The sequence below is a fragment of the Rhizobium hidalgonense genome, from assembly GCF_002914525.1.
GTDB lineage: Bacteria > Pseudomonadota > Alphaproteobacteria > Rhizobiales > Rhizobiaceae > Rhizobium > Rhizobium hidalgonense.
In genome coordinates, this window is the sequence record NZ_LODW01000042.1 from 1 (window position 1) to 56,565 (window position 56,565).

The window sequence follows — 56,565 nt, forward strand, 5'->3', positions numbered from 1 at the left end:
CAGAGACGCCTTGCGGCAGCAAAATGAAATAATGATCGCACTCGAATAAACTGACTTGGTGAGGGAGGTCGTGGTGAGCGTGCTCTTTAACTCATTGAGCTTGGCGGCCATCGTCCTCTTCACCCGGCGTTCCGACATGCCGTCTTCGCTTTTCGGGGGGCGAGGAATTTGCCCTTTTACGAAATTGATGGATCGATCAGAAATACTCGTTTGCGGTGCAGCGATTGCGGCGCGATAAGCGCTGCATGCTTTCCCGTCCGCCTCGCTCCCCGCCGAACCTCGTTGCCACCGCTGCTGCCGGCGCCGTTGCGATGGCGGCGGCCATGGGTTTCGGGCGTTTCTCCTACACGCCGATCCTGCCCGGTATGATGAGCGGCGTGCCGCTTTCGGCGGCGGACGCTGGCTTTATCGCCTCGGCGAATTTCGTCGGTTATCTCGTCGGCGCCGTGCTTGCCGCCTATGGCTGGGCGGCGGGGCGCGAGCGGCTGGTGGCGCTGCTGGCACTGCTGGCCACCGCAATCCTGCTCGCCGCTATGGCCGCCACGGATTCCGTCGCAGCCTTTGCCGTCATCCGCTTCCTCGCCGGCCTCGCCAGCGCCTTTGCAATGGTCTTCACCTCGTCGATCGTGCTGAGCCACGGGGCTGCCCCCGGCAACGACCATGTGCAGGCGGCGCATTTCGGCGGGCCTGGGGCGGGCATCGCGCTGTCCTCGGTGATGGTGCTGCTGATCGGTCTTAACTTTCACGACGGGCCGGACGGCTGGCGCGCCGACTGGATCGGCGGGGCGCTTTATTGTGCGGCAAGCCTCGTCTTCGTCTGGTGGCTCCTGCCCTTGGCGCCGGCCCAATCGGCGCAAGCCGGAAAGGAGCCGGCCCTCGTCTGGAGCCGGCCGATGGTTCTGATCACGCTGTCCTACGGCGTGTTCGGCTTCGGCTACGTCATCACCGCGACCTTTCTCGTCACCATCGCCCGCCTGTCGGCAACCGGAGCTTTCGTCGAGTTCCTCTGCTGGTTCATCGCCGGCCTGACGGCGGCGGTGGCGCTGTTTGCCTGGAAGCCGCTGGTCAGGCCGATCGGGCTTGGCGGCGTCTATGTCGCAGCACTGCTGATCGAGGCCGCTGGCGTGCTGGCGACTGTTATGCTGCCGCCCTCGGTGGCACCGCTGATCGGCGGCGCGCTGTTCGGAGCGACCTTCCTGGCGATCACCGCTTACGGCCTGCAGATCGGCCGCAAGCTTTCGCCCGAGAGCCCGCGGCGGATCCTGGCGATGATGACGGCCGCCTTCGGTGTCGGCCAGATCGTCGGGCCGATCGTTGCCGGCTGGATCGCCGAACGCTCGGGCAGTTTCACTGTCCCGACCGTGATCGCCGCCGCCGCCCTCATCGTTTGCGCGGCACTGGTGATGCCAGTGATCAAGAAAATCGCTTAACCCGTTACATCTCCGTAACAATCGGCCGAACCCATTGCTGCTTCCTTCGAACTGCCTTAGTTTCCGGCAAAATCAGTGTTCCATGACACTCCCGAGACTCACAGTTCAGGAAAGCATAGCTCCCCGTGTTTCATTCCTTTTTTCCGCAGCCAAAAGCGTTCTTTACTTCGCTCGTCGTTTGGACCCTGATTTCCATCGCCGGCTGGTATCTCTTCGCCGCTCATCTCGGTGTATCACTCGGCTACGGACCTGTTCCGGAAGAGCAGCAACCGATCGATCTTTCGTTCTTCCTGCTGCCGGAAAACGTCTGGTTCTACAGCTATTTCTTCCTTTCAGCCGTGATTTTCTGCGGCGCCTGGCATCTGAAGGCCCTGCATCATCCCTGGAAGCTGTGGTCGATCTGGGGTTCGGCGCTGATTATCTTTGTGACCTATTTCGGCGTCCAGATCACCGTTGTGATCAACAACTGGCGCCGGCCCTTCGGCGACCTTCTGCAGAACGCATTGTCGAAACAGCCAGGCATCACCGTTGATAATTTCTACGACCTGATGTGGATTTTCTGTCAGATCGCGTTCCTCAGCATGTTCGTGTCGATCATGACTGACTTCTTCACCAGCCATTACATCTTCCGTTGGCGCACGGCGATGAACAACTTCTACATGTCGAAGTGGGAAAAGCTGCGCCATATCGAAGGCGCCTCGCAGCGCGTTCAAGAAGATACGATGCGCTTTTCTAGCACGCTCGAAGGTCTTGGCATCAGCCTCATCAACTCGGTGATGACGCTGGTTGTGTTCCTTCCGATCCTGTTGGCGCTGTCGCATTATGTGACGGAATTGCCCTTTATCGGGCCGGTGGCGAATTCGCTCTTTTGGCTGGCGCTCTTCTGGTCGGCATTCGGCACGCTGTTGCTGGCGATCGCCGGCGTCAAGCTGCCGGGGCTGAACTTCCGCAATCAGCGCGTCGAGGCGGCTTATCGCAAGGAACTCGTTTATGGCGAGGACCATGCGGAGAGGGCTCAGCCGCTGACCGTCCGCGAGCTCTTCGGCAACGTTCGCCGCAACTACTACCGCATGTATTTCCATTACATGTATTTCAATGTCGCCCGCTATTTCTACATCCAGGCCGACGCGCTCTTCGTGGTTTTCATGCTGGTGCCGACAATCGTGGCGGGCACGATCACCTACGGGATCTTCCAGCAAATCTCGACCGCGTTCGGCCAGGTCAGCAACTCGTTCCAGTATCTCGTCAATTCCTGGACGACGATCATCGAGCTTCTTTCCATCCACAAACGCCTGAAGGCCTTCGAGGCGGCAATCGACGACGAGCCGCTGCCGGAGATCGATCAGCGTTACCTGGAGCGTGAGGCGGGCGCCGTACACGCGGATGGTTGATGGGTAGGCACGTCTGGATGGGGTGTGCATGCGAGGGATTCGACGCCGGCACCACAACTCATTCCAAAAGCCTATTATAGGCCCGATGTCTGCTGCAGTTTCCTGCGTGCTTCGATCATCGGGATCGCTTCGGAATAGCTCACGCAAGCTACATCTGACCGGTGGCAGACGTCCGTGACCAGCCGGTCAAGGGCGCGCCAGTAGGCGCCGCCGTTCATTTCGACGAAGTGGAAGCCGAGTTGGAGGGGGATGCGACTGCCGGCATATTGCTTGTCGAAAGCCTCTTTGAAGGCGGAATAGGCGCGCTGCTCGAAGGCAGCGCTGTCTGCGCTGTCTTCTTCACCCTTGGAATGGCGGACGAAGAGATTGTAGTCCATGCCGATGATCGGTTTTTCGCTCGGGCCTTCGGGGATCAGCGGCAGGCCGAAGCGGATGATGCCGTCTTCCTCGACGGGCATATCAGGGCCTTTGGTGACGAGGCTCGCATCGTAGCGGAAGCCCGCCTTCTTTTCGGCGGCGATCATGTCGGCGCCCGCGGTTGCGGAGAGGTAGGGGGCGCGAAAGCCCTTGATGCCGTGATCGACCAGATCCTGCCAGCCGGCCGGCTCGTCGAGGCCGACGCTCTTCCAGGCGTTTTTCAATGTTGCGTGGAAGGTCGCGTATTCGGCCGACCAGTCGGCGGCGCTCCAGTCACGGCCGTCGAAATGGCCGCAGGCATGGCTCGATATGTCATGGCCCTCGAGATGGGCGTGCCAGATATTGCCGAGGCGTTCGCGAATTTCGTCGTCGCTCTGGGCGAAGCCGACATTGGATTTTCCGCGTTTCTGGTGCGGCGCCTGATAGGCCTTCTTCGCCGTCTCGTTCATCAGGAAGGTGCAGGAGAGGAAATAGGTGAAGTGGGCGCCGTTCTTCGCTGCCATCTCGCGGCTCTTCAGCCAGAGCGCGTTGTCGTGGGCGCCGTCGAAGGAGATGATGACCAGCTGTTTAGGCCGGTCGGCCGCCTCTGCCATGACGGGAAGAAGGAACGAGGCCGCCAGACAGGTGGAGAGGAGAGAACGAGACATGGACACCGCGACAATTTGTTCGCGGTTTCCCTCCGATAGAATTGCGGCGAAGCTGCGGTCTTGCTGGCATTTTTTCCCGCCAGCCGATAAGTCATTTAAAACGGCACGGAAGGGACGCACCAATGACTTTGCTTATCGTCGGCATCATACTTTTCCTCGGGGTGCATCTGGTGCGGGTGGTGGCCCCCGGTTTTCGCCGTTCGATGATCGCCAGCCTCGGCGAGAAGGGCTGGCGGGCGGCCTATTCGATCGCGAGCATCCTCACGCTGATCCTTTTGATCTACGGCTTCGGGCAGGCCCGGCAGGTGACCGGCATGCTCTACAGTCCTCCGGTCTGGACGGCGCATATCGCGATCACGCTGATGCTGATCGCGATGATCTGTCTCGTCGCCTCGCTGCTGCCGGCGGGGCATATCGCGACCAAGACCAAACATCCGATGGTGCTGTCGGTGAAAATCTGGGCGCTGGCGCATCTGCTCGCCAATGGCGAGACGTCGTCGGTGCTGTTGTTTGCCGCCTTCCTCGCCTGGGGCGTCATCGTGCGCATTTCGCTGAAAAGACGGCAGCGGGCGGGCGAGATCGTGCTCCGGCCGTTCGTCGCGGCCAAATATGATCTCTATGCGATCGTCATCGGCATCGTCGTCTGGGCGCTGATCATCTGGAAGCTGCACGAATGGCTGATCGGCGTTTCGCCGCTCGTCATGTAACGAATCTTTCATATCCCCCTTACAACGGCGGGAAAATGGGGTAGAAGGCCCGACAATGTGCGTCTTGCACAACGTATGGGTATTTCCGCGGCCGGAGACGAGAATGGCATTCAACGACGACAGCTTCATCCGTGAAGTCAATGAGGAACTGCGGTCCGACCAGATGAAGGGCGTCTGGCGCCGCTTCGGCCGCTATATCATCGTCGTCGCCATCCTGATCGTCGTCGGCACGGCCGGCAAGGTTCTCTACGAATATTGGGACGACAACCGCTCGTCCGGCGCCGGCGATCAGTTCCTGGCGGCGATGAAGCTTGCCGACGAGAACAAGAACGACGAGGCGCTGGCCGCCCTCGACAAGCTCGAGAAGGAAGGCCATGGCGCCTATCCGGTGCTGGCGCGGATGCGGGCCGCAACCGTCCAGGCACAGAAGGGCGACGCTGCTGCGGCGGTCGCCGCTTTCAACGAGATCGGTAAGGACAACGGCGTTCCGGCCGCCGTGCGCGATGCCGCCAAAATGCGGGCCGGCTGGCTGCTGATCGAAAACGGCTCCTACGAGCAGGTTTCGGCCGCGATCGAGGAAATGGCAGTGCCCGGCAATGCTTTCCGCCATTCGGCGCGCGAAGCGCTCGGCCTTGCTTCCTATAAGGCCGGCAACATGGCGCAGGCGCGGCAATGGTTCCAGTCGATCGTCGACGATACCGACAGCCCGCGCAACGTTTCCAATCGCGCCCATATGATGCTTGATCTCATTACCGCATCCGGCAAGGCACCCGCCGCGCAGGGCTGAGTTTTAAGGAAAAAGAATGAGTTTCACGGTCGCGATCGTCGGTCGTCCGAATGTCGGCAAGTCGACGCTTTTCAATCGCCTGGTGGGTAAGAAGCTGGCGCTCGTCGACGACACGCCGGGCGTGACCCGCGACCGCCGGCCGGGCGATGCCCGGCTGATGGGTCTGACCTTTACCATCATCGACACCGCCGGCCTCGAAGAGGCCGACGCCGAGAGCTTGCAGGGCCGGATGCGGGCGCAGACGGAAGCGGCGATCGACGAGGCCGACCTGTCGCTTTTTGTCGTCGATGCCAAAAGCGGATTGACGCCCGTCGATACGGCGCTCGCCGAAATGCTGCGCCGGCGCGGCAAGCCCGTGGTGCTCGTCGCCAACAAATCCGAAGCGCGCGGCTCCGACAGCGGCTTCTACGACGCCTATACGCTCGGCCTCGGCGAGCCGACGCCGATTTCGGCTGAACACGGACAGGGTATGATCGACCTGCGCGACGCGATCGTCGCGGCGATCGGTGAGGATCGGGCCTATCCCACCAAGGAGGATGTCGCCGTCACCAACGTCGACGTGTCCGACAGCGAGGGCGGCGATGAGGACGAAGAGCCTGCCTATGACGAGACCAAGCCGCTCAGGGTGGCGATCGTTGGCCGGCCGAATGCCGGCAAGTCGACACTGATCAACCGCTTCCTCGGCGAGGATCGGCTTTTGACCGGGCCGGAGGCGGGTATCACTCGCGATTCCATCTCGGTCGAATGGGACTGGCGTGGCCGCACCATCAAGATGTTCGATACCGCAGGCATGCGCCGCAAGGCGCGGGTCACGGAGAAGCTGGAGAAGCTTTCCGTCGCCGATGCGCTGCGCGCCATCCGTTTTGCCGAAACCGTCGTCATCGTCTTCGACGCGACGATCCCTTTTGAGAAGCAGGATCTGCAGATCGTCGATCTCGTGCTGCGCGAGGGGCGCGCGGCGGTGCTTGCCTTCAACAAGTGGGATATGATCGAAGACCGGCAGGCGGTTCTTGCGGATCTTCGCGAAAAGACCGACCGGCTGCTGCCGCAGGCGCGCGGCATTCGCGCAGTGCCGATCTCGGGCCAGACCGGCTGGGGCCTCGACAAGCTGATGCAGTCGATCATCGACACCGACAGGGTCTGGAACAAGCGCATCTCGACGGCGCGGCTGAACCGCTGGCTGGAGACGCAGCAGATCCAGCATCCGCCACCGGCCGTTTCCGGCCGCCGGATCAAGCTGAAATACATGACACAGGTCAAGGCCCGCCCGCCGGCCTTCATGATCTCCTGCACCCGCTCCGACGCGCTGCCGGAATCCTATACACGCTATCTGATCAACGGGTTGCGTGCGGATTTCGACATGCCGAGCGTGCCGATCCGGATTCATTTCCGTTCAGCCGACAATCCGTTCGAAGGTAAGAAGAGGCGGACGTAGGGTTTGGGGCGCTGGCTGGCGTCGCTACGCTTGGCACCCCCTGTGTCCTGCCGGACAGAGGGGCGTCCCAGGCACGACGGTGCTATCCCGCTCGTCTAGCGCTTAAGCTACGCTTCTATTCAGCGCCTCGCGAGCGCCACGATCTCGGCCTGTAGCCCAGTGAGGTCCATCGCTTCGCGGCCGCTGGCGGCGGCGATGCAGCCGGGGATGCCGGTAGCTTTTTCCTTGAGGCGCTTGCCTGCCTCCGTCAGATGGAGCACGACGACACGTTCGCCCTCGCGGCCGCGTTCGCGCCTGATCTAGCCGGCGCATTCCAGTCGTTTGAGCAGCGGGGTCAATGTGCTCGATTCCAAGAAGAGTCTTTCGCCGAGCCCGCCGACGGTCAGGTCATTCCGCTGCCAGAGTGCGACCATGGCCAGATATTGCGGATAGGTGAGGTCCAGCGCGTCGAGAAGCGGCTTGTAAACGCGGTTCAAGGCATGGCTTGCCGTATAGACGGCGAAGCAGATGAAATCGTCGAGCTTCAGCTGATCCTGCGGGCGCCCAGACGGGCGAGGTCAAGAAACTCGCAGCGCGGGAAGAGGACAGGGTCATCAAGGCGGGTCCGACAGGCAGCATCAAGCTGCGCATCGACCGCCTGGAACATGCCAAGGGCACACTGCCGGTCATTCTCTATTTCCATGGCGGCGGCTGGGTGCTCGGCGATGCCGAAACGCATGACTGGCTGGTGCGCGAGATCGCCAATGGCGCCGATGCAGCCATCGTCTTCGTCGATTACGAGCGCTCGCCGGAAGCACGTTATCCCATTGCCATTGAGCAGGCCTATGCTGCCACCAAATATGTCGCCGAGCATGCCAAGGAGTTCAAGGTCGACGCGTCGAGGCTCGCAGTCGCAGGCGACAGCGTCGGCGGCAATATGGCGGCGGTGGTGACGCTGCTTGCCAAAGAGCGCGACGGTCCTGCGATCGATCAGCAGGTGCTGTTCTACCCTGTTGCCGACGCCAATTTCGACAATGGTTCCTATAACCAGTTCGCCAACGGCCCGTGGCTGACCAAGGAAGCAATGAAATGGTTCTGGAACGCCTACCTGCCTGATGAGGCCAAGCGCAAGGAGCCGACGGCTTCGCCGCTGCAGGCAACGCTCGAGCAGCTGAACGGCTTGCCGCCGGCCCTTATCATCACCGATGAAAACGACGTGCTGCGCGATGAGGGCGAAGCCTATGGCCGCAAACTCAGCCAGGCCGGTGTCAAGGTCACTTCGATCCGCTACAACGGTATGATCCACGACTTCCTGCTACTGAATGCGATTGCCGCAACGCCGGCCGCGCGCAGTGCAATTGCAGTCGCCAGCGACACGCTTCGCAGCACCCTGCACAAATAAGGTCGATCAATCTCCGGATGGGAGAGGCCCGGCGGTTTCGCCGGGCTTTCTGCTTCTTGGAAGCGACTTGGCAAACTGCCAGGCCTTCTTCCATTTCGGCGTGATGACGCCGTTTGCGGCGCGGATGTTGTTGATGAACTGCAGCGTCGCCGCTTCCCAGGAATATTGCATGGCGAGCGCATGCGCCTTCTGCCGCGAAGCGGAGAGGGCGGCGAGGCAGGCGGCGCGCAGGTCCATGTCGAGCGCACCGACCTCGCTGTCTTCGCCGATGATGTCGAGCGGGCCGGTCACCGGATAGGCGGCGACCGGCACGCCCGATGCCAGTGCTTCGAGGATGGTGTTGCCGAAAGTGTCGGTGAGCGAGGGAAAGACGAAGACGTCGGCCTGGGCATAGGCCTGTGCCAGCTCCTCGCCGAACTTCACGCCGGCGAAGAAGACTTGAGGATATTGCTTTTCGAGCTCGGCACGCGCCGGGCCGTCGCCGACGACAACCTTCGAGCCCGGCAGATCGAGATCGAGGAAGGCCGGCAGGTTCTTTTCCAGCGCCACGCGGCCGACGGTCATGAAGATCGGGCGCTGCAGGCCGAAGGGTTTTTCTTCGAGCGCCATCGGGCGGAACTGCGTGGCGTCGATGCCGCGGCTCCAGGGCATGAGATTGCGGATGCCCTTTTCCGACAGCTCACGCGCAAGGCTCGGTGTCGCCACCATGCAGCCGGCGCCGCCATTGTGGAACCAGCGGACGAAAGAATAGAGCCAGCTCTTCGGGATCGGTAGGCGGGCGGCAACATATTCCGGGAACCGCGTGTGGTAGCTCGTCGAAAACGGCATACGGTTCTTCAGGCACCAGCGGCGGGCGGTCAGCCCGAGCGGCCCTTCCGTGGCGATATGCACATAGGAAGGATTATGCTTTTCGATCTCGCGGGCGATACGGCGATAACCGGCGATCGTCAGGCGGATCTCGGGATAGGTGGGGCAGGGGATACTGTTGAAGCGCTCCGGCGTCACCATCGACACCTCGACGCCCATCTTCGCCAGTTGGCGATTGGTGTTTTCGATCGAACGCACCACGCCATTGACTTGTGGGTGCCAGGCGTCGGTGACGATTACCAGCCGTTCCGGCAGTTTACCGGCGGAGGCGGCACTGGCCCAGCTCTCGCCGCTGTAAGTGTTTGCCGGACGTTGTAGCATCTTACGATTCCATCCGCGTTGCATCGATATGCCAACGCTCAACCCCAAAGCGGGGTTCCGGAAGGGCGATTCCCGCTTGCCTATTTTGAGGCATGACCATGATGGAAATATTACAGCCGCTTGCCAGAATTTTCAGGCTTTTAACAGCTCGATCGCCGCGAATATGTCAGCGGCCCGATCGGAATGGCAGAAAGAATGACGGCGCCGGTCGGGGACCGGCGCCGCTTGGGAGGTTAGGCGGCGGCGGAAGCGGAACCAGCGAGCGGAACTTCCGAGATCGTCTTCAGAACCTGCGAAGCGATCTGGTAGGGGCAGCCCTGCGAGTTCGGGCGGCGATCTTCCAGATAGCCCTTGTAGTCGTTCTTGACGAAGGAATGCGGGACGCGGATGGAGGCGCCACGGTCGGCAACGCCGTAGGAGAACTTGTTCCACGGTGCCGTTTCGTGCTTGCCGGTCAGACGCTTGTCGTTGTCAGGACCATAGACGCTGATGTGGTCCATGAGGTTCTTTTCGAACTGCGCCATCAGCGCTTCGAAATAGGCCTTGCCGCCGACTTCGCGCATGTACTTGGTCGAGAAGTTGCAGTGCATGCCCGAACCGTTCCAGTCGGTGTCGCCGAGCGGCTTGCAGTGATACTCGATGTCGATGCCGTATTTTTCGGTCAGGCGCTGCAGCAGGTAGCGTGCCATCCAGATCTGGTCGGCGGCCTTCTTGGAGCCCTTGCCGAAAATCTGGAACTCCCACTGGCCCTTGGCCACTTCGGCGTTGATGCCTTCGTGGTTGATGCCGGCAGCGAGGCAGAGGTCAAGATGCTCTTCAACGATTTCGCGCGCGACGTCGCCGACATTAGAATAGCCGACGCCGGTGTAGTAAGGGCCCTGCGGAGCGGGGTAGCCCTGCTCGGGGAAGCCGAGCGGACGGCCGTTCTGGTAGAAGAAATATTCCTGCTCGAAGCCGAACCAGGCGTCTTCGTCGTCGAGGATGGTGGCGCGGGCATTCGATGCATGCGGCGTGACGCCATCGGGCATCATGACTTCGCACATGACAAGCGCGCCGTTGGTGCGGGCCGGGTCGGGATAGATGGCGACCGGCTTCAGCACGCAATCGGAGCTGCGGCCTTCGGCCTGCATGGTCGACGAACCGTCGAAGCCCCAGAGCGGAAGCTGTTCCAGCGTCGGGAATACGTCGAATTCCTTGATCTGCGTCTTGCCACGCAGGTTCGGTACCGGAGTGTACCCATCGAGCCAAATATACTCGAGCTTATATTTTGTCATCGTGACTCTCTCAATGCGACGAAGGTGAGCAAACCCGGAGACGAGCTGGGCGCGCAAGCGCATCCGACCGCCAGGGGATGCACCTATTAAAGCATGTAGCGTGCCAGTTTGGCCTCCAGCCCAAAAAAATCGCAGACCGGGCCGCCTAGATCCATTTTTTTCTTTTGCCCAAACAGCGTTTTGGGGCGGCTTCAGCCCTTATCGTCCGGAGGTAAGCGGATTTCCGCCGCGGAACCAGATGAAAAATTCGGCGTTAGCGTGAAATGATGAAGTGTTGAACAAATAGGCGGACGCCCAAGGCGGAGTCAGCATATTGATCAATCATAATATTAATGTGCATATATATTGTGCAATTTGCATAAACTATGTGCATCATGCTACGGTCGAGTTCTTGAATGTCGATGCGCCGAACTGAATGGAGGCGATCTCATGCCCACCGGTTTCCATCGTGAATCCGCAACGATCTATCAGTTCCCCGTCAAGCCGACGCGGGCCGCCAATCGGTTCGAACGCGCGCGGCTCATGGAACGCGAGGCCGCTGAGGTGTGCGATGCGCTCGACAGCTGCTGGTATCATGACGAGGCGGTTCGCGATTCTGATCGGCCGACGAAGTCCTGATTTTTGCCTTTAACGGGGTCGGAATGCCGAGTGGCCGCTCGCGTGGCGTTCGTTCGGGATCTCGCGGGGCTCAGCCTCCGTCCAATCCCAGCTTTTCCTTTGCCACCAATGCGCCGTGTTCACTGACGACGCGGGCTGCCACGCCTGCGGCGAAGCGGGCGGCTGCGGTTTCATCCGCTGTATCCAGATAGTGTGCGAGGAAGGCGCCGTTGAAACTGTCGCCGGCGCTGGTGGTATCGACCACTTGCTCGACCTTCTGGGCCGGAACGAAACTCTCCTCGCCGGCGAAATTCAGCCTGACGCCGTCGGCGCCATTCTTGACCACGATATGGACAGCGCCCAGCGCGCGATAGCGGTGGACCGTCGCTTCGATGGAATCGTCACCGAAATGGGCGGCTTCGTCATCGAAGCTCGGCATGACGATCACTGAGGAGCGGGCGCCCTCGCTGATCGTTGCGTGCATGATGTCATAACTCGACCAGAGGCGGGGACGGATGTTCGGGTCGAACACTACGAGCTTGCCGGCGGCTTTGGCGCGGCGGATTTCGGCGAGCAGCGTCGTGGCATCCTCCTGCGGCAGAATGGCAAGGGTGATGCCGGAGAAATAGACGACATCAACGCTCTCCACCGCCTCACGCAGGCCGTCGGGATCGGCGGCGAGGCTGCGGGCGGCCGAATTGTCGCGCCAGTAACTGAAGGAGCGCTCGCCATTCTTCAGATTGATCATGTAAAGGCCGGGCGTCTTGCCCTTGATGCGGCGGATGAGGCTGGTGCCGATGCCTGCCTTGTCGATGAAGGCCACCATTTCATCCGACATGGCGTCGTCGCCGAGCGCTGTGAAATAATCGACCGACCAGTCGGGGCCAAGGCAGGCGCGGGCATACCAGGCGGTGTTGAAAGTATCGCCGGCAAAGCCCTTGCGCAGCAGGCCGTCACCCGCCTGCGACAGCTCCACCATGCATTCACCGATCGATAGAAACCGTCTGCTCACCTTGTCCTCCCGGCATTGCTCTTCATCGCTGATACGCGGAGCCGGGCGGAGTGACAAGCGTTGATCTCGCGGCACACGAAAAGCCCGCCTTTGCGAACTAAAGCGCCCCGCATCGAAATTGATTCATGCCACGCGCTTTAGCTCTTTGCTTCTATGCATGTCGTTATCCCGGAACCGCTGTACACTTCCGGGCGACATGCATTAGGCGAAGGCGGGCGCAGGAGAGGGATGCTCATTCGTGGATGGTATAGCTGCCCATCTGGCAAAGATCCTGCGTATCTTCGGTGGTGGCGAGGTTTGAGCCTTCCTCGAACTCGAAGCGCATATCGTATTTGCAGACGGTGCGGCCATCGGCAATGGTGATGTCGATGCTTTCGCCCGGATTGAGAACGTCGTCGCCGAAGACGTCTTCTTCCCAGTTGTCGACGCCGGTCGGCGCGCTGTAGAAGCGTTCCAGCACCGAATTCGTGCCGTTGGTGAGCTTGAATTTCAGATCTTCGGCATGCGCCGAAACGGCGGAGGCAGCGATGATCGCAGTCGCAACTGCGATCAATCCGGATAATTTCGATTTCATATATGCGTTCCCCAAGCCCATGATCGGGCGGGAACGAGATAACACGCGCCCCTATAAATCTTCCTTATCAGGGGATTTTAATCCCAAAATAAGTCCGCTTTTGCAGCGTTTCACGGCCTGTCCATATGATAGCAGGCGGCCTTCTGCCCGAGGCGGACTTCCTCGGTCGGCGGCATTTCGGTGCGACAGATATCGGTCGCCTTCCAGCAGCGGGGAGAGAAGACGCAGCCTTTCGGCGGGTTGAGCGGCGAGGGCGGATCGCCCTGCAGGCGGATGCGGGTGCGCAGGCGCGCCAGCTTCGGATCCGGGATCGGGGCGGCGGAAAACAGCGCCTGTGTATAGGGGTGTGCCGGATGATCGAAGACGGTGGCGCAGTCGCCTGCTTCCACCACGCGGCCGAGATAGAGCACCAGCACATCGTCCGAGATCAGCCGCACGACCGAAAGGTCGTGGCTGATGAAGATCAGCGTCAGGCCGAATTCCTTGCGCAGCTTGCGCAGAAGTGTGATCACCTGGCCCTGGATCGAAACGTCGAGAGCCGAAACCGGCTCGTCGCAGATGATGAGCTTCGGTTTGGTGACGACGGCGCGGGCGATGCCGATGCGTTGCGCCTGGCCGCCGGAGAATTCGTGCGGATAGCGGTTGATCATCTCCGGTACCAGGCCGACGGCGGTCATGATCTCGCGGACACGTTCGGTGCGCCCGGCCTTCGAAAGCTTCGGCTCGAAAACGGTGAGCGGTTCGGCGATGATGTCGCCGACTGTCATGCGCGGGTCGAGCGAGGCGATCGGATCCTGGAAGATGATCTGCATGTCGCGGCGGGCGGCGCGCATTTCCTCCTCCGAGAGGTCGAGAAGATTGCGGCCCTGCCAGAGGATCCGGCCCTTCTGCGATTTCAGCAGCCGCAGGATGGAGCGGCCGAGCGTCGATTTGCCACAGCCGGATTCGCCGACGACGCCGAGCGTGCGGCCTTCGGCGAGGTCGAAGCTGACATTGTTGACGGCGGTGAGGAAGACTGGCGGCTTGAACAAGCCCTTCGCCGGCAATTCGAACTGGGTCGTCAGGTTCTCGACCCTCAGAAGCGATCGGTCAGCCATGGTTCAGCAACTCCTCACGGCGCGGGAAGGGGTGATAACAGGCGGCGCAGTGGCGCGGGGCCAGGATTTCCAGCGGTGGCGGACGGTCGATGCAATCATCCTGGACCTGCGAACAGCGCGGCGAAAAATTGCAACCCTTCGGCAGATGCTGCAGGTTCGGCGGGCGCCCGGGGATGACGACGAGGTCGTCGACGTCCTGGTCCGGCCGCGGGATCGAGGCGTGCAGCGCCGCCGTATAAGGGTGGGCCGGATTGTCGAAGAGTTCGTCGACCGGCGCTTCCTCGACGATGCGCCCGGCATACATAACGGCGACGCGGTCGGCGAGGCCGGCGACGACACCGAGATCGTGAGTGATCATGATCAGCGCCGTGTTCATCTCCGCCGTCAGGTCGTTGAAGAGATCGAGGATCTGCGCCTGGATGGTAACGTCGAGGGCGGTCGTCGGCTCGTCGGCAATCAGCAGCTTCGGCTTGGTCAGCAGCGCCATGGCGATAACGATGCGCTGGCGCATGCCGCCGGAGAGTTCATGCGGATAGAGGTGGAAGCGCCGCGCCGGGTCGGGGATGCCGACGCGTTTCAGCATGTCGAGGGCAGCGTCGGAGGCGGCGCGCGCCGTCAGGCCGCGGTGAACCTCAAGCTGTTCCGTCAGTTGCCGGGAAATCTTCAGAGACGGATTCAAGGCGGTCATCGGATCCTGGAAGACCATGGCCATGTCCTTGCCGCGGATCTGGTCGAGCTCGCGCGGTTTCAATGCCAGCACGTCCTTGCCTTCGAGCAGCGCCTGTCCCGTCGTCCTGCCGTTCTTGGCGAGCAGGCCCATGATGCCGAGAAAGGTCTGGCTCTTGCCGGAGCCGGACTCGCCGACGATGGCGATGCGCTCGCCGCGCCGTACGGTGAGGTTCATGTTCGAGACCGCCTTCACCTCTCCGTCAGGCGTCTTGAAGGTGATCGAATAGTCCTTGAGTTCGAGAAGGATGTCTTTTTCTTGGGGCATTCTATCGATCCTTCGGGTCGAACGCGTCGCGCAGGCCGTCGCCGATGAAGAGCAGGCTGAGCAGCAGCGCCACGAGGAAGCTTGCCGGGAAGATCAAAAGCCACGGCATGCTTTCCATGGCATCGGTTCCTTCGGCGATCAGCGTGCCGAGCGAGGTCAGCGGTTCCTGCACGCCAAAGCCGAGATAGGAGAGGAAGCTTTCCGTGGCGATGATTTCGGGCACCGTCAGCGCCGCGAAAATGACCACCGGTCCGACGAGGTTCGGAATGATGTGCTTGACGATGATCTTGAACGGCCGTTGCCCGGAGGCGCGGGCCGCCTCGATGAATTCGCGATGTTTGATCGATAGCGTCTGACCGCGCACGATGCGGGCCATGGTCAGCCACTCCAGCGCGCCGATCGCGGCAAAGAGCAGGTAGACGTTGCGGCCGAAGATCACCATCAGCAGGATGACGAAGAGGATGTAGGGCAGCGCGTACATGATATCGACGAAGCGCATCATGATCGCATCCAGCCTGCCGCCGATATAGCCCGACACCGCGCCGTAAAGTACGCCGATGACGACGGAGACGACGGTGGCCGTCAGGGCCACGGCGAGCGAGACGCGGGTGCCGTAGAGCACGCGGGCGAGAAGATCGCGGCCGTTGGGGTCGGTGCCGAAATAGTGGCCGGTCTCGATCGAGGGCGGGATGCGGAAGGCCGCCCAATCCGGGTCCTCATAATTGAAGGGAATGAACCAGGGGCCGAGGAAGGCGGCGAGGATCAAGAGCGTCAGGACGGCAATCGACAGGACGGCCGCCTTGTTGCGACCGAGACGGCGCAGCGCATCCTTGGTCAGAGAGCGGCCTTCAGGTGCCAAGCCCTCCGCCTCCAGCAGCTCCTGGGCCAGCAACTCGCGTTTTGCGGGATTGAGGATCATCGGTTTCTCACTTTCGGGTCCAGCCAGGCATAGGCGATGTCGACCAGAAGGTTCAGGAACACGATCAGCACCATGTAGAAGATGACTGTGCCCAGAACCATGCCGTAATCGCGGTTCAGCGCTGCGTTGACGAAATAGCGACCGATGCCGGGCAATCCGAAGATGCTTTCGACAACAAGCGAGCCGGTGAGAAGGTAACTTGCCGCCGGTCCGAGATAGGAGACGACAGGCATCAGGGCGGGCTTCAGCGCATGGCGCATCACCGTCAGGCGCGGGCCGATGCCCTTGGCCTTGGCGGTGCGGATGAAGTTCTGGTTCATCACCTCGATCATCGAGCCGCGGGTGATGCGCGAGATGCGACCGGCATGCGGCAGGGCCAGAACGACGATCGGCAGGATCAGGTATTTGATCGAACCGTCACCCCAGCCGCCGACCGGAAACCAGGCGAGGTGGATGCCGAAGATAAGCTGCAGAATCGGCGCGATCAGAAAGTTCGGTAACACGACGCCGACCAGGATAAGGGCGCCCAGAATGTAATCCGGGGCCTTGTTCTGGTAGAGCGCCCCAAGACATCCGACGGCGACGCCGACGATGATGGCAATGAGGAAGGCAGCGGTGCCGATGGTGAAAGTGTAAGGCAGACCGATCATAATCTGCTGGGCGACGGTAAAGTCCTCACTGGCGAAGGAGGGGCCGAGATCGCCTCGCAGCAGGTCGCCGACATAGATCAGGTACTGCTGGATCAGCGGCTTATCGAGGTTGTAGTGGACGGCAAGGTTTTTCAGGATCACCGGCGGCAATGGCCTTTCGCCATCGAACGGGCCGCCGGGGGCAAGGCGCAAAACAAAAAAGCAGGCTGTGACGGCGATCCACAGAACGGGGATCGTCGATAGCAGGCGACGGAGAGCGTATTTGATCATGATCGTGGGCCGGTCCTTCCCGTAATGTGCGGGAAGGACCGTTTTCCCTTACTCTTTCATCGACAGCCAGCGGGTGCGGTGGATGTCCTGAATATTATCGACGAAGCCTTCGATCTTCGGTGAAACGACATTCTTCGAGACGTAGTAGTAGAGCGGAATGGCAGCACTATCGTCGAGAGCCAATTGTTCGGCCTTTTTGAAGATTTCAGCGCGCTTGCCGATGTCCGTTTCGGCATTTCCTTCTTTGATCAGCTTGTCGTAGTCCGGATTGCTCCAACGGCCGTAATTCATCGCGACACCTGTTGTAAGCAAGTTTAGAAAGTTATCCGGATCGTTGTAGTCGGCAATCCAGCCGGCTCGACCGATTTCCACCTGACCGCGCTGCATTTCGTCGTAATGCACTTTGGTTTCGGCATTATAGAGTTCAACTTGGACGCCGAGTGGCTTCCACATAGAGGCGATCGCGACGGCAACGCGTTTGTGGTTGTCATTGGTGTTATAACGGAGTTGCGCCTTTAGCGGATGGTCGGGGCCGAAGCCGGCTTCGGCGAGCAGCTTCTTGGCTTCTTCGACCTTGTCCTTATAGGGAAGATCTTTCCAGGAGACATAGGCCGGTTCGCCATAATTGGCGGTGCCCGGTGGAACCCAGGAATAGGCAGGCGGTTCCTGGGTGCCGAGAATTTGCGGACCGATAACTTCACGGTTGACCGCCATAGAAAGAGCCTGGCGCACGCGCTTGTCGTTGAAGGGCGGCTTCTGGGCGTTTAGGACATAGTAATAGGTGGCAAGAAACGGCGCGACATGCGCCTGGCCCGGCAGGTTTTTCTTCATCCACTCGTACTGGTCGGTCGGGAAGTCGGTCATAATGTCGAATTCGCCGGCGCGGTAACGTTTTAGCGCCGCTTCCTGATCCTCGAGCACGAAGAACTTAGCGCCGTCGATCTTCAGGTCCTTGGTGTCGTACCACTGGTCGTTCTTAACAGTCGTGACATGCGAGCCCGGCACCCATTCGACCGGCTTATAGGGGCCGTTGGTGACGATATTGCCGATCTTGACCCAATCCTGTCCCTTCGCCTCGACGACATGTTTGGGCAGCGGATAGGCGGTGTAATGCATCAGTGCATTGAGGAAATAGGGGGTCGGATTTTCGAGGGTGATCTCCAGCGTCTTGTCGTCGATCGCCTTGACGCCGAGCTGGTTGAGATCGGTGATCTCACCCTTGTTGATCTTTTCGGCATTCTTGATGGTGAACTGCAGATAGGCATAGTCGGCGGCGTTCTTCGGGTCGACGAGGCGCTGGAAGGCGAAGACGAAGTCTCCTGCCGTTACCGGCTGGCCATCGGACCACTTGATGCCGTCGCGAAGCTTGAAGGTGTAGACCTTGCCATCCGGCGAAATCGTCCAGCTTTCGGCCTGGCCGGGGACCGGATTGTCCTTGGCGTCCTCGGTGACGAGGCCTTCGAAGATATCGCCGGCGATGCGGTTTTCCCAGTCGCCCGACAGCTTCTGGGGATCGAGCGACTGCGGGTCGCCACCATTGTGAATATTGAGTGTGGCCGCATGCGCTGAAAACGCCAGCAATGTGCCAAACATTGCGGAGGCGAGAAATTTTTTCGTGAACTGGTTCATCGTGGGTTCACCTTTCTAGGCTTTGCGCCCTTATTAGACATCTGTTCCCGACATTTGACCTCTTACGTGCAGGTCAGTGCGCACCTTATCGCAAAGGAATCGCGTTGCAACCCCAAATCCGGAAGCTGGAGACGGGTTGTGGACAAGCCTATATACGTCTCCCCCTTGTCGGATCGCGACGGCATGCCGCGACATCGGCAGCACTCTCATAACGGCTTGATGTGGTTGTCTTTTGTTTCGTCCGCTTTAGTGTGGCGAGCACAAACAAGCAGGAGACGTAGCCGATGGTATTGCAGACGGGCGGGAATGCGAATTGGTGGCGCGGCGCGGTGATCTATCAGGTCTATCCGCGCTCGTTTCAGGACACCAACAGCGACGGTCTCGGCGACCTCAAGGGGATCACCCGCCGGCTGCCGCATATTGCCAGCCTCGGTGTCGACGCGATCTGGCTCTCGCCCTTCTTCAAGTCGCCGATGGCCGACATGGGTTACGACGTTTCCGATTACTGCGACGTCGATCCGATCTTTGGCACGCTTGATGATTTCGACGAGATGATGGCCGAGGCGCACAGGCTCGGCCTCAAGGTCGTCATCGACCAGGTCATCTCGCATACGTCGGACCGGCATTCCTGGTTCGTCGAAAGCCGGACGAGTCGGACCAATCCTAGGGCGGACTGGTATGTCTGGGCCGACCCGAAGCCGGATGGTACGGCGCCAAACAACTGGTTGTCGATCTTCGGCGGGCCCGGCTGGGAGTGGGACGGCGTGCGCCGGCAATATTACCAGCACAATTTCCTCACCTCACAGCCCGACCTCAATTTCCACAGCAAGGCGGTGCAGGATGCAGTGCTGGAGACCGTGAAGTTCTGGCTCGACCGCGGCGTGGACGGCTTCCGGCTGGATACGGTCAACTATTATTTCTGCGATAAGCAGATCAGAAGCAATCCGCCGCACGAGCCCGATGAGAATGATGCCGGCCTCGATGCGCCCGACAGCAACCCCTACGGCATGCAGAATCACCTCTATGACAAGACGCAGCCGGAAAACGTCGATTTCCTCAAACGCTTCCGGGGGCTGCTCGACCAGTACGAGGATCGCACGACAGTTGGCGAGGTCGGCGACGGGGCGCGTTCGCTGAAGACGGTGGCCGCCTATACGAGCGGCGGCGACAAGCTGCATATGTGCTACACGTTCGACCTGCTTGGGCCCGATTTCACCGCCGAGCATATTCGCGGCTGCGTCGAGGCTTTCCAAAAGGCGGTGACCGACGGCTGGGTCTGCTGGGCTTTTTCCAATCACGATGTCATGCGCCACGTCAGCCGCTTCGCGCTGACGGCGGAAGAGCGGCCCGTCATCGCCAAGCTGGCGATCTCGGTGCTTTCGGCGCTGCGCGGCTCGATCTGCCTCTATCAGGGCGAAGAACTCGGGCTGCCGGAGGCCGAGCTTGCCTTCGAAGATCTGCGTGATCCCTACGGCATCCGCTTCTGGCCAGCCTTCAAAGGCCGCGACGGATGCCGCACGCCGATGCCCTGGGAGGCGGGCAAGGCGCATGCGGGCTTCACCTCGGCCGAGAAGAGCTGGCTGCCAGTGCCTTACGAGCAGGCAGCACTTTCCGTGGATACGCAGGAGGGGAGTAACAGCTCGGTGCTCAATCACTACCGCAAGACGCTCGCATTCCGGAAGCAGCACCCGGCGCTGATCGACGGCGAGATGACCTTCATCGGCACCAACCAGGATCTATTGGCCTTCACGCGCGAAAAGGGCGGCGAAAGGCTGCTCTTCGTTTTCAACCTGACACGCAAACCGGCCGAATTCCGCCTGCCTGACGGCATGGCGCTCGGGGAGGCGTTCGCCATGCCCGGGTTTGAGGCGGTGGCGGGCTCAGGGTCGGTGAAGCTAGCGGCGCTGGATGGGTTTTGTGCACGGGTTTCGGCAGGCGGCGCCAGTGGCGACGGTCTAGCGAAGCTGCTCGACAAAGTATCCGATGCGGAGCCGGTCGAAGGCGATGAATTGCCGGAAGGATGGCGATAGGTGTTGAAGCCCTCGACCCGCCGCTCATTCTGCGAGGGCTCATCACCCGATCAGCGCGAACTTGTCCACATCGACCATGCCGCGATCGGATATCTTCAGGTGCGGGATGACCGGCAGCGGCAGGAAGGCGAGCTGGAGGAAGGGTTCTTCCAGCGTGGCGCCGAGTGCGAAGGCGGCCTTGCGCAGATGATGCAGCGTATCGCGGACTGTCTCGTAGGGTTCGAGGCTCATCAGGCCGGCGATGGGCAGGGCGATTTCGCCGGTGACCTTGCCGTCCTCCACCACGACGAAGCCGCCCTTGATCTCGCCGAGGCGGTTTGCGGCGTGCGCCATGTCGTCCTCGTCGACGCCGACGACGCAGATATTGTGGCTGTCATGGCCGACGGTGGAGGCGATGGCACCCTTCTTCAGGCCGAAACCCTGGACGAAGCCGTTGGCGTGGTTGCCATTCTTGCCATGGCGCTCGATGACGGCGACCTTGATGATGTCGTTGGCAAGATCGACTGATGTCTCGTTGCCCCTGACCGGCAGGCGGTAGCGGCGATGCTCGGTGATGATCTTGCCCGGCATGACGCCGATGACCGATGTTTCACCCTCTCTGGCCGGTACGCCGAAATGGGCGGCATTGACCGGCCGGGCCTTGACGCTGTCGAGGCCGATCGGGGCAACCGGCCTGCGCTTGGAAAAGAGCGCGTCGGTGACGCGGCGGCCGGCTGAGAAGACCATTTCGGCGCGGCAGCTTTCCAGGCTGTCGAGAACCACGAGATCGGCGCGCCAGCCGGGCGCCACCAGGCCACGGTCCCGCAGACCGAAGGCGCGGGCGGCCGAGATCGAAGCGGCGCGGTAGATCGCCAGGGGCTCGACACCCGCGGCGATCGCCGTGCGGATCATGTGATCGAGATGGCCCTGTTCGGTGATATCGAGCGGATTGCGGTCGTCGGTGCAGAGCGCGAGATAGGGAGAAAGCCGCTCGGTGATGATGGGGATCAGCGCCGCGAGGTCCTTGGAGACCGAGCCTTCGCGCACCAGGATATGCATGCCCTTGCGGATCTTTTCCAGCGCTTCCCTAGCAGTCGTGCACTCGTGCTCGGTGCGGATGCCGGCTGCGAGGTAGCCGTTCAGGTCGTTGCCGGAAAGCAGCGGCGCATGGCCGTCGATATGGCCGCCCTGGAAGGCGTCGAGCTTGGCCATGCAGACGGGATCCTTATGGATCACACCGGGGAAATTCATGAACTCGGCAAGGCCGATGACTTTCGGATGATGGCGGAAGGGCAGGAGGCTCTCGATCGGCAGGTCGGCGCCTGATGTTTCGAGATGAGTAGCCGGGACACAGGAGGAGAGCTGGACACGGATGTCCATGATCGTCTCGAGCGCAGATTGGAGAAAGAATTCGATACCGGCGGCGCCGAGCACATTGGCGATCTCGTGCGGATCGCAGATCGCGGTGGTGACACCATAGGGCAGGACGCAGCGATCAAATTCATGCGGCGTCACCAGCGAGGATTCGATGTGCAGATGCGTGTCGATGAAGCCCGGAACGACGATCCTGCCGGCGATATCGATCTCGGTCTCGCCCTCATAATCGCCTGAGGTGCCGACGATGCGATCGGCGCCGATGGCGATATCGGAGCGGACGATTTCGCCGGTGACGAGATCGAAGAAGCTGCCGCCCTTCAGCACGATATCGGCCGGCTCGCGGCCGACGCCCTGGTCGATCAGACGTTCGAGACTTGCGGTCATGGCATTGCTCACATTGGACGATTCCAACGTTATAACCGATCTGCGCCGACATGCGATGCCCGCCAACGAAATCGGGCGCCGATGGCGCCCGATCGTGTCTCAGCGTCGCGCTAATTCGGCAGCGACGATCTTGCCGCCTTCCCACTTGTAGAGCGAGAAGCTCTGCGAAGTCAGGTCGCCGGTTTCGCCGTAGGTGACCTTGCCGATGGCGGTCTGGATTTCCTTGCCGTCTTTCAGCGCGGCCGCGACGGCTTCCGCATCCTCGGCGCTGCCGGCCTTCTCAATGCCGGCTTTCAGCACTTCGACGGCGGCATAAGCGTTGAGCGTGAAGGCTTCTGCCGGGATGTTCTTGGCAGCGAGCGCATCGGCGGCGGCCTTGGAATCCGGGTTCTTGGTGGCGTCGGAGGCATTGGTGAACAGCGTGCCTGCCGCCGCATCCGTGCCGATCGCCCAGAATTCGGTGTTGGAGAGGCCGTCGCCGCCGATGATCGTCGCGTTGGCGGCGAGGTCATGCAGCTGGCGGGCGAGCAGACCGCCTTCCGGGTGGTAGCCGCCGAAATAGACCACATCGACCTTCTCTGATTTGACGCGGGTGGTTAGCGCGCTGAAATCCTTGTCGCCGGGGGTGATCGCGTCATTGACGACTTCGGTGACGCCACCGGCGTTCAACGTCGCCTTGAAGGCGTCGGCGAGGCCTTTGCCATAGGCGCCCTTGTCGTTGACGATGGCGATGCGCTTATCCTTGAAATTCTTCAGCACGTATTTGGCGGCGACTTCGGCCTGCTGATCGTCGCGGCCGCAGGTGCGCAGCACGTTGGTGAGACCGCGCTTGGTAAGGTCAGGAGCTGTCGCGGTCGGGGTGACCATCAGCACGCCATTTTCTGCCAGCACGTCCGAAACCGGAATGGCAACACCCGAGGTCACCGGGCCGACGACGAAGCGGATGCCGTCGCCGACAACCTTGTTGGCAGCGGAAACGCCCTGCTTCGGTTCGCCGGCATCGTCGGCCAGTTCGAGAACCACTTTCTCGCCGAGAATGCCGCCCTTCTTGTTGATCTCGTCGACGGCGGTCTGAGCGCCGTTCTTCACCTGGTCGCCATAGGCGGCGACGGGGCCGGTCAGCGGCGCAATCAGGCCGATGGTGATATCGGCATGGGCAAGCGGCGCGAAGGCAAGCGACGCAACGAGCGTCGCCGTCAGTGTCTTGAGGGTCATTATCTGTCTCCTTGGGTGGGGTCCTTCGACCCGCGATGAGGTGTCGCGCCGGTTTTTCCGATCATTCAACGGCCCTTTGAGCCGTGCCAAGGACGATCGACAAGGGCGCGATCCGTGAGCCTGCCGGCCATATTTGACTCGGGAAGGCTCATGGCGAGATTTCTAAGAATTTTGGCGGGTTTGCGCAAGTTCATAACAAAACGGAAGGGAAATCGGATCGATCCGGGCGGAAACGCGTTCGAAGGCGATCATTTTCTTCGTTTTTCGGCGATTTCCCATAAGGAAGTTGCAGAGGGCGGCGCCTCCGCCCAGACGAAACCACCTCTGTAATGGTTCTTTATCTTTCCCATTAACCGTTAGTTTGGCCCGTGGCGGTAGTATCCCCGATACCCAAAATACCGCAGCATTGAAAAAGAGACTCTTACAAATAATTAGATAAGACATCGGGAAACAGAGACTGGATGCTCAAGCGTATCGACGCCAGCCAAGTGTGTATCGGAATGTTTGTGGAGGCCGTTGAGGGCCTGTGGCAGGATCCGCTTTTGTCCAAGCGCAGATTTTCTCTGCGGCGCGAGATCGATGCCGCGAAAATTCGCAAATGCGGCACTGCCAGGGTCGTCATCAACACCAGCAAGGGGCTCGATACCAACGGCTTGCCGGCCCGCGACATCGAGATCGATATCCAGGCCGCGCGCGAAACCGTCCAGAAATCCGTGCAGGTGCTGGAAGAGGCTTTCGCGAGGCTGCGGAATGGCGATGCAATCAGTGTCGCGCATGTGGCGCCGGTGATTTCATCCGTCTCCAAGTCGATGGAGGAACATCCCTCGGTTTTCCTGAACGTCACGCGTTTGAAATCAAAAGACGAAGTGACCTTCCTCCATTCCATTTCGGTGAGCGCGCTGATGATCCTGTTCAGCCGCCATCTCGCACTCGACGAGCATACGGTCCAAATGCTCGGTACCGCGGGGTTGCTGCATGATGTCGGCAAGCTTGAAATTCCGCTTGAGGTGCTCAACAAGGCCGGGCCTCTGGAACAGGACGAGATCAGCTTGATCCGCGGCCATCCGGAGAAGGGGCACGCTTTCCTGTCGCGGCAGGAGGGCATGTCGGAGATCATTCTCGATGTCTGCCTCAATCACCATGAGCGCATCGACGGCAAGGGCTACCCGCGCAGGCTGTCCGGCAAAGAGGTGAGCCTCTACACGCGAATTGCGACAATCTGCGATGTCTATGACGCCATCACCTCGGTGCGGTCATACAAGGCGGCTTGGAGCGCGAGCGACGCACTGAAATGGATGCTCGGGAATGAAGGGCACTTCGATCGCCGGCTCCTGAAAAAATTCGCCCTCTGCCTTTCCGTCGCCTCGGTGACCTGAGGTCAACCCGTCACGGCGGCAAAAAGCCTGCGTGGGCTTGCACCCGCCGCAGGCCATGATGCGAAAAGCGTGAGATCTCTCAGATGTTGTTCTGCAGGATGGTGCGTAGCTTGCCGAAGAGTTCGTCGATATGGTGCTTCTCGATGATCAGCGGCGGGGAGAGCGCGATGATATCGCCGGTGGTGCGGATCAACAGACCGCTTTCATAGGCTTTCAGGAAGGCGGTGAAGGCGCGCTTGGTGGGCTCGCCGGCGATCGGATCGAGCTCGATCGCGCCGATCAGGCCGGTGTTCCTGATGTCGATGACATTGGGGCAGTCTTTCAGCGAATGCAGCGCGTCGGCCCAGTAGTCGGAAAGCTCGGCGGCGCGTGTCAGCAGCCCTTCTTCCTTGTAGGTGTCGAGCGTGGCAAGCGCTGCGGCGGAGGCGATCGGATTGCCGGAATAGGTGTAGCCGTGGAAGAACTCGATCATGTGCTCCGGGCCGTTCATGAAGGCATCATGGATCTCGGAGGTGACGAAGACGGCGCCCATCGGAATGACGCCGTTGGTCAGTCCCTTGGCGGCGGTGATCATGTCGGGCTTGACGTCGTAATATTGCGCGGCGAAGGGAGCGCCGAGGCGGCCGAAACCGGTGATGACCTCGTCGAAGATCAGCAGGATGCCGTGCTTGGTGCAGATCTCGCGCAGTTTCTGCAGGTAGCCTTTTGGCGGGATCAACACGCCGGTGGAGCCGGCCACCGGCTCGACGATGACGGCGGCGACGGTGGAAGCGTCATGCAGGGTGACGATCCGCTCCAGTTCGGAGGCGATGTCGCCGCCGTGTTCCGGCTCGCCGCGGGTAAAATTGTTCTTGCCGGGCTGGTGGGTGTGCGGCATGTGGTCGACGCCAGTCAAAAGCGTGCCGAACATCTTGCGGTTGGTGACGATGCCGCCGACGGAGATGCCGCCGAAATTGACGCCGTGATAGCCGCGCTCGCGGCCGATCAGGCGGAAGCGTGAACCATTGCCCTTCACGCGGTGATAGGCGAGCGCCACCTTGAGCGCCGTCTCGACGGATTCGGATCCGGAATTGGTGTAGAGGACGTGGTTCAGGCCTTCCGGGGCGATGTCGACCAGGCGGTTCGCCAGTTCGAAGGCTTTGGGATGGCCGAGCTGGAAGGCCGGCGCATAGTCGAGCTCGCCGGCCTGCTCGCGGATCGCCTCGGTGATCTTCGGGCGGCAATGGCCCGCATTGACGCACCAGAGGCCTGCCGTGCCGTCCAGCACCTGACGGCCGTCATGGGTCGTGTAGTACATGTCCTTGGCGCCGACGAACAAGCGTGGCTCCTTCTTGAACTGGCGATTTGCCGTGAACGGCATCCAGAAGGCGCGAAGATCGTTCGGTGCGTTGAGGCGGTTGGACATGCTGTTCTCCTGGCCTCTGATGGCCGGTTCCCGGGGCTTCACGCCCATATTTTGACTGCCTGGTCAAATTATCAGGGCTGCTCGAAGCGTCAACGGTAAAACGCCCGGGGTGCCGCTCGCGACAGGAAGCCTGGGGGAAATTCCGGGACCGGCAGGTCCAGCAAAAAGGGCACGACCGGCAATCACAAGGTTTGCCGGTCGTGCCATAAGGTTCAGGTGCTGAAATTTCGTTGCCGCGCCTCCGGGAACATCCCCTTGCGGCGTGGCATCGGCCGACATTCATGTCAGCGCTATCATCAAGCGGCGGATCTGTTCCTGTTCGCCACCAAGTAAATGTCTTCGAGCGTTGCCAGGATCTTCATCACCGGCTCGGAGGTGCTGGAATAGTAAATGGTCTGTGCGTCACGCCGGGTCTTCACCAGCTTCTGCGCCCGCAGTTTCGACAGGTGCTGAGAGAGTGCGGACTGGCTGAGGCCGACCTGCGTTGCAAGTACGCCGACGGCCACTTCACCCTTCACCAGGCTGCACAGGATCAGCAATCTCTTGGGGTTTGCCATTGCCGACAATAACGCTGCCGCCACATTGGTGTGATCGGCCAAATTAGTGGTTTCCATATTATCATCTTCCTAATGCGAAACGTACATCATGCGTGCTGGCACAGGCCGTCAATCGCGATTTTTCCCCACGCTCAGAAACTAGCAACTAGGGTCGAAGATTGTATATACCTAAATTTAAGGTATCGAGTATGCTATTTTAGATATGTTTGAACAAATGTGATCGGCATCCCCGGCGAGGGTTTCGAATTCGTATCGCAGCAGAAAATCGCCGGAAACGAGGTCAAAACCTGAGGAATCGATACCACAAATGCGCCAGGAAGCCGATTCCGGCGCGTTTAATCGGGTAGCGAGGGCCTCGGCCACATCAGGGTGGCGTTCTACTAAATCTCGCACTGTTTCTGCCGCGCGGGCGGCGATCTCCTCATTGGCTGCCGACTGAATGATGAGATCGCTCCCATCGAGCTGGTAGGCGCGGCCGAAGCCGCCATTGAGGCTGGCCTGCTCCGGTTTGAGACGGAAGAAGAGGAAATCGGGAAAGTCGATATAAAGCTTTGCCTTGGTGTGGCGAGCGAGAAAACGCGTGCGGATACGCTCGTGGACGGCGCTGCCACGCTCGACGGGTTCTGCCAGGCATTGGGTCGTCAGGCGAGGGTGGGCGAGCGGATCGCCCTTGCCGGGCTCGCCGGTCAGGAGCGAGACGCGCGCGTCTCCGGCGAGCGCTTTGGTATGGGCAGAGAGCTTCGAAACGAGAATGACGGGGGTGCCGTCAATATCGGTGGCGACGAGCACGCGGCTGGCGAAGGGAAAGCCGGTCTCGGGGTCGAGAACAGCAATCGCCGCGTGCCGCGCGGAGCGCAGAAGCACGCGGGCGAGTTTGCGGGCATCGTCGTCGGTTTCACGTATGGGCGAGGGCTGATCCTTCATATCCGCTTTGTGACAAAGCGGATTGAAAACATCAAGCGTCCTGCCTGCGGCGATGGCGGGTGAGGCCGGCGACGATATCCTGGGCCGTGATGGTGCCGATCACCGCGCCGTTTTCCACGATGCCGATGCTGCCCGGCTGGCGGGCAAGCACGTCGAGGATATCGACGAGCGGGGTCGCGGCGCGGGCCGTGGCGCTGACGCTCATGCCGGCGGCCGTCTGACCGAGGCCGGGCTGCATCACGTCGGCCGCCGTCAGCATGCTGATCGGGTTGAGATGCTGCACGAAATCGGCGACATACTGGTCGGCAGGATTCTTGACGATGTCATGCGGCGTTCCGCACTGGATGATGCGGCCGCCCTCCATGATGGCAATGCGGTTGCCGATACGGAAGGCTTCGTCGAGATCGTGGCTGACGAAGAGGATGGTCTTCTTCAGCCGCCGCTGGAATTCCAGGAGCTCGTCCTGCAGGCGGGTGCGGATCAACGGATCGAGTGCCGAGAACGGCTCGTCCATCAACAGGATCGGGGCGCCGGTGGCAAAGGCGCGGGCAAGCCCGACGCGCTGCTGCATGCCGCCTGAGAGTTCGTTGACCTTGCGGTCGGCCCATTTCGTCAGGTTGACGAGTTCGAGCTGCTCGCCGATGCGCACCTTGCGTTCGGCCTCCGGCATGCCGGCGAGCTCGAGGCCGAAGCCGACATTCTCGGCGACGGTGCGCCACGGCAGCAGGGCGAACTGCTGGAACACCATGGAGACGGTGTGGGTGCGCAGGTCGCGCAGCGCCCTGGCATTGCATTTATAAGGGTTGACGGGCCCGGTGGAGGTCGAGACCGCGACATCGCCGCGCACGACAGGAGCGAGCGCGTTGACGGCGCGCAGCAGCGTCGACTTGCCGGAGCCGGAAAGCCCCATCAGCACGAGGATCTCGCCCTCCTCGATCGTCAGCGAGGCATTGGCGACGCCGAGCACCAGGCCGGTCGCAGCACCGATCTCGTCGCGCGTTTTGCCCTGGTCGGCCATGGCAAGCGCGGTTTCGGGCTTGTTGCCGAAGATAATGCTGACGTCCTTGAAGCTTACCGCGGTCATGCACCGTCTCCTTCACCCGCCGTGCGGAACATGCGGTCGAGGATGATCGCCAGAATGACGATACAAAGACCGGCTTCGAAGCCTTTCGCGACATTGACGGTGTTCAGTGCGCGCACGACAGGCACGCCGAGACCGTCGGCGCCGACGAGGGCGGCGATGACCACCATCGACAGCGACAGCATGATGGTCTGGGTGAGGCCCGCCATAATCTGTGGCATGGCAAAGGGAAGCTCGACCTTGCGCAGCACCTGCATCGGCCTAGCGCCGAAGGCCACGGCGGCCTCGACGAGGGATGGCGGCGTCGAGATGATGCCGAGGCGCGTCAGCCGGATGGGGGCAGGGATCGCGAAGATGACGGTTGCGATCAGGCCCGGCACCATGCCGAGGCCGAACAGGATCAGCGCCGGGATCAAATAGACGAATGTCGGGATGGTCTGCATGAGATCGAGCGCCGGGCGCATGGCGGCATAGACCCAGGCGCGGCGGGCCGCTGCAATCCCGAGCGGAATGCCGATCACCATGCTGACGAAAGTGGAGGCGAGCACGAGAGCGAGCGTCTCCGTCGTTTCCTTCCAGTAGCCCTGGTTGACGATGAGCAGCAGCCCCAGACAGGTGAAGAGGGTGATCGCGATCGATCGGCGCAGCCAGAAGGCGATGGCGGCGATGGCGGCGATGACGATCAGCGGGTGAGGCTTCTGCAGCACGAAGAGCAGCCCGTCAATCACGTGCGACAGCAGCGAGGCGAGCTGGTCGAAGAACCACGCGCCGTTCGAGGTGAGCCAGTCCACGAAGGCTTTGGCCCAGGAGCCGATGGGAATTTTAAATTCGGTGATCCAATTCAAGGGAGCGCCTATCCAGAAAAAATCAACAATCGGACAAAAATGAAACGGGGCGGCGAGCCGCCCCGTTCAGACCATCAAAGGCCGAAGCCGGTCTTGGAGGCCGCCAGCGCGTCGCCCTTGCCGTCGCGGGTCTTGACGCCGGCGAGCCAGGGCTCGAGCGCAGAAGGGTTCGCCTTCAGCCATTCGGTCGCGGCAGCTTCCGGCTCCTTGCCGTCGTCGAGGATCTTGCCCATGATCTGGTTTTCCATCTCGAGGGAGAACTTCAGGTTCTTCAGCATCATGCCGACATTCGGGCATTCGTCGAGATAACCAGCGCGAACGTTGGTATAGACTTTGGCGCCGCCGAAGTCAGGACCGAAGACATCGTCACCACCTGTGAGGTAGGTCAGCTTGAAATTGGTGTTCATCGGGTGCGGTTCCCAGCCGAGGAAGACAACCGGCTTGCCGGCTTTCTCAGCGCGGGCGACCTGAGCGAGCATGCCCTGTTCTGAGGATTCGACGACTTCCATTTCCTTCAGGCCGAAGGTGTTCTTTTCGATCAGGTCCATGACGAGACGGTTGCCGTCATTGCCCGGCTCGATGCCGTAGATCTTGCCGTCGAGATCGTCCTTGTGGGCGGCGATGTCCTTGAAGTCCTTGATCCCGAGTTCGGCGCCCTTGGCGTTGGTGGCGAGCGTATACTTGGCGCCGACCAGGTTGGGGCCGAAGGATTCGACCGACTTGTCCTCAATATATGGGCGGACGTCCTTTTCCTGCGTCGGCATCCAGTTGCCGAGGAAGATGTCGATGTCCTTGTTCTTCAGCGAGGTGTAGGTGACCGGCACCGAGAGAACCTTGACGTCGGTCTGATAGCCGATGCTCTTCAGGACGACGGATGCGGTGGCGGTGGTGGCGGTAATGTCAGTCCAGCCGACATCGGAAAAATGGACGGTGGAGCAGCTGTCGGGGTCGGCGGCGAAGGCGGCGGTCGCAACGGAGAGGGCGGCGACGGCAGTTGCAGTGACGAGTTTGAACGTGCTTGTTGTTTTCATTTTAGACTCCCAGTCTTTAAGTTCCCAAGCCAACCACCAATAGCCGAGTTTGACAAGCGACCTCAGTGCGTTTGCGTCGTATCGACCCATGCGATTGCGACGTCGGCGGATTTTTTGCGGCACCCTGTTTTCAGGCCGCCCGCGATTGTCGGGCTGGGATTCCTGTGATTATCGCCTTCAGGGGCTTTCCTTTGCCGTTGTGAGCTTTCAATAAACCGATCAAGGAGAGATCGGATGGCAAAACTCTATTTCAACTACTCGACGATGAACGCCGGCAAGTCGACGATGCTGCTGCAGGCCTCCTACAATTACCAGGAGCGCGGCATGCGCACGGTGCAATTGATCGCCGCTTTCGACGAGCGCACCGGCCGCGGCATCATCGGCTCGCGGATCGGGCTGGAGGCGAGCGCCATTCCCTTCGAGCCACATGAGGACCTGTTCCGGCTGATTTCGACGCTGAGCGGGGAAGGGGCGCCGATTGCCTGTGTCTTCGTCGACGAGGCGCATTTCATGACGCCTGTCCATGTCTGGCAGCTTGCCCGCGTCGTCGACAGGCTCGGCATTCCCGTGATGGTCTATGGGCTGAGAACCGATTTCCAGGGCAAATTATTTCCGGCTTCGCAGGAACTGTTGGCGATCGCCGACGAAATGCGCGAGGTGCGCACGATCTGCCATTGCGGGCGCAAAGCGACCATGGTGGTGCGACTCGACGCGGAAGGGAAAGTGCTGCACGAAGGCGCGCAGATCGAGGTTGGCGGCAATGAGAAATATGTCTCGCTCTGCCGCAGGCATTGGGACGAAGCGATGAACGGAGCCTGGATCGCCGAGCCGGTCTGAGGAGGCCGCTACCGCCTGTTTCTTTGGTGCCGCAGGCGACCTGATCCATTTTACGCAATCGCGGACGGAAAACCGCTTCGCACTTTTGCTGAAATTGATTTAACGTGAGAAGCACGAGATTCCCTGGAGAGGCCGGGTGCGCAAACCGCCGCCATTCGACAGCCAGTACGAAACTGCAGACAGCCTTGCCGAGAGGGTTGCGGCCGACGGAGCCTATTGCGTGGCGGCGATCAGTGCCTTCAGCGGCGATGAAGCACTGTCGGCCGACGAAGTTTTCCTCGAGCAGAATGCTCGCTTCCAGGCGTATATCGCCGAGGCTGCCGCACTCGACGCCCTGCAGGCCGAGTTGGTCTTTTCCCTCGACCGGCTGACGGCCGAGGTTTCCGCCGATCTCGACAGCTTCCGGGGGCTGACGCTGCGCGAGAAGATGGCCGGCTGGACGTCGCGCCAGCGGATGTGGCGCATGCATACCGAACGCGTGCGCGAGGCCCCGGTCATCGAACGGTTGCTCGAGCTTCTGTCCAAATCGGATGCGCTTGCCAGGCTGATCGCCGGCCAGCGCGCTTCGATCATCGAACGCCACAGGGCTGCCGAACGCGGTCTCGTCGACATCGTCGAGCAACGGCGCCGGCTGGTCGATTCCATCGATCTCGCCCGCCTCAAGATGAAGGAGCTCAACGCCAAGGCGCTGACGACGCAGGGGCGTATCGGTGTCTACGGCAATAAGGCACATTGGGAGCAGATGGAGACTGAGCGGCGGGCGCTGAAGGCGGAGGCCGAGCGGATTTCCGCCGGGGAGCACGAGATGCGCGACGACAGCCAGCGGCGCGAGCGCTTCATCGGCCTGTTCCAGGCCTTTGTCGATTCGCTGAACGCCCGGATCGCCGCCTGCAACGTGCTGCTGCGCAAGCTAATGATCGACGTCGAGGAGCGGCTGATCATCTACCAGGCGCAGGTCGATACCGACCGGCCGGGCATGAAGATGCGGATCAAGCCGGAATTCTTTCCCGATATCGCCGCGCCGATCAGGCTGTTCGAGAAGGGCATGCTGGTCGCCCAGGATCTGGAGCGGCGCAAGAACCGCGCCGATCTGGAATTCACCGGCAGGTTTCCGGCCTATGCCGAACCGCTGCCGGAGGCATCGGGAGCGCCGCTGATCGACACGGCGCGCAGGGCCTTCCGCTTCAGCCTGCCGTTCCTGCGGTCCTGATCCGCCAGGCGCCGGTTCGCGCTGCTTTCAGTCGTAAAAATCGCGAGGCTCATGTTGTGCTCGGCCTACCGAGCGCATATGTGGATGCAACGGGGCGGCGACGTCCCGATGTTCGCCTCGCCTGACAGGAGACGACGATGCTTGACCGGATTGCCGGTTTTTTCAGGCTGATCGGCCAGACGATCGGCCGCTCGGCCCGACTGTTTTTCGCCTGGGCCTTCTGGCCCTTCCTTGCCGCGCACGGCTGGTATCAGCGTCGGAGCTGGATGATCCGGTTGCCGGTTATCGCGTTCGTGGCGCTCTTCGTCGTGCTCTACGGCTATTTCTTCTGGCAGACGCAGGTCTGGTCGAATTTCAACACCGCCTTCGTCGATCAATACAGGCTCTCCGAACGCAAGGTTGCCGCCGGCCAGGAAGTGCCGGTCGCCGCGGGCAGCAGCGCTACGGCTGCCAAGACTTGCCAGCGCTCGGCCATCGTCGACGTCACGGCCGATCTGACCGATTTCAATGTCAATCAGAACGCATGGATTTCCTCCATGCTGCTCTACAAGATGGGCTTCTTCGGCGTCGACTGGGATCACACGCCCTTCCTCGACAACAAGGCGTCGTTCCAGCGCGGCATCAATCAGGCGGTCCGGCGGACGTCGGCGGAGCTTGTCGATACGCTCGGGCGCGTGCGCGGCACCTCGGGTATCAACAATGATCTGCAAAGCGCGCGCGGCAACTTGCAGTTCGATGAATACAGCTGGTATTTCGGCCTTAATCCCTTCGGGCCGAAAACGCCAACGCCCTCCTATTACCGCTCGGCGATCGGCAGTCTGCGCAAGTTCAACACCGATCTTGCCGCCTGTAACGTGATTTTCGACGGCCGCGCCGATAACCTGATGCAGTTCATCGACCGCATCGCCAACGATCTCGGCGGCACGTCCGACATGCTCGCCGAGCGTTCGGAAAACCACAATCGCGGCTGGTTCGATACGCGCGCCGACGACCGGTTCTGGTTCGCCTACGGCCAGCTCTACGCCTATTACGCCATCCTTGCCGCGGCGCAGGCGGATTTCTCGCAGGTGGTGCAGGAGCGCAATCTCGGAGCGGTCTGGGGCAGCACAATGCGGCAGTTCCAAGCGGCGCTGCGAATCCAACCGGCGATCATCTCTAACGGGCGTGAGGACGGCTGGATCATGCCGAGCCATCTCGCCACCATGGGCTTCTATATTCTCAGGGTGCGCTCGAACCTCGTCGAGATCCGCTCTGTGCTCGACCGCTAAAATTTCCGGGAGTCAGCGCGGTCTCGTATCGTCCTCGAAGCCGACGACGCGCAGCTTCTCGAACTCATAGGTGACGCCGACGATGCCGCCGCCGCTTTCATCGTCACGAAAGCGGCCAACGCTGCGCACCAGCTTGTAGCCGCCAAGCCGGTTGTCGACGCGGTGAAACGATTCCCTCAGATCACGGCACGACGTGCCATCTCTCTTCCGATTCCTCAGTTGATCAGCTTCAATCGAATTGCCTTGGCTACCAACTGGGTGCGGTTGACGCAATCGAGCTTTTTGATCGCGTTGGTCATGTAGGCGTTCACCGTATGATCCGAGAGCGCCAGGATCTGGCCGATTTCGATCGAAGTCTTGCCCTGGGCAGTCCAGCGCACAACTTCTAGTTCTCTGGTCGACAGCGCGTTGTGCGCGCATTCCTCATTCCGTTTGACTGCATTATATGCATCGAGTGCATGCAGGATGATCATGGCCAGTTCGTTGACCTCGCTCTGGCTCAGTGCGGCGCGCTCGCCGCAGAACCAGAAGACCAGGCGCTGGCCATTGGCCGCAATGGTCGGCATGGCAACGCCTGCCGGAATGGCATGGCGCAGCATCAGGGCGCGCAGTTCGGCGGGAAAGGCCTGACCATTGGCGGCGTCGTTGAGGTGCCAGGCCGGCGGGACGGCGGACTCCCTTAGCCGTAAGCCGAACGGACAGCCGCGCATCATGTGGGCGCGGTCGAACTCCTTGATGTAGGCGGCCGGAAGCGAGCTTTCGATCAGCAGGGGCTTCAACAGCAGGTCTTCCGGGGACGGAGCGTGCATCAGGGTCGCATGCGACAATCCGAAAGCGGCGGAGACCCGGCCGAGCGCTTGCGCAAACAGGCTGCGCGTTCGAGCAGTGGCAAGCTCTGCCGAGAGCAATGACTGTCTTTCAGAGGTGGTCATATAAGACATCTGTACGCCTCCGGCTGCCCCAATGTTAACGCTATCAAACACAGAAAGCCGGCCGGATGCTAGCCCCAATTGACTTAGCGTCAGCTGATTTACTCGAATTGTGTAAAATAATTGACAGGTGATCGCGCTTTAGTTGAGTTTTGACTTGCGGATATAGCGTTACGGTATCTTTGACTTCCCCCATGCCGCATAGCGATGGCCCTTGCACAGTCGAGCAAGAGAATCACTTTGGGTAGAGTTCGAGGAGAACTCGCGCCCAGCTTTATGCTGGAGTCGACGCGCAAGCACTGCGGCAGCCGGTCGCATGTAGTGATGGACGAACAAGACAAGAGCGCGGCAACAGTTGGAAATCCGGCTTGCTGCCGTTCAATTCAATTGCTAAGCGTAATATCATATAAAGTTGGGGCAATTTAATCGTGCGCTTTGGAATTTCCTTTTTAATCAAGTGTTTATGTTCCAGCTTATTACTTGTTTTTCTGCTTTTGACCTTTCCATTGGGAACGGCAATCGCGCAGGCTGCCGAACAGAAACAAGCAGCGCAGCCCCCCATGAAGTTCATCCTCGTGCGCAGTTTCCTCTGTGAGGAAAACTGTGCGGAATGGATATCGGCGGAGGGGCGCATAACATCCGATACGCCCGCTCAGTTGAAAAAAGTCCTCAAGAAGATCGGCGGCCGTAAATTGCCTGTCGTTTTCCGTTCGGAGGGTGGTGACGTCGACGCTGCCTATGCGATGGGCAGGATGATCCGCAAGGCCGGGCTGGAGACGGCAGTGGGCGGTACGCTGCTGAAGGGGTGCCCAGTTGAGGATACGCGCTGCGAAGCCGCTATTGCAAAGGACGGCCCTTCGGTCGGCGACACTTATTCGGCCGGTGGATATTGTTTTTCCGCCTGTCCATTGGCGTTGGCGGGCGGCACGTCGCGTGTTTCGTCACAATGGGCCGCGATCGGCGTCCACCAGATCACGACGATCTATAACAAGGTGCGTGTCTCCTACCGCATCGAATACAAGATCGTGAACGGCAAGAAGAAGGAAATCTCCCGCAAGGAGGTTGGACGCAAGTCAGCGGGGCAGAGCAGTTCCACCAAACTTGGAAAGAGGGCCAGCACTGCCTTGACGGCCTATCTGAAGGAAATGGGCGTCAGCCAGGATGTCATCGGCCTGATGATGAGCGCCACGCCTGACAACATCAACATCGTATCGTCCGCAGAGGCGCTTCGGACAGGTCTCATCACCGACATGCTTTCCTACAATGAATGGCCCGGCATGCCGCTCTGCGCGCCGGATGCAGCGGCCGAGGCTGTCTGTCACGGCCATCCGGTGGCCGAAGCGCCCGTGGCGGCGGCGACGCCTTTATCCACGGCGCCGCCGCAGAAATCGGCCATGGTTACAAGCGAGACTCTGCCGAAAACCGGTCCGATGGACTTTCTCCTGATGTACCACGGCAATTGCCAGGAGGAATGCACGCAGTGGATTTCTGCCGATGGAGACATCACGCCGGAGACACCGGCTCGGCTCGAGGCGCTCTTGAAGACGCTCGGCGAACGAAAGCTGCCGGTCGTCCTTCAGTCTAACGGCGGAGACATGGATGCGGCATTCGCTATGGGGCGTATGATCCGTGCTGCAGGTCTGGAGACCTCAATCGGCAGAACCCAATTGCCGAATTGTCCAAAGCTGGATCCGCGTTGCAAGGCGAGCATCGCCAAAAGCGGACCGACCGAGGGCGAGGTTTTTGCGGGGGGTGGATACTGCCTTTCGACCTGTACTCTTGTCTTGATGAGCGGAACGCCCCGGATGATCGGATATTCCACTATCGGCCTGGTCAGGCCCACCACGGCTGAATATACGAAGTTCTTCGCCTATTTCGACGAGATGGGCGCCAGTGCCGAGACATTCGAGACGATGATGCTCGCGACATCGATCGAGCGAAAGACCATACTTCGTTCCCAGGCGCTCGATCTTGGCATCATCAATGGCATCATCCCTTATGGCGATGAACCCGGTGATCGCCTATGTGGACCCGATGCCAAGGAAAGTCTTCGATGCCCGAGAAAGATTGAGGGAGCGATCGTTCCTGCTGCTGCGGCCTCGAATTGATGCGGAAAGAACGCCTTAAAAGCCGGTCTGCCCACTCACCGACGTGACAACCAATTGGTCGTCCCTCTATGCCTTATCCTTCAAATCATTCTTCGACGTCGCGCTCATTAGCTTCTCCAGGAAGCCGAGCATGACGGCGGAGGCGACGAAGGCGAGGTGCATCAGTGTCAGCCACATGATCTTGCCGTCCGCGTATTTGTCGGCGTTGAGGAAGACCTGCAGCAGGTGGATGGAGGAGATGGCAACGATCGAGGAGGCGACCTTGATCTTCAGGCTGCCTGAATCGAGCTTGCCGAGAAAGGAGACTTCGTTGTCGGCTTGACTGGCCTCATCGAAGCGGCTGACGAAATTCTCGTAACCCGAGATCATCACCATGACGATCAGGCTTGCGACGAGGGCCGCATCGATCAGGCTAAGCATGGCAAGGATCATCTCCGCCTCGTCGAGGGCGAAGACGTCGGAAGCGATCTTCAGGAGCTTGTAGCCGAAGGAAACGGCATAGACGGCGAGTGCCGCGACCAGGCCGATATAGAAGGCGACGAGGATCCAGCGGCTCGACAGGATGATGCGCTCGATGATCAGTTCCAGTGCTTTCATGTCTTCATCCTGTAAAACCGCGATCGTTGATCGCCACATAAACATCCGGCGTGGCGACCGCAAGGCGCAGCGCTATTCACACCCCGCCGATATTTCGCTATCCCGATGAAGACAGAGCAACGCCTCCGCGCCCTGCGGAAGGCCGGGACGGGGAACATCCATGCCATCGATCAAATCCGATATCGAAATCGCGCGCGCTGCGGCCAAAATGCCGATCTTCGAAATCGGGGCGAAGCTCGGCATTCCGGTCGAGCAGCTCGTCCCCTACGGTCACGACAAGGCAAAGGTCAGCGCCGAATTCATCGCCGGGCAAGCGGGCAAGAAGGACGGCAAGCTGATCCTCGTCACCGCGATCAATCCAACGCCGGCCGGCGAGGGCAAGACGACGACGACCGTAGGCCTCGGTGACGGGCTGAATCGGATCGGCAAGAAAGCCATCGTCTGCATCCGCGAGGCTTCGCTCGGCCCCTGCTTCGGCGTCAAGGGCGGAGCGGCCGGCGGTGGTTATGCACAGGTCGTGCCGATGGAAGACATCAACCTGCATTTCACCGGCGATTTCCATGCGATCACCTCAGCGCACAATCTGCTGGCGGCGATAATCGACAATCACATTTACTGGGGCAACGAAGAGAATATCGATATCCGCCGCATCACCTGGCGGCGGGTGATGGACATGAATGACCGGGCGCTCAGAAGCATGGTCTCCTCGCTCGGCGGCGTCGCCAACGGCTTTCCGCGCCAAGGCGGGTTCGACATCACAGTTGCCTCCGAAGTGATGGCGATCCTTTGCCTCGCCACCGACCTCAAGGACCTGGAGCGGCGGCTCGGCGACATCATCATCGGCTATCGCTTCGACAGGACGCCGGTGCATGCGCGCGACCTGAAAGCCGACGGCGCCATGGCGGTGCTGCTCAAAGATGCGATGCAGCCGAACCTGGTGCAGACGCTGGAGAACAATCCCGCCTTCGTGCATGGCGGGCCCTTCGCCAATATCGCCCATGGCTGCAATTCGGTGACGGCGACGAAGACGGCGCTGAAGCTCGGCGACTATGTGGTGACGGAAGCGGGCTTCGGGGCCGATCTCGGCGCCGAGAAATTTTTTGACATCAAATGCCGCAAGGCCGGACTGAAGCCGGACGCGGCGGTCATCGTCGCGACCGTCAGGGCGCTGAAGATGAACGGCGGGGTGAAAAAGGAGGATCTCGGCACGGAGGATGTCGTCGCACTGAAGAAGGGCTGCGCCAATCTCGGCCGGCATGTGGCGAATGTCCGTCGTTTCGGCGTGCCGGTCGTCGTGGCGATCAATCATTTCGTCTCGGATACCGAGGCCGAGGTCGCGGCCGTCAAGGAATTCGTCTCGCGGCTCGGCGCCGAGGCGATCCTTTGCCGCCATTGGGCGCTGGGTTCGGCCGGTATCGAGGAACTGGCGCACAAGGTGGTGGAACTGGCCGAGTCAGGACAGGCGAAATTCCAGCCGCTCTATGGCGACGACATTTCGTTGTTCGAGAAGATCGAGATCGTCGCCTCGAAGATCTACCATGCCGGCGAGGTGACGGCCGACAAGGCTGTGCGCGACCAGCTGCAGACATGGGAGGAGCAAGGTTACGGCAAGCTGCCGGTCTGCATGGCGAAGACGCAATATTCTTTCTCCACCGACCCGAACCTGCGCGGCGCCCCGGAAGGGCATATCGTCTCTGTGCGGGAGGTGCGGCTTTCAGCCGGCGCCGGCTTCGTCGTCGCCATCACCGGCGAGATCATGACAATGCCCGGCCTGCCGAAATCGCCCTCGGCGGAACGGATTTTCCTGAATGACCAAGGTTATATCGAAGGGTTGTTCTGATCGGGGGACAGCTTGCCGGAGTGCCGGGTCACACGATCGCGGCGCTTTCCATAGTCCGGGTCGACGAACAGCCAGATGAAGAGCCGCTCCAGGCCGAAGAGAAACACAGCCAGACAGGCGAACCAATACGGTTCGCCGGTGACGAGATAGCCGATACCGAGGAAAAACAGATAGACGATCAGGTAGCCTGCGATCGTTTTCATCCGTTAGCGGCCTTCCCCTCGCGTTTCACAGCTTCGATTTGGGTATTTTACGGCTTGATTCAAGCTAGAATCGCAAGCGCGTTAAATGATTAGTGACAATAGCGATAGCCGCCTTTCCTCTCGATCACGTCGAGATGGAAATGGGTCTCGTGGGCGGCGTCGCTTTCGGGGTCGAGGACGGTGGTGAAATAGAGGCAGCCGGCGGCGCTGACGGTGCGTTGGAAGGCGCCGGTCAGCGTCGCGTCCTCGCGGCGGGAGCGGACGGTGACATCTTCGCCTTTCTCGAAATGGAAGCTTGCAATGTCGATAGCATTGCCGCGGGCATGTTCGGAGATCTTGCCCGTTCCGGCGCCGTTGCGCAGGCGGCACATATAGGACGTTGCCTGGTTGACTGTCATGAGGCGGCCCTGTTCCGGCAGGGCGGCAGAGGCTGCCGGAATAACGCTCTCCTTCACCCAGCGGGCAAGGGCAAGGGCTGCCGGGCAGCGGACCGTCGCCTCCGGCTTTAGCCTGATGCCGGGCAGCGCTTCGGAAACGATGATCGGCTTGTCGATACCGCAGCCATTGCCGTCGTCGATGCGCGGAGCGTCCTTGAAGACGACGCCCAAGGCCTTGAGCGCAGCGGTGCATTCGGCGTGCTCGGGATCGCTTTCCGGTTCGATCGTCAGATGCTGCTCTTCGAGCGTCTGCTCGGCGGGTGGCATATTGTCTTCCTCCGGCGTCTGCGGGCCTTTGCCCGGCGGGAGCGGCGGGCCCTGCATCGGTTCCGCCGGCGAGGGCTTTACCGTTTCGGGCTTTGCCGGTTCGGTCGGTTGCGCCGACGGCTGGTCCGGCGCCGGCGCTTCCGGCTCCTCCTTCACGCCAGGCTTTGGCACATTAGGCTTTGGCTGAGGCGCGGGCACATCATCCGGTGCAGGCAGTTCAGTCTTATCGGGGAGCGGGGCGGGAGCTGTCATCTCCCCAGCATCTGGTCGAGGTTGGGGTAACGGGCCGTGCGGGGGGAGGCGGGCGCCGGCAAGAAAGGCGGTAGCGGTGAGGATCGCCAGTATCGAAAATTTTCCCAACGCATCCGGTTCCGTCATATCGATAACGGAAGATATAACGCATCGTGGCGGTTTTCGTTGCAATTGCGCAACGTCCGGAAAGATCGTTAAAACTTAAATTTAATATTCAACATAAACTACCGCTTTATCTTGACATAAATCCTCATGTTTTTTATGCGGCGGAAAGAAGGCGGAATTCTGCGCCTTCATCCGCAAAGCCCAGCCAGCCCCTCGAGCGTTCGACGCGCCACGACCAGCCAGCCCGGTAATCATCATGAGAGGGTAGGTTATGATCGTCCGGCATTGGCGCTCGGTTCTCCTGGTCTGCACGGCAGCCACAGTTGTTCTTCCTGTTTCGCAATCTCTAGCGCAAAGCGCTCCGGCAACGGCGCCGCAGGCCAGCGCGGACGGCACCGTCCTGCAAAAGATCGTCGTCAAGGGCAAACGCGTGGCGCCGGGCAGCGTCGCCGACACGCCGCTTGCGACCGAGATCACCAGCAAACAGCTGGAAGAAAAACAGGTCACCAGCTATGACGATATCGGCCGCAGCGTCGATGCAGGCGTGAACTATTCGCGCGCCGATTCTGGCTTCAACCTGCGCGGCCTTTCCGGCGCTCGCATCCTGACCACGATCGACGGCATTCCGATCCCCTATATTTCGAACAGCGCGCGCCAGGGTGCCTTTGCGCCGGCCAACGCCAATGGCGGCGGCGATACCTTCGATTTCGATTCACTGTCCTCGCTCGATATCGTGCGCGGCGCGGATTCGAGCAAGGGCGGTTCCGGCATGCTCGGCGGCGCCATCGTTCTCAACACGCTGGAGCCGGAAGATCTCATTCCAGAAGGCCGCGACTGGGGTGCGATCGTCAAGTCGACCTATGATAGCGAAGACCGCAGCCTTTCCGGCTCGGCCGCCGCTGCCAAGAAGATCGGCAACACGTCGATCCTGTTTCAGGGCGGCTACCGCAAGGGCCATGAACGCGACAATTTGGGCGACAATGGCAGCTATGGCGCCCTTCGCACCGAGGCGGATCCGGCTGATTTCGATCAGAATAACCTGCTCTTCAAACTGCGCCAGGATCTGGAAGGCGGCCATCGCATCGGCATGACGGCGGAACGCTTCCGCCGCGATCTTACGACCGACCTGCGCGAACTCCAGGGGGGTACTGCGGCCCGCAACTTCATGATCGACAATTATGACGGCCGCGAACGGCGCGACCGCGACCGCGTTTCTCTCGATTACGATTATGAGGCACAATCTTCCGACGCGTTCTTCAGCAGCGCGCGCGCCACGCTTTATTGGCTGGACTTGAAGAAGGAAGCCGGCAGCAGAGGCCGTACGACCGCCAATGTGGCCTATGGCCGCAACAACGAGATCGAAAGCCAAACCTGGGGCTTCACCGGCACCGCGACGAAGGACTTCGAATATTCCGGTCTCAGCCATTCCGTTCGCGTTGGCCTCGACATCGGTGTTACGAGCTGGAGCCAGTATAGCTGGGCACTTTGCCCAACGGCGACAACATGCCCGGCGCTGAACAACCAGGCGGAAGTACCCAATGTGGACAGCCAGAGCCTTGGGCTTATTGTCGAAGACAAGATTGAAATCGGCAATACCGGCTTTACGCTGACGCCAGGCGTCCGCTTCGACTGGTTCAACTACGACCCGTCGACCGACGGCGGTTTCGCCAACAACACCGGGCTTACCCGTTTCGGCGATCTGCGCGAGCGAACGGAAGCCGGCATGTCGCCGAAGATTCTTGCGACATACGACCTGACGCCCGATGTTCAGCTCTACGCGCAGCTGGCCGTCGGCTTCCGTGCCCCCACGGTGGACGAACTCTACAGCCGCTTCTACAACCCCACGGGCCGCTACGCTCAGCTCGGCAATCCTAACCTGGAACCGGAAATCGGCCGCGGTGTCGAAATCGGCGCCAATTTCGACACGGGCGATTTCACCGGCCGGGTCGCAGCGTTCCACACCCGCTATCAGAACTTTATCGAGACTGTGACAACCAGAGACGCCACCGGCTTCACGCAGTTCAATTACACGAACGTGTCGTCAGCCGTGATCTCGGGTATCGAAGCCAGCGCCGCCAAGACCTTCGACAACGGCATCAATCTGCATGCTTCGCTTGCCTATGCCTATGGCCGGAATGAAGAAACCACCCAGCGTCTGCGCTCGGTCGCACCCTTCAAGGCGATTGTCGGCGGCGGCTGGAGCAATGAGACCTTCGGCTTCGATCTTTCCTCGACGCTTTCGGCCGGGATGCTCACCGACCATCTCAACACCGTCGGCTCGACCGCCGATACGACCTTCGATGCGCCCGGCTATGCGATCGTCGACCTCACCGGCTGGTGGACGCCGGAACAGTTGCCGGGCCTGCGCGTGCAGGCTGGCGTCTACAACATCTTCGACCAGGAATATTTCAACGCGCTTGCCGTGCGCGAGGTCAATCTCAGCTCGGCGACGGCGTCGCAGCCGCGCGATTGGTATTCCGAACCTGGCCGCACCTTCAAGGTCTCGCTCTCCAAGACGTTCTGATTACCGATCATGCCTTCAAGGCTGGGGAGGGGCGGCTTTCGGGCCGCCCTTTTTCATTCCCGCGATCGCCTCTTGCGCAATGCCTGATCTCAGGCTAACTATTTTTCCCATGATCAAGTCCTTGAACATTGCTGTTTGGTGGTGGGCTCGCTAAGGCGGCCTCGACCAATCGTGTCCAAAGACGACGACGAGTGAGCCGCCCGAAACTTCGAGGCGGCTTTTTTATTTTATCGCCGCCTGTCGTCCGGGCCCCGATAACGGAGTGGAACAATGGTAACGATCCTGCGGGATGATGGTGCGGAAATCTACGAGACCAAAGGCGGTATATCCGTCACGCGGCAGCGGCGGGCAATCCCCTACGGCGATGCGGTCTCTTCCTATATCGACAAGCTCGACGAACGCCGCGGCGCGGTGTTCTCGTCGAACTACGAATATCCGGGCCGTTATACGCGCTGGGATACCGCCGTCGTCGATCCGCCGCTCGGCATCTCCTCCTTCGGGCGCGACGTCTGGATCGAAGCCTATAACGAACGCGGCGAGGTGCTCCTCGGCTTCGTGGCCGAGCGGCTGAAGACTGTGTCCGAACTCGTGCTCGGCGCTTCCTCCGCCCGCCGCCTCGACCTTTTGGTCAAGAAGCCGGACCGGGTATTCACCGAGGAAGAGCGCTCGAAGATGCCGACGGTTTTTACCGTACTGCGCGCCGTGGCCGACCTCTTCTATTCGCAGGCGGATGCGAGCCTCGGGCTTTACGGCGCTTTCGGCTACGACATCGCCTTCCAGTTCGACGCGATCGATCTGAAGCTGACGCGGCCGTCCGACCAGCGCGACATGGTGCTCTACCTGCCGGACGAGATCCTGGTCGTCGACAATTATGCCGCCAAGGCCTGGATCGACCGTTACGATTTCGAAAAGGGCGGCGTGACGACCGAGGGCAAGGCGCAAGACATCGCGCCCGAGCCTTTCAAGCACACGGATGCCATTCCACCGAAGAGCGATCACCGGCCGGGCGAATATGCCGATTTGGTCGTCAAGGCGAAGGAAAGCTTCCGCAAGGGCGACCTCTTCGAAGTCGTGCCCGGGCAGAAATTCATGGAGCGCTGCGAAAGCAAGCCTTCCGACATCTCCAAGCGGCTGAAGGCGATCAATCCGTCACCCTATTCCTTCTTCATCAATCTCGGCCACCAGGAATATCTGGTCGGCGCCTCGCCCGAAATGTTCGTGCGCGTTTCCGGTCGGCGGATCGAGACATGCCCGATCTCCGGCACGATCAAGCGTGGTGACGACCCGATCGCCGACAGCGAGCAGATCCTCAAGCTTTTGAATTCGAAGAAGGACGAATCCGAGCTGACCATGTGCTCGGATGTCGACCGCAACGACAAGAGCCGCGTCTGCGAACCTGGCTCCGTCAAGGTGATCGGCCGCCGGCAGATCGAGATGTATTCGCGCCTGATCCACACGGTCGACCATATCGAGGGCAGGCTGCGCGACGACATGGACGCCTTCGACGGGTTCCTGAGCCACGCCTGGGCCGTTACCGTCACCGGCGCCCCGAAGCTCTGGGCGATGCGCTTCATCGAGAGCCGTGAAAAAAGCCCGCGTGCATGGTATGGTGGGGCAATCGGCATGGTCGGCTTCAACGGCGACATGAACACTGGCCTGACGCTGCGCACAGTGCGCATCAAGGACGGTATCGCCGAGGTGCGCGCCGGTGCGACGCTGCTGAATGATTCCATTCCAGAAGAAGAAGAAGCCGAAACAGAATTGAAGGCCTCTGCCATGCTTTCCGCTATCCGCGATGCCAAAACGGGCAATTCCGGCAAAATGCAGCGCGACGTTGCTTCCGTCGGCAAGGGCGTCAGCATCCTGCTTGTCGACCATGAGGATAGTTTCGTTCACACGCTCGCCAATTATTTCCGCCAGACGGGGGCGACGGTTTCGACCGTGCGCACGCCTGTGCCGGAGGAAATCTTCGACCGGCTGAACCCGGATCTGGTCGTGCTGTCGCCCGGGCCGGGAACGCCGAAGGATTTCGACTGCAAGGCGACGATCAAGAAGGCGCGGGCGCGCAACCTGCCGATCTTCGGTGTCTGCCTCGGCCTGCAGGCGCTCGCCGAAGCCTATGGCGGGGAACTGCGCCATCTGGCGCTGCCGATGCACGGCAAGCCCTCGCGCATCCGGGTGCTGGAGCCGGGTATCGTCTTCTCCGGCCTGTCGAAGGAAGTGACCGTCGGCCGTTATCACTCGATCTTCGCCGATCCTTCGACGCTGCCGCGCGAGTTCATCATCACGGCGGAAAGCGAAGACGGCACGATCATGGGCATCGAGCACGCCAAGGAGCCGATCGCCGCGGTGCAGTTCCATCCGGAATCGATCATGACGCTCGGCGGCGATGCCGGCATGCGGATGATTGAAAATGTCGTGGCACATCTGGCGCGCAAGGCTAAGACGAAGGCTGCGTGACGGTAATTCCGCTGCGCCCTTCCTGATTGCGGGAAGGGCGCAGCGGGCATTCCGAGGTTGACTTTGTTCGCCAAATCAGAACATTTCAGGAACGATCAATCGGAACCCATCGCCGTGGCCAATGCTGAAAAGTTCATCGTGCTTCCTTTACCGCAAAAACCGCGGCAATCTTGTGCCCGGCGAAATGCGCCAGGCGTCGAATTCCGTCAGTGCTGAAAAGATCGCCTCGGCGATGGCTGAGCGGTTTGTCGGCGTGGCGGCCTATGCCGTGATCGTCGACGAGGAAACCGGCGACATGTCCTCGCCGCGACTGCTCGCCCGATATGGCGAGATTGCCGATCTTAACGCTGCCTGAGGCGCCGTTTTCACTGTGGAAACGTCGCTTTACCTGCCGGTCAAAACCTTCCTGGAAGCGGCCGGCTATGTCGTGAAGGGCGAGGTCGGCGCATGCGATCTCGTCGGCTTGAGCGAGGGCGAGCCGCCGGTCGTGGTGGTCTGCGAACTGAAACTTTCCTTCAACCTCGAACTGCTTCTGCAGGCGGTCGACCGCGCCGCTATGAGCGATGAAGTCTGGATCGCGGCGCGCGTTTCGGCCAAGGGGCGCGGGCGGGAGGCCGACAGGCGCTTTCGCGACCTCTGCCGGCGGCTCGGTATCGGCATGCTCGGCGTCTCCGATGGCGGCGAGGTCAGCGTCATCGTCAGTTCCGTCTCGCCGATGCCGCGCACCAACCCGAAGCGGCGCACGCGTCTTGTCAATGAGCATCAGCGCCGTCGTGGCGACCCGGCTGTCGGCGGCGGCTCGCGGGCGCCGATCATGACCGCCTATCGTCAGCAGGCGCTGCTTTGCGCTTCGGCACTCGATCGGGGAATCGTAAGGCCTCGAGATATGAAGGCGCTTACATTAAAGGCCGGTCCGATCCTGCGCGACAACGTCTACGGATGGTTCGAGCGCATAGAAAAGGGCATCTACGCCTTGACGCCGGCGGGGCAGGCCGCGCTTTTGCGCTGGCCGCAGCCTGTCCTCTCAGACCCGGCTCACTGAGCGCCGCAGCGGGATCGCGAACATTCACCGTCGCTGCTTTCCAGTTGTGGGTGACAACAGTCGTGAAGACACCTGTGAAGGAAGTGTCATTCTCTTTGACAAATCCTGCATCATCGCTCATATCACCCTCAAACTGGACCGCCTGCGCGACATTCGCGTGGGCGGTTTTGCATTTCAATGGCTTGGACCCTGCAATTCATTCGCAACCGCAGGAGGACGATATGAGCGACAACGGCGATCTTACGGTTCGCAAGCTGGCGATGTGGGGCATTCCGCTGTCGCTCGGTGTCATGGGACTGAAGATGGTGGCCTGGTGGGTTACCGGGTCGGTGGCGCTGTTGTCGGATGGGCTCGAATCGACCGTTAACGTCGTGGCCGCCTTCATCGCCTTTTTCGTCATCCGCTACGCGCAGAAACCGGCCGATCACGACCATCCTTTCGGCCATCACAAGGCAGAATATCTGTCCGCGGTCACCGAGGGCGTGCTGATCGTGGTCGCCGCGCTGCTGATCGTCAACGAGGCGGTGGGGTATCTCGCAGCACCGCGCATGCTCGATGCGCCGGTGCTCGGCCTCGCGATCAATTTGGCGGCCGGTGTCATCAATGCGGTCTGGGCGCGGCTGTTGATCCGGACCGGGCGTAAATACCGCTCGGCGGCGCTCGCAGCCGACGGGCAGCATATCTTGTCCGACGTGGTGACCTCCGCCGGCGTGCTCGTCGGCCTGTTGCTGGCGCTGGCGACGGGTTATGCGATCTTCGACCCGGTGCTCGCCATTCTCGTCGCCGTCAACATCCTCTATCAGGGCTGGAAAGTGATCTCGCAATCGATCGGCGGGCTGATGGATCAGGCGGTGGATCCGCTCGACGAAGAGGCGATCAAGCAAGCGATCGCCACCCATGCGGCGGGCTCGATCGGCGTGCATGACCTGAAAACAAGGCGGGCGGGCACCGTCACCTTCATCGATTTTCACATGGTCGTGCCCGGCACTATGTCGGTGCGGCAGGCGCATGATATATGCGACCGCCTTGAGGATGCCATCAGTGCGGCGCACGAGGGCGCTAAAATAGCCATTCACGTGGAGCCGGAGGGCGAAAAGGCCCATGGCATCCGCGTCAAAGTCGTCAAGGAGGCATGATGCCGAATACCGATGTTTCCAGCCTGTCGATGCTGGGTCAGCAAACCGAAACCGCGCAATCGCCGGAGGCGGCGGTGCTTGAAAAAGTGCCGTCCAATCATGCCGGCACCGATTACGTCGTACGCTTCACCGCGCCGGAATTCACCTCGCTCTGCCCGATGACCGGGCAGCCGGATTTCGCCCATATCGTCATTGATTACATTCCGGGCGAATGGCTGGTGGAATCGAAGTCGCTGAAGCTCTTCCTGCATTCCTTCCGCAACCACGGCGCTTTCCACGAGGACTGCTCGATCTATATCGCCAAGCGCATCGTCGAGCTGCTCAATCCCAAATGGTTGAGGATCGGCGCTTACTGGTATCCGCGCGGTGGTATTCCGATCGACGTGTTCTGGCAGACTGGCAAACCGCCGGAAGGTGTATGGCTGCCGGATCAGGGCGTCGCCACCTATCGCGGACGTGGGTAAGCTGCGGCGCCGCCAAAGGCGCCAGTGAATCGATTGCAGCAGCGAACGCCCTGAGCTAGAGCGAAGGGCCGGGATACGGTGCGGCGGTGTAAAATCAACCGCCAATTTCTGCCCGTCAAACATCCGTAACGTCGCCGGACGAGTCATCGCTATAATCGTCGCCGTCGTCATAATCGGCCTGCTGCACATTGTCGTCATTGTCATTGCCGGCAATATCCGAGGCCTGGCGGGCGTCGTCATTGCCGTAATAATTGTTGATGATGGTTTCCTCGGTGGGCGCGCTGGCATTGCCGAAGGGGTTGGCGCCGAAAGGCGAGCCCCAGCCGAGCGAGGACATGTGATTGCCGAAAATGCCGCTCAGTGAATTGGCAAGCAGCATGCCGCCGGCAACGCCGGCGGCCGTGCCGAGCGCGCCGCGCAGGAAACTGCCGCCGGCTGATGGCGCACCGGCCTGCTGGTTCCAGGGACCGGTCGGCTGCTGCTGCTGTTGCCGGCCATCGCGGTCGTAGCCGCGGGAATCCTCATAGGAGCGCGATTGCTGACCCCAGGGACCGGGATTGGAGGGAACCGGTGCCGGCTGCTGCGTCTGGGTGTTGCCGAAGATCGAGCTCAGGAAGCCGCCGCCTTGTTCGGCCTGGCGGTGATCGCTCGCCCCGGCTTCCAGCTGGCGGACATGCTCTTCGAGTTCCTTGATATGGTTGGCGGCCGCTTCCAGCCCCTTTTCCTGCACGATGACGGCCTGGGCGAGATAATAGGTGGCGGAGGGCTGTTCGCGCGTCGCCTGGTCGATCAGGGCCTCGGCGTCGCGGTCGCGCGGCTGCGCCGCTGCTGTGCGCACGCGGTCGAAGAGGGCGGTCAGCAATTGGCGTTCTTCGGGTGACATGTTCTGCCTCCTGTTGGTCCGGAGCGCTCTCGTATCCGACCGGACGCGTAAAGCGCTCCATGGTTTTTCGCTGCAGCTATCGCTGCGTAAGGTTGAGGTAGGAACCGATTCAGGCTTTTCAAAGCCTTTCACCGTTACATTTCAGTAAGGCTTGCAGAACGGCGCGCGGCTTCTTAAGGATATCTCCATCGCTTCGGTGCCTTGTGTTTTTCCCGCATTGTTTTAGGCATTGAGTCGCACTATGTGCGGGGAAGCCGAATTCATCTCCAAGAGGTTCGAATGAACGACGAAGACCAGGACGACAAGACGAAGGAACTGCCGCTCGGCAAGGAAACGGAGGCGAATCTTTTCAAGTCGCGTTCGATCTTCATCTACGGACCGATCAATCAGGAATTGGCGCAGAAGGTCTGCTCGCAGCTTGTGGCGCTTGCCGCGGCCGGCGACGAAGATATCCGCATCTATGTGAATTCGCCCGGCGGCCACGTCGAATCCGGCGATTCCATCCATGACATGATCAAGTTCATCAAGCCGAAGGTCTGGATGATCGGCACGGGCTGGGTCGCCTCCGCCGGCGCGCTGATCTATGTCGCCGCCCCGAAGGAGCGGCGCCTGTGCCTGCCGAACACCCGCTTCCTGCTGCACCAACCCTCGGGCGGCACCCGCGGCATGGCATCCGATATCGAGATCCAGGCACGCGAGATCATCAAGATGAACGAGCGCCTGAACAAGATCATGGCGGAGGCCACCGGCCAGCCGCTCGACAAGATCGCCAGGGATACGGATCGCGACTACTGGCTGTCGGCCGAAGAGGCGAAGGACTACGGTCTCGTCTCGCGGATCGTGACGTCACAGGCCGATATCTGAGTTTTTCATTTGAAGCTTTTGAACGCCCTCGCCTGCAACATCAGGCGAGGGCGTTTTGTTTCTGCCGGTCTTGGCCGGCATGGAGAGCCTGACGGATAGGAAGACGCGGGTGCTGAACGGAAAGAGCTGAGTTCGGGCTTGCGCCAGCGGCAACCATCATGCTCCATGCGCCATTCCCGCAGATCGCCGAGTCCCGCCATGCTCAAAGATTTTTCCGTCCAAGCCCTGTTCATGGGGCTGCTGACCGCCTTCGTCGGTTCCGCCAGCTCGTTTGCCGTCGTGCTGCACGGGCTCGAGGCGGTCGGTGCGACAGATGCGCAGGCGGCGTCCGGGCTGATGGCATTGTCGATCTCCATGGGCGTCTGCGCGATCGTGCTGAGCGCCGTGACGCGGCTGCCAATCAGCATTGCCTGGTCGACGCCCGGGGCGGCATTGCTGGCAAGCACCGGCGCGATCGACGGCGGTTTCAATGCTGCGGTCGGGGCATTCCTGATCTGTGCAGCGCTGATCATCGTCGCGGGGCTGTTCAAGCCGCTCGGCCGGGCGGTTGCTGCCATTCCCGCGCCGCTTGCCAATGCGATGCTTTCCGGCGTGCTGATCGGCCTCTGCTTCGCGCCGGTGAAGGCAATCGGTTTCAATCCCGTCGTCGGCCTGCCGATCATCGGCGCCTGGATCGTCGTCGGCGCCTTCAAGCGCCTCTGGGCGGTGCCGGCGGCACTTGCGGCCTTCGTGCTGGTGCTCACCTTCGGTGTCGATATCCCGGACGGCGCGCTTAGGTCGCTCGAACAATCGCTGGTGCCGACGGCGGAAATCGTCCGGCCGGTGTTCAACCTTGCCGGTCTCGTGTCGATCGCGCTGCCGCTCTTCATCGTTACCATGGCATCGCAGAACATTCCCGGTATCGCGGTGCTGAAGGTCAATCACTATGATCCGAAGCCCGGCCCGCTTTTTGCGGTCACCGGCTTCTTCTCGCTGCTGTCGGCGCCGTTCGGCGGCCATGCCGTCAATCTGGCGGCAATCACAGCGGCAATGTGCGCGGGCCAAGATGCCCATGCCGATCCCAAGCGGCGCTACTGGGCGTCACTGATCGCCGGCGTCGGTTATATCATCCTCGGCTTGCTCGCCGGCGTGGTGACGGCTTTCGTCGCCTTGGCGCCTCCTATCCTGATCGAGGCGGTGGCGGGACTGGCGCTCGTCGGTGCCTTCTCGTCGTCGGCGATGTCGGCCTTCCAGGCGCCGGAATCACGTGAGGCGGCGGCGATCACCTTCCTCGTCACCGCCTCCGGCATCTCCTTCGGCGGCATATCAGGCGCCTTCTGGGGATTGATCGCCGGTGGGCTGATGCTGGCGCTGTCACGGCTGGTGAAGATGTCGAAGGATCGGGCTCAGCCACGGTGATGGAGGTTGCCGTGCCGCAAGGGCTTGCCAGTTCCGCCGCCCAAGGTTATAAGCGCGGCCATGAAGACCACTGGCGCCAGGATTTCCAACACGATTGCACGCGGCCGCATCGCCTTGCGTGACAATACGCGCGCCCTGACCTCGCTTCTTCTCCTCGGCCTTACGCGCGGTTGCCGGGTCCTTTGAGGAGCGCCCGGCGGCCGAAAGCCCGCCCGGCCATCGCTCCTCGCGACTCATTTTCAAAATTGACCTAACGACCGACAAAGGTCCGCATTTGTTTATCGCCAAGCCTGATGTGATCGGCTAAGAGCGGGGCAAATGCCGGGACGAGGAGACGATACCATGGACGCGAAAACGCAATCCTCCAAAAGCGCGACGAGCCCTGCAAAGGGCATGCCCGACGCCGCGGTGAAATACCGGCCCTATCCGCAGGTAAACATTCCAGACCGCACTTGGCCAACAAAGATCATCACCAAGGCGCCGGTCTGGTGCTCGGTCGACCTGCGCGACGGCAACCAGGCCCTGGTCGACCCGATGGGCCACGACCGCAAGGCGCGCATGTTCCAGCTGCTGCTGGAGATGGGCTTCAAGGAAATCGAGATCGGCTTTCCCTCGGCTTCACAGACGGATTTCGATTTCGCCCGCTGGTGCGTGGAGGAGGGCAATGTGCCCGCCGACGTCTCCCTGCAGGTGCTGGTGCAGTGCCGGCCTGAGCTGATCACACGCACCTTCGAAGCGCTGGAAGGCGCAAACAGGCCGATCGTGCACTTCTACAACTCGACCAGTGAGCTGCAGCGCCGCGTCGTCTTCGCCAAGGATGTGCAGGGCATCAAGCAGATCGCCGTCGATGCCGCCAAGATGATTACCGACATGGCCGTCAAAGCCGGCGGCGGCTACCGCTTCGAATATTCGCCCGAGAGCTTTACCGGCACGGAGCTCGAAGTGGCGCTGGAAATCTGCAACGGCGTCATCGAGGTCGTCAAGCCGACGCCCGACAACAAGCTGATCATCAACCTGCCGTCCACCGTCGAGATGGCGACGCCGAACGTCTATGCCGACCAGATCGAGTGGATGTGCCGCAATCTCGACAATCGCGAGAACCTGATCATTTCGCTGCATCCGCATAACGATCGCGGCACCGGCATCGCCGCTGCCGAACTGGCCTTGCTGGCAGGTGCCGACCGCGTTGAAGGCACGCTGTTCGGCAATGGCGAGCGCACCGGCAATGTCGACATGGTGACGATGGCGCTGAACATGTTCACGCAAGGGGTCGATCCCGAGATCGACTGCTCGAACATCGAGCGGATCAAGGAAGTGTTCGAATATTCCAACCAGATGGCGATTTCCGAGCGTCACCCTTACGTCGGGGAACTGGTCTATACGGCTTTCTCGGGTTCACATCAGGATGCGATCAACAAGGGCATGAAGGCGGCGCAGGTCGCCAACCATCCCGTCTGGGAAGTGCCGTACCTGCCGATCGACCCGCGCGACGTCGGCCGTTCCTACGAGGCGATCATCCGCATCAACTCGCAGTCCGGCAAGGGCGGCATCGCCTATATCCTGCAGCAGGATTACGGGCTGAACCTGCCGCGCAACCTGCAGGTCGAGTTCCGCGAGGATATCCAGCGCATCACCGACGTCGAGGGCAAGGAGCTTCCTTCGAGGCGGATCTACGATCGTTTCATCGAGCGCTATGTGACGCAGCCCGATGCACGCCTGAGGTTTGTCGATCACCACACCTATCCCGACACCGAGCGCAAGGGTCAGCGGATCGTTGCGGCCGAGATATCAGACAATGGTGAGATCAAGCGCATCGAAGGCCGCGGCAACGGTCCGATCGACGGCTTCATCAACGCACTGTCGCACTATCTCGGCATCGAGATGTCGGTCGAGGATTATTCCGAGCATTCGCTGCAGCACGGCTCGAACGCAGCGGCGATCTCCTATGTCGAGACCTCCTATCCCGGCGGCAAGCTCTTTGGCGCCGGCGTCAACACCAATATTGTTGCGGCATCGCTGGAAGCGATCGTCTCGGCCGCCAACCGCGTGCTCGACGTTAAGGCTGGTAGAGTCTGATCAGATAGGGTTCAGGCCGCGATCGCGTCGGTGCGGCGCGGCCTGACGATGCAGTCGGCGATCTCGCCGGCTTCGTTCCTCGCCTCGGCGTGGCGCTGACCCCATTGGCAAAGCGCCAGCAACACCGGTTCGAGATCAAGGCCAAGTTCAGTCGTGCTGTATTCGACGCGGGCTGGTACTTCGGCGAATACTCGGCGGGCGACCAGCCCGTGTTCCTCCATCTGGGCTCAAGGTCATCGATGGCGGCCGCTTTCCGATGCATCAAGCGGCGGGGTTACATCGCGCCATCGAGGAACGCAGAGTGGTGGGCAAGGTCGTGCTTGTGCCTTAAATCAATAAAGCAGAGCAGGGAACCATGCTCTGCCGTCAGATCGCCGCAGCGATCTTCATGGCGAGCTGGCCTAGCGTCGCTTCGGCGGAGGGGCCGGCAAGCACGTAGGACGTGCCGGCATTATGCCATGTCACGAGACCGATCTCGTCCTTGATGGTTTCCTTGAAGTCGTCGGTCTCCGGTGGCTGCGCATCCTTGCGGAAGCAGATGGAGATGACGTCGCCGTCGGCGTTGGAATAGACGAGCTGGCCGACAGGGCGGCTGTCGCCAAGGATGACGCGTGCGCCCTGGAAGGTCCAGGACTCGCCACTGAGATCGGGCACGCGGAAAGGCACGCCGATCGCGGTCGTCAGCCAGCTGGAGATTTCCTCGGCCTGCGAGGCGGGCACTTCGACGAGATGCCGCGGCTGGCGGATCAGCAAGCGCTGATAGGCGGTGACGTCGCCCAGCCAGTCGTTGGTATTGGCAGGCGCCGTGGCGGAGGTCGTGGTGGCGATTTCATCGGCATCCGGGCTGATGCCGACGAAATAGCCGATGCCGCAACCGACGGCGAAGAGAATAAGCGCGGCGGCCAGCGCCTGCGGGCCGCTCGGCGCCAGCTTCACCGGCGGACGCGTGGCGCGCTGGGCGATCGGCGTCTTCGGCGGCTGCGTGCTCTTGATCGAGCGGACGAGGGCAAGCGGCACCGGCTCCTTCAGGATGTCGTCGAGGCGGCGGCGGCCGAAATCGGCGCCGTGTCGAAGTTTCTCGTGCAGCCGCCGCGCATTCTCGTCCTCTGCCAGGCGCTGCTCCAGCTCGTGGCGCTGTTCGGGCGAGACCTCGCCATCGAGCAGAGCGGTGAGTTGGGCTTCGAGCGGCAATTTCCTGAGATCGGGCAATTCAGTACCTGTGGATCGGGTGGGAGCCGGCAAGCCCGGCAAAATGCAGCCTGGCGGTTGCGATCTGCGAAACGACATTTGCCACCGGAACGCCCATGATGTCGGCCGCCTGCTGGTAGCTGTGGCCTTCGACATCGACAAGCAGGAACATGCTGCAGATGCCGTCCGGCATCTCCGCGATCATGCGATGGATTGCGTCGGGATCGACCGCAGCCGAGCGTTCGCGGGCGGCCTCTCTGATATCGGTGACGTTGCCGCGGACGGAGGCCTTCGGCTTGCGCTTGCGGCTATCCTCGGTCCATTGCTGGCGGGCAAGCGTGTAGATCCAGCTTTCCAGCCGGCCTTCTCCGCTCCATTGATGGCCCTTGGCGATGGCGCGCTGACAGACGGCCTGGACGAGTTCGTCGGCCATGGCAGCCTCACCCGCGAGCGTGATCGCGAAGCGGCGAAGGCGGGGCAGAAGGCCGACGAGATCACGCCGGAGATCGATGGTCGTTGCGGGTTGACGCATTGTCTATCCAAGAAGCATTCACGATGGTTTCGCGGACGAAGGGTTTGCCCTCGGGCGCGAAGCCGGCCTTATCGACGCCGACGCTGCATGTGCTTTATGAAGCAAGTCTCCTGCACTTCGCAAGCATCCGGCTGTCTTCATCCCCTTTTCTCAAGGGATTTTCGTATTATGGGCCACAAAACTTGCGTCAATATGTCTTGTAGCCATTCAAGCTTTGCAGCAGAGCGCGATAGGCCCATGTGCCTTCGCCGCCGCGATCGCGGATTTCGACGAGCTGGACGCGGGCTCCCTGGATATCTCCCTGTTCTACCAGCGCCATGCCCATGTAGGAGCGGGCGAGGATATAGTTCTCATCCGCCTGCAGCGCCTTGCGGTAGTAGGACATGCCGAGCTCCATGCGGCCGGCCTTGCGGTTGGCGTAGCCGAGATAATTCAGGATGCGCGGGTCGTTCTGATTGCGGGCGAGATTGAGCACGGTGATGGCGTTCTCATATTGGTCCGCATAGGCAAATTCCCGTGCGAATTTAAAGAGATCGTCGTCGTTGAAGCTGCTCTTCTTCGGATTGACGCATTCCTTCTTGGCCTTGTCCCAGACCTTGCCTCCGGTGCAGGTCTTCGTCGTCTCGGTCTTCGGCGGCGGATTGGTGTCATCATTACCGCCGCCGACCGCAAAAGCGGCCGTGGCGATGCCGAAGGCAAAGCCGGCGGCGAGCGAAAGTCTGGACAGGTGACGGAAAGAAGAAGTCATCGGCGGGCTCCGTTCTGAGGCGATGCGGTTGGGCCGGATTGTACGCTTACCGCCAAAAATACCAAGTAGGGTAAGCAGCCTCTACAGCAATTGTTGCGACGATCGCCTGACCTCCTCTCAGATCGGTTCAAGTGCTGGAGGAAAGGAGTCCGGAACCGATGCTAACGTACGAAAATATCAGCGCTTTCCCGCATTACTGCGTCGCCTGATCTGTTGAGGCTGAAACGCTCGCCGCTGAGTTCCCAGGCGCCGGGAGAACCGTCGATGGAGAAGAGGTTGTAGGCAGCGGGCGGCTTGATGCTGCCCGGTCCCTGCGAAGCCGAAGCGATGCCGACGACGGGCACCGGCTGCACCTGGCCACGCAGCCAATGCAGCGTGTTCAGGTGGGTGTGGCCGTGCAGCACGAGTTCGGCGCCGCCGGTCGAAATCACCGCGGCGAAGCGGCGAATGCCGATCATGCGCTTATAGAAGGTGGTGGCGCCGCGGATCGGCGGATGATGGATCATGACGACCCGGAAGAGACCGGCTTCGCCGGCTGCGCGCAGCATATTGACGGTGTCGCGGGCCTGGCGCGCGCCGAAGAAGCCGGAGGCT

The 56,565-nt window shown here is 61.1% G+C and carries 50 protein-coding genes and 5 pseudogenes (1 of these 55 only partly in view); 24 read left to right on the forward strand and 31 right to left on the reverse strand.

All coding sequences use genetic code 11. The features are described from left to right. The first annotated feature begins 245 nt into the window (after positions 1 to 245). Together ATY29_RS04655 and sbmA are read left to right on the forward strand one after the other, a co-directional pair. Complete coding sequence (locus ATY29_RS04655) at positions 246 to 1,430, forward strand: YbfB/YjiJ family MFS transporter (RefSeq protein WP_097535355.1); 1,185 nt, start codon at positions 246 to 248, stop codon at positions 1,428 to 1,430. Positions 1,431 to 1,555: 125 nt separating this feature from the next. Next, on the forward strand, positions 1,556 to 2,821 hold the full coding sequence (sbmA, locus tag ATY29_RS04660) for a peptide antibiotic transporter SbmA (protein ID WP_003565629.1): 1,266 nt from the start codon (positions 1,556 to 1,558) through the stop codon (positions 2,819 to 2,821). Between the two features lie 74 nt (positions 2,822 to 2,895). Here sbmA and ATY29_RS04665 read toward each other — a convergent pair whose 3' ends face one another. Continuing rightward, on the reverse strand, positions 2,896 to 3,885 hold the full coding sequence (locus ATY29_RS04665) for a polysaccharide deacetylase family protein (RefSeq protein WP_097535358.1): 990 nt from the start codon (positions 3,883 to 3,885) through the stop codon (positions 2,896 to 2,898). Between the two features lie 122 nt (positions 3,886 to 4,007). On the opposite strand from ATY29_RS04665, the gene ATY29_RS04670 reads away from it, so the two are divergent. The 3 genes from ATY29_RS04670 to der all read left to right on the forward strand — a co-directional run bounded on the left by ATY29_RS04670 (position 4,008) and on the right by der (position 6,814). Next, entirely contained in the window at positions 4,008 to 4,592 is a 585-nt protein-coding gene (locus ATY29_RS04670) for an NnrU family protein (protein ID WP_003565625.1), read from the forward strand. A gap of 103 nt (positions 4,593 to 4,695) precedes the next feature. Next, complete coding sequence (locus tag ATY29_RS04675) at positions 4,696 to 5,379, forward strand: tetratricopeptide repeat protein (protein WP_003565623.1); 684 nt, start codon at positions 4,696 to 4,698, stop codon at positions 5,377 to 5,379. A gap of 16 nt (positions 5,380 to 5,395) precedes the next feature. Beyond that, positions 5,396 to 6,814 (forward strand): ribosome biogenesis GTPase Der, encoded by a 1,419-nt coding sequence (gene der / locus ATY29_RS04680; protein ID WP_097535360.1) that lies wholly within the window; start codon positions 5,396 to 5,398, stop codon positions 6,812 to 6,814. A gap of 102 nt (positions 6,815 to 6,916) precedes the next feature. Here der and ATY29_RS04685 read toward each other — a convergent pair. Continuing rightward, a pseudogene (locus ATY29_RS04685) lies at positions 6,917 to 7,341 on the reverse strand (MarR family winged helix-turn-helix transcriptional regulator). An 8-nt stretch (positions 7,342 to 7,349) separates the two neighbouring features. Here ATY29_RS04685 and ATY29_RS04690 point away from each other — a divergent pair. After that, positions 7,350 to 8,195 (forward strand): annotated as a pseudogene (locus tag ATY29_RS04690) (alpha/beta hydrolase); the annotation flags it as partial. A 6-nt stretch (positions 8,196 to 8,201) separates the two neighbouring features. On the opposite strand, the gene ATY29_RS04695 reads toward ATY29_RS04690, so the two are convergent. Together ATY29_RS04695 and ATY29_RS04700 are read right to left on the reverse strand one after the other, a co-directional pair. Further along, a complete protein-coding gene (locus tag ATY29_RS04695; protein WP_003565620.1) occupies positions 8,202 to 9,383 on the reverse strand; it encodes a glycosyltransferase family 4 protein in 1,182 nt (393 codons plus the stop codon). A gap of 233 nt (positions 9,384 to 9,616) precedes the next feature. After that, positions 9,617 to 10,657, reverse strand: coding sequence for a glutamine synthetase beta-grasp domain-containing protein (locus ATY29_RS04700; protein ID WP_003565618.1), 1,041 nt, complete (start codon positions 10,655 to 10,657; stop codon positions 9,617 to 9,619). A gap of 429 nt (positions 10,658 to 11,086) precedes the next feature. Between ATY29_RS04700 and gstI the strand changes: the two genes are divergently transcribed. Further along, positions 11,087 to 11,275 (forward strand): glutamine synthetase translation inhibitor GstI, encoded by a 189-nt coding sequence (gstI, locus tag ATY29_RS04705; RefSeq protein WP_003565616.1) that lies wholly within the window; start codon positions 11,087 to 11,089, stop codon positions 11,273 to 11,275. 70 nt (positions 11,276 to 11,345) lie between these two features. On the opposite strand, the gene ATY29_RS04710 is transcribed toward gstI, so the two are convergent. The 7 genes from ATY29_RS04710 to ATY29_RS04740 all read right to left on the reverse strand — a co-directional run bounded on the left by ATY29_RS04710 (position 11,346) and on the right by ATY29_RS04740 (position 18,399). Then, positions 11,346 to 12,266 carry a sugar kinase gene (locus tag ATY29_RS04710; protein WP_003565614.1) on the reverse strand — a complete coding sequence of 307 codons (921 nt, stop codon included), beginning with the start codon at positions 12,264 to 12,266 and terminating at the stop codon, positions 11,346 to 11,348. Between the two features lie 232 nt (positions 12,267 to 12,498). After that, a complete protein-coding gene (locus ATY29_RS04715; protein WP_003565612.1) occupies positions 12,499 to 12,840 on the reverse strand; it encodes a hypothetical protein in 342 nt (113 codons plus the stop codon). A gap of 110 nt (positions 12,841 to 12,950) precedes the next feature. Further along, the gene (locus ATY29_RS04720; protein WP_003565610.1) at positions 12,951 to 13,937 is read right to left on the reverse strand and encodes an ABC transporter ATP-binding protein; all 987 of its coding nucleotides are present in this window, start codon (positions 13,935 to 13,937) and stop codon (positions 12,951 to 12,953) included. Next, complete coding sequence (locus ATY29_RS04725) at positions 13,930 to 14,931, reverse strand: ABC transporter ATP-binding protein (RefSeq protein WP_097535362.1); 1,002 nt, start codon at positions 14,929 to 14,931, stop codon at positions 13,930 to 13,932. Before ATY29_RS04725 ends, ATY29_RS04720 begins: the two co-directional genes overlap by 8 nt. A gap of 1 nt (position 14,932) precedes the next feature. Further along, positions 14,933 to 15,850, reverse strand: a complete 918-nt coding sequence (locus tag ATY29_RS04730; RefSeq protein WP_097535364.1) for an ABC transporter permease — start codon at positions 15,848 to 15,850, stop codon at positions 14,933 to 14,935. Next, positions 15,847 to 16,770: an ABC transporter permease subunit gene (locus ATY29_RS04735; protein ID WP_003565604.1), complete on the reverse strand. Its 924-nt coding sequence runs from the start codon at positions 16,768 to 16,770 to the stop codon at positions 15,847 to 15,849. The genes ATY29_RS04730 and ATY29_RS04735 overlap by 4 nt, the downstream gene beginning before the upstream one ends. Before the next feature lie 48 nt (positions 16,771 to 16,818). Further along, positions 16,819 to 18,399 carry a peptide ABC transporter substrate-binding protein gene (locus tag ATY29_RS04740; RefSeq protein WP_097535366.1) on the reverse strand — a complete coding sequence of 527 codons (1,581 nt, stop codon included), beginning with the start codon at positions 18,397 to 18,399 and terminating at the stop codon, positions 16,819 to 16,821. 284 nt (positions 18,400 to 18,683) lie between these two features. Here ATY29_RS04740 and bglA point away from each other — a divergent pair, with 284 nt between their 5' ends. After that, complete coding sequence (bglA, locus tag ATY29_RS04745; protein ID WP_097535368.1) at positions 18,684 to 20,429, forward strand: beta-galactosidase BglA; 1,746 nt, start codon at positions 18,684 to 18,686, stop codon at positions 20,427 to 20,429. A 42-nt stretch (positions 20,430 to 20,471) separates the two neighbouring features. Here bglA and ade read toward each other — a convergent pair whose 3' ends face one another. Beyond that, entirely contained in the window at positions 20,472 to 22,169 is a 1,698-nt protein-coding gene (gene ade, locus ATY29_RS04750; RefSeq protein WP_097535370.1) for an adenine deaminase, read from the reverse strand. Between the two features lie 99 nt (positions 22,170 to 22,268). Beyond that, positions 22,269 to 23,384: a branched-chain amino acid ABC transporter substrate-binding protein gene (locus ATY29_RS04755; protein WP_097535372.1), complete on the reverse strand. Its 1,116-nt coding sequence runs from the start codon at positions 23,382 to 23,384 to the stop codon at positions 22,269 to 22,271. Positions 23,385 to 23,845: 461 nt separating this feature from the next. Between ATY29_RS04755 and ATY29_RS04760 the strand changes: the two genes are divergently transcribed. Beyond that, positions 23,846 to 24,760, forward strand: a complete 915-nt coding sequence (locus tag ATY29_RS04760) for an HD-GYP domain-containing protein (RefSeq protein WP_003565594.1) — start codon at positions 23,846 to 23,848, stop codon at positions 24,758 to 24,760. A 79-nt stretch (positions 24,761 to 24,839) separates the two neighbouring features. Here the strand turns inward: ATY29_RS04760 and aptA are convergent, their stop codons facing one another. From aptA to ATY29_RS04790, 6 genes are all read right to left on the reverse strand, one after another. Then, positions 24,840 to 26,165, reverse strand: coding sequence for an omega-aminotransferase AptA (gene aptA, locus ATY29_RS04765; protein WP_003565592.1), 1,326 nt, complete (start codon positions 26,163 to 26,165; stop codon positions 24,840 to 24,842). A gap of 296 nt (positions 26,166 to 26,461) precedes the next feature. Next, positions 26,462 to 26,779, reverse strand: a complete 318-nt coding sequence (locus tag ATY29_RS04770; protein WP_003565590.1) for an ArsR/SmtB family transcription factor — start codon at positions 26,777 to 26,779, stop codon at positions 26,462 to 26,464. Between the two features lie 117 nt (positions 26,780 to 26,896). Then, positions 26,897 to 27,646 carry a HugZ family pyridoxamine 5'-phosphate oxidase gene (locus tag ATY29_RS04775; RefSeq protein ID WP_097535374.1) on the reverse strand — a complete coding sequence of 250 codons (750 nt, stop codon included), beginning with the start codon at positions 27,644 to 27,646 and terminating at the stop codon, positions 26,897 to 26,899. Positions 27,647 to 27,677: 31 nt separating this feature from the next. After that, complete coding sequence (choV, locus tag ATY29_RS04780; protein ID WP_003565588.1) at positions 27,678 to 28,730, reverse strand: choline ABC transporter ATP-binding protein; 1,053 nt, start codon at positions 28,728 to 28,730, stop codon at positions 27,678 to 27,680. Then, entirely contained in the window at positions 28,727 to 29,572 is an 846-nt protein-coding gene (gene choW, locus ATY29_RS04785) for a choline ABC transporter permease subunit (protein WP_025416767.1), read from the reverse strand. Before choW ends, choV begins: the two co-directional genes overlap by 4 nt. Before the next feature lie 74 nt (positions 29,573 to 29,646). Next, entirely contained in the window at positions 29,647 to 30,603 is a 957-nt protein-coding gene (locus ATY29_RS04790; RefSeq protein ID WP_003565586.1) for a choline ABC transporter substrate-binding protein, read from the reverse strand. A gap of 234 nt (positions 30,604 to 30,837) precedes the next feature. Between ATY29_RS04790 and ATY29_RS04795 the strand changes: the two genes are divergently transcribed. From ATY29_RS04795 to ATY29_RS04805, 3 genes are all read left to right on the forward strand, one after another. Next, a complete protein-coding gene (locus tag ATY29_RS04795; RefSeq protein ID WP_003565585.1) occupies positions 30,838 to 31,440 on the forward strand; it encodes a thymidine kinase in 603 nt (200 codons plus the stop codon). A 136-nt stretch (positions 31,441 to 31,576) separates the two neighbouring features. Next, positions 31,577 to 32,650 carry a hypothetical protein gene (locus tag ATY29_RS04800; RefSeq protein ID WP_025416766.1) on the forward strand — a complete coding sequence of 358 codons (1,074 nt, stop codon included), beginning with the start codon at positions 31,577 to 31,579 and terminating at the stop codon, positions 32,648 to 32,650. A gap of 137 nt (positions 32,651 to 32,787) precedes the next feature. Continuing rightward, on the forward strand, positions 32,788 to 33,918 hold the full coding sequence (locus ATY29_RS04805) for a DUF2333 family protein (RefSeq protein WP_003565583.1): 1,131 nt from the start codon (positions 32,788 to 32,790) through the stop codon (positions 33,916 to 33,918). 12 nt (positions 33,919 to 33,930) lie between these two features. Here the strand turns inward: ATY29_RS04805 and ATY29_RS04810 are convergent. The 3 genes and pseudogenes from ATY29_RS04810 to ATY29_RS37435 all read right to left on the reverse strand — a co-directional run. Continuing rightward, a pseudogene (locus ATY29_RS04810) lies at positions 33,931 to 34,083 on the reverse strand (PAS domain-containing protein); the annotation flags it as partial. A 50-nt stretch (positions 34,084 to 34,133) separates the two neighbouring features. Beyond that, entirely contained in the window at positions 34,134 to 34,859 is a 726-nt protein-coding gene (locus ATY29_RS04815; RefSeq protein WP_003565582.1) for a helix-turn-helix transcriptional regulator, read from the reverse strand. Between the two features lie 262 nt (positions 34,860 to 35,121). Then, positions 35,122 to 35,418, reverse strand: a complete 297-nt coding sequence (locus ATY29_RS37435; protein WP_244597344.1) for a hypothetical protein — start codon at positions 35,416 to 35,418, stop codon at positions 35,122 to 35,124. Here ATY29_RS37435 and ATY29_RS04820 point away from each other — a divergent pair. Further along, positions 35,408 to 36,955, forward strand: a complete 1,548-nt coding sequence (locus tag ATY29_RS04820) for a COG3904 family protein (RefSeq protein ID WP_244597345.1) — start codon at positions 35,408 to 35,410, stop codon at positions 36,953 to 36,955. The genes ATY29_RS37435 and ATY29_RS04820 overlap by 11 nt on opposite strands. Positions 36,956 to 37,021: 66 nt before the next feature. On the opposite strand, the gene ATY29_RS04825 is transcribed toward ATY29_RS04820, so the two are convergent. Beyond that, on the reverse strand, positions 37,022 to 37,552 hold the full coding sequence (locus ATY29_RS04825) for a TIGR00645 family protein (RefSeq protein ID WP_003565580.1): 531 nt from the start codon (positions 37,550 to 37,552) through the stop codon (positions 37,022 to 37,024). A gap of 160 nt (positions 37,553 to 37,712) precedes the next feature. Between ATY29_RS04825 and ATY29_RS04830 the strand changes: the two genes are divergently transcribed. After that, entirely contained in the window at positions 37,713 to 39,392 is a 1,680-nt protein-coding gene (locus tag ATY29_RS04830) for a formate--tetrahydrofolate ligase (protein ID WP_003565579.1), read from the forward strand. Here the strand turns inward: ATY29_RS04830 and ATY29_RS04835 are convergent. Together ATY29_RS04835 and ATY29_RS04840 are read right to left on the reverse strand one after the other, a co-directional pair. Further along, positions 39,371 to 39,595, reverse strand: coding sequence for a hypothetical protein (locus ATY29_RS04835; protein ID WP_003565578.1), 225 nt, complete (start codon positions 39,593 to 39,595; stop codon positions 39,371 to 39,373). The genes ATY29_RS04830 and ATY29_RS04835 overlap by 22 nt on opposite strands. A gap of 89 nt (positions 39,596 to 39,684) precedes the next feature. Beyond that, positions 39,685 to 40,677, reverse strand: a complete 993-nt coding sequence (locus ATY29_RS04840) for an extensin-like domain-containing protein (RefSeq protein ID WP_097535376.1) — start codon at positions 40,675 to 40,677, stop codon at positions 39,685 to 39,687. 250 nt (positions 40,678 to 40,927) lie between these two features. On the opposite strand from ATY29_RS04840, the gene ATY29_RS04845 reads away from it, so the two are divergent. The 6 genes and pseudogenes from ATY29_RS04845 to queF all read left to right on the forward strand — a co-directional run bounded on the left by ATY29_RS04845 (position 40,928) and on the right by queF (position 48,282). Continuing rightward, positions 40,928 to 43,180 (forward strand): TonB-dependent hemoglobin/transferrin/lactoferrin family receptor, encoded by a 2,253-nt coding sequence (locus ATY29_RS04845; RefSeq protein WP_097535378.1) that lies wholly within the window; start codon positions 40,928 to 40,930, stop codon positions 43,178 to 43,180. A 270-nt stretch (positions 43,181 to 43,450) separates the two neighbouring features. Beyond that, positions 43,451 to 45,640 carry an anthranilate synthase gene (locus ATY29_RS04850; protein WP_097535380.1) on the forward strand — a complete coding sequence of 730 codons (2,190 nt, stop codon included), beginning with the start codon at positions 43,451 to 43,453 and terminating at the stop codon, positions 45,638 to 45,640. A gap of 114 nt (positions 45,641 to 45,754) precedes the next feature. Next, positions 45,755 to 45,995, forward strand: a pseudogene (locus ATY29_RS04855) (hypothetical protein). Positions 45,996 to 46,010: 15 nt separating this feature from the next. Then, a complete protein-coding gene (locus tag ATY29_RS04860; RefSeq protein ID WP_003565574.1) occupies positions 46,011 to 46,682 on the forward strand; it encodes a DUF2161 domain-containing phosphodiesterase in 672 nt (223 codons plus the stop codon). 221 nt (positions 46,683 to 46,903) lie between these two features. After that, positions 46,904 to 47,818, forward strand: coding sequence for a CDF family cation efflux transporter EmfA (gene emfA / locus ATY29_RS04865; protein ID WP_003565573.1), 915 nt, complete (start codon positions 46,904 to 46,906; stop codon positions 47,816 to 47,818). Further along, a complete protein-coding gene (queF, locus tag ATY29_RS04870) occupies positions 47,818 to 48,282 on the forward strand; it encodes a preQ(1) synthase (RefSeq protein WP_003565572.1) in 465 nt (154 codons plus the stop codon). The genes emfA and queF overlap by 1 nt, the downstream gene beginning before the upstream one ends. Positions 48,283 to 48,397: 115 nt before the next feature. Here queF and ATY29_RS04875 read toward each other — a convergent pair whose 3' ends face one another. Beyond that, positions 48,398 to 49,165 carry a DUF2076 domain-containing protein gene (locus ATY29_RS04875; protein WP_003565571.1) on the reverse strand — a complete coding sequence of 256 codons (768 nt, stop codon included), beginning with the start codon at positions 49,163 to 49,165 and terminating at the stop codon, positions 48,398 to 48,400. A 279-nt stretch (positions 49,166 to 49,444) separates the two neighbouring features. Between ATY29_RS04875 and ATY29_RS04880 the strand changes: the two genes are divergently transcribed. From ATY29_RS04880 to leuA, 4 genes are all read left to right on the forward strand, one after another. Further along, entirely contained in the window at positions 49,445 to 50,029 is a 585-nt protein-coding gene (locus ATY29_RS04880) for an ATP-dependent Clp protease proteolytic subunit (RefSeq protein ID WP_003565570.1), read from the forward strand. Between the two features lie 165 nt (positions 50,030 to 50,194). Continuing rightward, positions 50,195 to 51,427, forward strand: a complete 1,233-nt coding sequence (locus ATY29_RS04885) for a benzoate/H(+) symporter BenE family transporter (RefSeq protein WP_097535382.1) — start codon at positions 50,195 to 50,197, stop codon at positions 51,425 to 51,427. Positions 51,428 to 51,487: 60 nt separating this feature from the next. Further along, positions 51,488 to 51,613 carry a hypothetical protein gene (locus ATY29_RS38165; protein ID WP_280176715.1) on the forward strand — a complete coding sequence of 42 codons (126 nt, stop codon included), beginning with the start codon at positions 51,488 to 51,490 and terminating at the stop codon, positions 51,611 to 51,613. A gap of 156 nt (positions 51,614 to 51,769) precedes the next feature. Further along, positions 51,770 to 53,503: a 2-isopropylmalate synthase gene (leuA, locus tag ATY29_RS04890; RefSeq protein WP_003565568.1), complete on the forward strand. Its 1,734-nt coding sequence runs from the start codon at positions 51,770 to 51,772 to the stop codon at positions 53,501 to 53,503. 11 nt (positions 53,504 to 53,514) lie between these two features. Here the strand turns inward: leuA and ATY29_RS04895 are convergent. The 5 genes and pseudogenes from ATY29_RS04895 to ATY29_RS04920 all read right to left on the reverse strand — a co-directional run. After that, positions 53,515 to 53,727, reverse strand: a pseudogene (locus tag ATY29_RS04895) (winged helix-turn-helix transcriptional regulator); the annotation flags it as partial. Positions 53,728 to 53,869: 142 nt separating this feature from the next. After that, complete coding sequence (locus ATY29_RS04905) at positions 53,870 to 54,712, reverse strand: anti-sigma factor family protein (protein ID WP_097535384.1); 843 nt, start codon at positions 54,710 to 54,712, stop codon at positions 53,870 to 53,872. Position 54,713: 1 nt separating this feature from the next. Continuing rightward, positions 54,714 to 55,223, reverse strand: coding sequence for an RNA polymerase sigma factor (locus tag ATY29_RS04910; RefSeq protein ID WP_003565566.1), 510 nt, complete (start codon positions 55,221 to 55,223; stop codon positions 54,714 to 54,716). A 187-nt stretch (positions 55,224 to 55,410) separates the two neighbouring features. Next, complete coding sequence (locus ATY29_RS04915; RefSeq protein ID WP_025416755.1) at positions 55,411 to 55,971, reverse strand: tetratricopeptide repeat protein; 561 nt, start codon at positions 55,969 to 55,971, stop codon at positions 55,411 to 55,413. A 161-nt stretch (positions 55,972 to 56,132) separates the two neighbouring features. After that, positions 56,133 to 56,565, reverse strand: the final stretch of a protein-coding gene (locus tag ATY29_RS04920) for a metallophosphoesterase family protein (protein WP_097535386.1). 476 nt of this gene lie beyond the right edge of the window; 433 of the gene's 909 nt are visible here — the last part of the coding sequence; its start codon lies off the right edge, out of view; it ends in the stop codon at positions 56,133 to 56,135.

Coding starts and splice junctions, on each gene's coding strand:
- choV (WP_003565588.1), bottom strand. CDS start 28,730: ATGACCGCGGTAAGCTTCAAGGACGTCAGCATTATCTTCGGCAACAAG.
- ATY29_RS04655 (WP_097535355.1), top strand. CDS start 246: ATGCTTTCCCGTCCGCCTCGCTCCCCGCCGAACCTCGTTGCCACCGCT.
- ATY29_RS04795 (WP_003565585.1), top strand. CDS start 30,838: ATGGCAAAACTCTATTTCAACTACTCGACGATGAACGCCGGCAAGTCG.
- ATY29_RS04755 (WP_097535372.1), bottom strand. CDS start 23,384: ATGACCCTCAAGACACTGACGGCGACGCTCGTTGCGTCGCTTGCCTTC.
- leuA (WP_003565568.1), top strand. CDS start 51,770: ATGGACGCGAAAACGCAATCCTCCAAAAGCGCGACGAGCCCTGCAAAG.
- ATY29_RS04875 (WP_003565571.1), bottom strand. CDS start 49,165: ATGTCACCCGAAGAACGCCAATTGCTGACCGCCCTCTTCGACCGCGTG.
- gstI (WP_003565616.1), top strand. CDS start 11,087: ATGCCCACCGGTTTCCATCGTGAATCCGCAACGATCTATCAGTTCCCC.
- ATY29_RS04850 (WP_097535380.1), top strand. CDS start 43,451: ATGGTAACGATCCTGCGGGATGATGGTGCGGAAATCTACGAGACCAAA.
- queF (WP_003565572.1), top strand. CDS start 47,818: ATGCCGAATACCGATGTTTCCAGCCTGTCGATGCTGGGTCAGCAAACC.
- ATY29_RS38165 (WP_280176715.1), top strand. CDS start 51,488: ATGAAGACCACTGGCGCCAGGATTTCCAACACGATTGCACGCGGCCGC.
- ATY29_RS04665 (WP_097535358.1), bottom strand. CDS start 3,885: ATGTCTCGTTCTCTCCTCTCCACCTGTCTGGCGGCCTCGTTCCTTCTT.
- ATY29_RS04910 (WP_003565566.1), bottom strand. CDS start 55,223: ATGCGTCAACCCGCAACGACCATCGATCTCCGGCGTGATCTCGTCGGC.
- ATY29_RS37435 (WP_244597344.1), bottom strand. CDS start 35,418: ATGAACTTCATGGGGGGCTGCGCTGCTTGTTTCTGTTCGGCAGCCTGC.
- ATY29_RS04700 (WP_003565618.1), bottom strand. CDS start 10,657: ATGACAAAATATAAGCTCGAGTATATTTGGCTCGATGGGTACACTCCG.
- ATY29_RS04815 (WP_003565582.1), bottom strand. CDS start 34,859: ATGTCTTATATGACCACCTCTGAAAGACAGTCATTGCTCTCGGCAGAG.
- ATY29_RS04880 (WP_003565570.1), top strand. CDS start 49,445: ATGAACGACGAAGACCAGGACGACAAGACGAAGGAACTGCCGCTCGGC.
- ATY29_RS04735 (WP_003565604.1), bottom strand. CDS start 16,770: ATGATCAAATACGCTCTCCGTCGCCTGCTATCGACGATCCCCGTTCTG.
- ATY29_RS04885 (WP_097535382.1), top strand. CDS start 50,195: ATGCGCCATTCCCGCAGATCGCCGAGTCCCGCCATGCTCAAAGATTTT.
- ATY29_RS04720 (WP_003565610.1), bottom strand. CDS start 13,937: ATGGCTGACCGATCGCTTCTGAGGGTCGAGAACCTGACGACCCAGTTC.
- ATY29_RS04805 (WP_003565583.1), top strand. CDS start 32,788: ATGCTTGACCGGATTGCCGGTTTTTTCAGGCTGATCGGCCAGACGATC.
- ATY29_RS04820 (WP_244597345.1), top strand. CDS start 35,408: ATGAAGTTCATCCTCGTGCGCAGTTTCCTCTGTGAGGAAAACTGTGCG.
- ATY29_RS04840 (WP_097535376.1), bottom strand. CDS start 40,677: ATGACGGAACCGGATGCGTTGGGAAAATTTTCGATACTGGCGATCCTC.
- ATY29_RS04670 (WP_003565625.1), top strand. CDS start 4,008: ATGACTTTGCTTATCGTCGGCATCATACTTTTCCTCGGGGTGCATCTG.
- ATY29_RS04835 (WP_003565578.1), bottom strand. CDS start 39,595: ATGAAAACGATCGCAGGCTACCTGATCGTCTATCTGTTTTTCCTCGGT.
- emfA (WP_003565573.1), top strand. CDS start 46,904: ATGAGCGACAACGGCGATCTTACGGTTCGCAAGCTGGCGATGTGGGGC.
- ade (WP_097535370.1), bottom strand. CDS start 22,169: ATGACCGCAAGTCTCGAACGTCTGATCGACCAGGGCGTCGGCCGCGAG.
- ATY29_RS04730 (WP_097535364.1), bottom strand. CDS start 15,850: ATGATCCTCAATCCCGCAAAACGCGAGTTGCTGGCCCAGGAGCTGCTG.
- ATY29_RS04830 (WP_003565579.1), top strand. CDS start 37,713: ATGCCATCGATCAAATCCGATATCGAAATCGCGCGCGCTGCGGCCAAA.
- ATY29_RS04760 (WP_003565594.1), top strand. CDS start 23,846: ATGCTCAAGCGTATCGACGCCAGCCAAGTGTGTATCGGAATGTTTGTG.
- ATY29_RS04790 (WP_003565586.1), bottom strand. CDS start 30,603: ATGAAAACAACAAGCACGTTCAAACTCGTCACTGCAACTGCCGTCGCC.
- der (WP_097535360.1), top strand. CDS start 5,396: ATGAGTTTCACGGTCGCGATCGTCGGTCGTCCGAATGTCGGCAAGTCG.
- ATY29_RS04725 (WP_097535362.1), bottom strand. CDS start 14,931: ATGCCCCAAGAAAAAGACATCCTTCTCGAACTCAAGGACTATTCGATC.
- ATY29_RS04775 (WP_097535374.1), bottom strand. CDS start 27,646: ATGAAGGATCAGCCCTCGCCCATACGTGAAACCGACGACGATGCCCGC.
- ATY29_RS04770 (WP_003565590.1), bottom strand. CDS start 26,779: ATGGAAACCACTAATTTGGCCGATCACACCAATGTGGCGGCAGCGTTA.
- bglA (WP_097535368.1), top strand. CDS start 18,684: ATGGTATTGCAGACGGGCGGGAATGCGAATTGGTGGCGCGGCGCGGTG.
- ATY29_RS04915 (WP_025416755.1), bottom strand. CDS start 55,971: ATGACTTCTTCTTTCCGTCACCTGTCCAGACTTTCGCTCGCCGCCGGC.
- ATY29_RS04675 (WP_003565623.1), top strand. CDS start 4,696: ATGGCATTCAACGACGACAGCTTCATCCGTGAAGTCAATGAGGAACTG.
- ATY29_RS04695 (WP_003565620.1), bottom strand. CDS start 9,383: ATGCTACAACGTCCGGCAAACACTTACAGCGGCGAGAGCTGGGCCAGT.
- ATY29_RS04825 (WP_003565580.1), bottom strand. CDS start 37,552: ATGAAAGCACTGGAACTGATCATCGAGCGCATCATCCTGTCGAGCCGC.
- ATY29_RS04845 (WP_097535378.1), top strand. CDS start 40,928: ATGATCGTCCGGCATTGGCGCTCGGTTCTCCTGGTCTGCACGGCAGCC.
- ATY29_RS04740 (WP_097535366.1), bottom strand. CDS start 18,399: ATGAACCAGTTCACGAAAAAATTTCTCGCCTCCGCAATGTTTGGCACA.
- ATY29_RS04715 (WP_003565612.1), bottom strand. CDS start 12,840: ATGAAATCGAAATTATCCGGATTGATCGCAGTTGCGACTGCGATCATC.
- aptA (WP_003565592.1), bottom strand. CDS start 26,165: ATGTCCAACCGCCTCAACGCACCGAACGATCTTCGCGCCTTCTGGATG.